This window comes from Christiangramia marina, from assembly GCF_048285865.1.
GTDB classification, from domain to species: Bacteria; Bacteroidota; Bacteroidia; order Flavobacteriales; family Flavobacteriaceae; genus Christiangramia; species Christiangramia marina.
In genome coordinates this window covers 123,442-170,040 of sequence record NZ_JBLVTK010000002.1, presented here as the reverse complement: position 1 = coordinate 170,040, position 46,599 = coordinate 123,442, and the positions used below count along the sequence as shown (strand labels likewise).

Here is a 46,599-nt window from a genome sequence, read left to right as displayed (position 1 = left end):
ACCCTAGATTACATCATAAAAGTGGACATTTAGTTTATAGAAGTCAGAAAGATTTCAAAGTGAGTCTCGGGTTGCAACAATTCGTGCAATGGGCAGGAACATCGGAGGAATTTGGAAGACTACCACAGACCCTGGAAGACTATGGACGCGTTATTACAGGTAGAGCCGGAATAGATGACGTGGGCGGCCAGGAAGTAAACGCACTCGGTAATCAGATTGGAAGTTATGAACTTAAGATGAAGTCAAGGATTAATGATCTGGACGTGGAATTCTTTTACAACCATATTTTTGAAGACGGATCTGGTTTAAAACTGGGTAATTTTCCTGATGGGCGTTATGGAATCTACGTGGAAGACAATAGAGATACTTTCTGGGGTAAGGATTGGATAAAGGCCTTTATGTATGAATTCCACTTTACAAAAAATCAAAGCAGGAGTAGGAAGAGTTCATTAGAAGATGGTGCAGATAACTATTTTAATAATAACCTATACAGATCTGGTTGGACGTATCAAAATCTCATCATTGGTAATCCATTTATCTTAACTACAGATGAGCGTTTTAGAATTGGAGTCAATATAATAACGGCTCATCACGTGGGTATTACCGGTAAGGCCTTCAAATTACCCTATAGAGCTTTGCTTTCTTATAGAAAAAACTATGGTGTCAAAGATTCGTTCTTTCCTGTTACAAAAGAAGTAATCTCTTCTTACCTGGAAGTTGAGTTATTGAAGGGCGATTACAACCTGTCTGCATTTATCGCTTCCGACATAAAAAACGTAGATCAATCTAATTTTGGTACGGGTCTCAAATTCTCCAGATCTTTATTCTAGGTCAAGCTTAATTTTTTTTGTATTTTCCTAGACCCAAACCTACTATAGTATCTTGAATTACGTTTCTATAAATTCTATTACAGAAACAGTGATTACCTTAAGTTATGCTAAGGGTGTCATTGCATTCGATAAATCTGCAGCACAATTTTTCGAGGAAAACTTTTCTTCGGAAATTAGTCTGCGATGCACTTTATTCGCTCTTTTTCCTTCCGAACTTGCCGCACAGATCAATGAAAAAATGACCTTTTGCAAAAAAGGTCGCTTTCAAACGCATACGTACCAGAAGAACCTGGATGCACCAGTTTTCAGTTTCTATATTGCTCCAATTATTTCTGAAAATCATAAGATCGAAAGCATATCCTTATCCATCGAAAAAACTCAATTAACATCAGGTAATGAAGAGAACCTGTTACTGAAGGAATTAAATTACAAAACTCAATTCTATTCAAATCTGTTTTATCACAATCCAGATGCTGTTTTTCTATTCGATCAGGAAGGGAATTTTATTAACGTAAACACACAATCTGCTAGAATTGCCGAGACCACTGAAGAAGAATTATTGCAAATGCATTTCTTACCCTTCATCCCCGAAAAGGAGAAGGAACAGGTTTTAAAGTATTTTGGAAGGGCTTTAAAGGGTGAATCGATAGATTACCACTGTAGTTTTGTAACTGCAAAAGGCACCCTCAAATATTTGGAGGTTAAAAACTTTCCAATCGTATACCAGCAGGAAATTATCGGAGTATATGGAATTGCTAAAGATATTACAGAAAAGCTTGAAATTGACCGTAAACGACGCGCAGATAAGCAAATGCTGCGTGCTATCATCGATAATATTCCAGATTATATTTTTGTAAAGGATCGGAATAATCGTTCTATCCTTACCAATAAAAAATTTGCGAATAATATATTGGGTCTGGATGATTTGAAAACCAACTCAAATATTACTCCGCTTGACTATTTTGAGGAAACCAAAGCTAAAAAGGTTATTGCCGATAATGATTTAGTGATGAATTCCGGTAAAGCAGTTTATAATCGCCAGGATATTGTTGAAAAGGGTGATGGAAGTCAGGAAATGGTGCTATTGACAAAAGTTCCGTTGAAAGATGCTGAAGATAATGTCATTGGTTTAGTAGGGATCGCAAGAAACAACACAGATGCTTTTCTTCAGAATAAAAGAAAGGATTTGATTCTGAAAACCTTGAAGGCTTTTGGGGATAAAAGAACATTCCAGGATGCAACGATTAAGACCCTTGAGATATTTAGTCATGAATTAGGCTTTGACTATGCAGAAGCTTATAAGCTAAGTGCAAACAATATAGAATTGATTCGAACAGCTTACTGGCCTGAAAATCTGGATCTCAAGGAAGGAGATTCTGAGAGCGTTCGTTATAAAAAGGACGATGGTCTTCCAGGGAAAGTATGGTCCTCTATGAATATCGAAATTATTCATAAAGAAGATAATACAGGTCTGCTCAAAAATATGATGCTGAATGAAACTGAATCAATACAAACTGCCGTTGGAATACCTATAATATTACAAGGACGCCTGATCAGTATTCTTTGTTTTGGTTCAAAAGTGCACCGTAAAAAAATAGAACAATCTATATATTCAGATGTTAGCATTCAGGTAGCCTCAGCTATGGAAAGAAAACTGAGTCAGAATCAATTATCAGATTTCTTCCAGTATTCCCCTAATCTTATAGCGGTGATCGGGCTGGATGGATTTATCAAAATGGCGAATCCGGCTTTTGTGAAGACTTTCAACTATAGCAAGACTGAAATTTTATCACAACCATTCTCAACTTTTATACATCCTCATGATCTGGATAAAACTTTTGAAGCTATCAAACAAATTTCTGTAGGAGGCGAGGATTTTGAAATTCGTTGCAGGCAAAAAAATGGAGATTATATCTGGATATCCTGGCGTTTTTCAAGGTTCTTTGAAAATGAAAATATCGTTTATATCTACGGAACCAATGTTACGGCAATTAAAAATCATGCAGCCTTACTTAGAAATAGTGAGAAGCGATTTAAAGCACTGGTTCAGGAAGGTTCAGATCATATTGCGATTCTCGATCACGATCTAAAGTTTATATATAATAGCCCGGGTACAGAGCAGCTCTATGGTTTTTCTATAGATCAATTATCTCATACTTATTTTGAACATAGGGTGTGCAGTGATGATTGGTCTAAAATTGATGGTATCCTAAAAGAACTCAAAGAAGGACAGAGAATTCAACTACCTAGTTACAGGGTAAAGGATCAAAGTGATACTATTCACTGGATTGAAACTATTGCCACAAACCTTTCCGATGATGATGCGGTAGGTGGTATTGTGCTTAATTCGAGAGACATAACAGAATTTATAGTTCAGGAACGCCAGCTTATCGAAAGTCTTAAGCGTTATGATATAGTGGCAAAAGCTACCAGTGATATAATTACCGATTATCATATTGCTTCTGGAATTATGAAAGCCAGTGACACCTTGGAATCGGTTTTCGGTTGGACTTCTGAAAATGGAAGCTTTACTTCGGAGTGGTGGAATGATAAGATTCATCCTGAAGATTTCGAGGAAGTAAGAAAATCTGCACAAGACCTTCTCAAAAATAGTATTCAGAATCTTACGATTGAATATAGGTTTCGATGCGCTGATGGATCTTATAAATACATGCTGGATCGAAGTCACTTAATGCTCGACTCTCAACAGAAGCCTATCAGAATCATAGGCTCACTGCAGGATATCACTGAGCGAAAAAGTCATCTTATCGCCATTCAAAATCATAATAAGCGATTAAAGGAGATAGCCTGGATGCAATCCCATGTAGTTCGCGCACCCTTAGCAAAGATAATGGGCTTGGTAGATTTGATGATAAACTATCGAGAAGATTTAGATAACATCGATGAAATACTAGAAAATATATTAATTTCAGCGAATGAATTGGATGGGATCATCCGAGAAATTGCTGTGAAGACAGAAAATGAATTGTAGCAATCCCCAAAATTACCCTATATGTTACGTACAATAATTATTGATGATGATGACATTGTCACTTTTTTACAGAAAAAAATTGTTTCTAAAAGTGGTCTGGATACTGATCCTTTGGTGTTCAAGGATGCACATAAAGCTCTTGAATTTCTGGAACATGAAGCTAGTCAGGAAGAGGAATACTTGATCATGCTGGATATCAACATGCCTGGTATGTCTGGCTGGGAATTTTTAGACCATGTCAAAAAATTACCTTCAGATGAACGCTTGCATGTAGTGATGGCAACCTCATCTATAGATCGAAAGGACAAACGTGAAGCGGCAAATGATCCACATGTCGTAGATTTTATTGAGAAGCCTCTGTCAGCAAGACATTGTGAAAAGTTAAAGGGAATTTCTAAGCTTGCACCCTATTTCCAATTGAGCTAAAGGGAATTTTTTTAACAAGAGGATTTGCAGTTTTAATTTTTTCTTCAGCCCAGTTCTTTTCCTCTTCATCAGGTGCATCAGTGTCTTCATTGATCGCTCCCGCAATAGGTTCGTGATTCAGCTTAATATACATGGGGAAGTGGTCTGAGCCTATACTTTTCTCCCTGGCAATATCGATAAGTGTAAAATCTCTGGTGTGGAAAACATGATCTAGAGGCCAGCGTAATAAGGCGTAACCTGTATGAAAGGTATTGAAGAAGCCTCTACCAATCCTTGGGTCCATGAGTCCGCTCAACTTTTGAAAAAGTCTTGTAGTTCTTGACCAGGCTACATCATTCAGATCACCGAATACTAAAGTTGTATGTTTTTCACTGTCGATATCCCGACCCAACATCAAAAGTTCAGCATCTCGGTTAGTACTGGTATCACTTTCCGTAGGACTTGGAGGCATTGGGTGTAAACAGTGTATATTTACTTTCTTGCCACTTCTTAGAATTACCATTCCATGAATAGATGGAATATCGTGTTGCACCAGATATCTTACTTTTATATCCTCAAGTTCCAGTTTTGAATACAGGTGCATACCATAAAGATTATCCATAGGAATCTTGACTGTGTACTTATAATCTTTTTCGATAACCGACATTTCATCTTCCCAGCGCTGGTCAGATTCCAGGGTTAAGAGAATGTCCGGATCACGCTTTTTGACCAGTTCTATAAGTTTATCACTGCGTTTATTAGGTGTAAGTACGTTACTAACTAAAATGGAAATCGAGGCATCTGGATCACTGCCTTTGAATTTCATAACCTGTTTACCCGAAAGATATGTGTAAGGATAAATTTTGAGGAATTGATACAGCAAACTGATAAAGAGTACAGCAATTGCTATAAGATGCCAGTCTTTCTCGAAATCATAAACAACTATTGAAGCTATGATCACACAAATAATTAAAAAGCTGATCTGTATTCGTGGAAAATCAAATCCTCGAATCCACCATTGATCAAATCTGGTCGCTGATGCTATCGTGGGAATACACATAACTACTGAAAAAAAGATCACGATAATCTCTCCTATACTCATATTGGTCGTTTATAGTTGGTTATTAAGTGCAGGTTAATTTCTATTGAATAATCATCCTATACCTTGTATGTAGCGTATAATCGACTACAGGCCTCTAAGATAGTATTTGCATCGCAATTGTAAAAGATAGCCTTTACACTGGGAGTAACTGAATGCTTTATTCTAATTATAATTAAATTACTAAACCCTTGTCATTACGAGTCTCCAATGAATAATTTAATTAAATTCACTTAGAAACACCACAACATAAGCCCGGGAATTTATGACAAAAATAACATCCTGTGTTGAGAAGGTAGAACATCTTAGTTAACATAACTTTAGTCTCTGTACATCATCTGGCGTTTTCAGATTCTTCTGAAAAGCATTAATTTTATTACTATGAAAAAGAAGGAGAAAGAAGTAAGAGGCTTTGTTTTCAATAAATTCGAAGAACCTGAAAAGTCTGTATTTGACAGGCTTTTTGACATCTTCAAAGAGATCATTACGCATACCTCTGGAGATCTGGACGAGGCTTTAGACTGGCTTAGACAACTGGATGAAGAGTATCAACTTACTACCGATGATTATTCGATCGATGATTTCGTTGAAGAGCTGAAGCAGAAAGGTTACATAAAGGAAGAGATCGAACCAGATGGTGCCGGTGGAATGAGCATTACTGCGAAAACCGAACGTGCTATACGACAGCAAGCGCTGGAGCAGATCTTCGGAAGATTGAAAAAAGGTGGCGCAGGAAATCACAGAACTAGTAAAACAGGAAGAGGAGATGAACATACCGGAGACTTCCGGCAATATCAATTTGGAGATTCTTTAAGTAGGATTTCTATGACCGAAAGTCTTCGAAATGCCCAGATAAACAATGGAATTGGTGAATTTAGTATGTCTGAAGAAGACCTGGTAGTAGAAGAAACTCATTTTAAATCACAAATGAGTACCGTACTTATGATCGATATAAGTCACAGCATGATCCTTTACGGCGAAGATCGTATCACTCCAGCAAAGAAGGTAGCGATGGCACTTTCAGAATTAATAACTACACGTTATCCAAAAGATACTCTGGATATCCTTGTCTTCGGAAATGATGCCTGGCCAATTTCTATTGCTGAACTACCATATTTAAAGGTTGGTCCCTACCACACCAACACAGTGGCCGGACTTGAATTAGCTATGGATCTCTTGCGCCGAAAGAGAAATACCAACAAACAGATCTTTATGATCACTGATGGTAAGCCCAGTTGCATCAGGGAAAAGGATGGAAGTTATTATAAAAACAGCGTTGGACTGGATCCTTATGTAATCGATAAATGTTATAATAAAGCAAGGCAGGCTAGAAAGCTAAGAATTCCCATTACCACCTTTATGATCGCCCAGGATCCATACCTTACCAGATTTGTAGAGGAATTTACCGCCGCCAATCAAGGGAAGGCATTCTATACTGGATTAAAAGGATTGGGTGAAATGATCTTTGAAGATTACGAATCGAACAGAAAAAAAAGAATTAGAGGATAAAGCTATGAATACGAAAGACATCAAGACGCTTGGAGCATTAAAATCTTCAGGCTACCAGACTAAAAGTATTAAAGATGAACTTAGAGATAACTTAAAAGTTAGAATTAAAGAAGGCAAAAAAGCTTTTGAAGGCATACACGGCTATGATTATACGGTAATCCCGGAACTTGAACGGGCCATTTTATCGAAACATAATATTAATTTACTAGGATTACGCGGACAGGCAAAAACAAGACTTGCCAGGCTTATGGTGAATTTACTGGACGAATGGATTCCGGTAGTTGAAGGTTCAGAGATCAACGATGATCCTTTAAAACCAATTAGCCGTTATGCTCAGGAAAAGATCGATAAAGAAGGTGATGAAACTCCTATAGACTGGATGCATCGAGAGGATCGATTCTTCGAGAAGCTGGCGACTCCAGATGTTACAGTAGCTGATCTTATTGGTGACGTAGATCCAATCAAAGCTGCGAATTTGAGACTTAGTTATGCTGATGACCGCGTGATTCACTACGGAATGATTCCCCGGGCGAATAGAAGTATTTTTGTCATTAATGAGCTACCAGATCTACAGGCAAGAATACAGGTTGCCCTCTTCAATATCCTTCAGGAAGGTGATATCCAGATTAGAGGTTTCAAATTACGCTTACCATTGGATATGCAATTTGTGTTTACTGCCAATCCTGAAGATTATACGAATAGAGGAAGTATTGTAACTCCGCTAAAGGATAGGATAGGATCTCAAATTTTAACACATTATCCACAGAATATTGATATCGCCAAAACCATTACAGCACAGGAAGCCAAAAAAGATGGTAGACAGGAAGATACGATCAAAGTACCCGAGCTCGCGAAAGACCTTTTAGAACAAATTAGTTTTGAAGCCAGGGATAGTGAATATATAGATCATAAAAGTGGTGTAAGTGCGAGGATGAGTATTACTGCTTTCGAAAATTTATTAAGTACTGCCGAGAGACGCATCTTAAAAATCGGAAGTGAAGAAACTACTTTGCGATTTGGTGATTTTCTCGGAGTGATTCCTGCGATCACTGGAAAAGTGGAACTCGTTTATGAAGGAGAGCAGGAAGGCGCAGCTTTTGTAGCCATGGAACTTATTGGTGCAGCGGTAAAAACATTGTTCCCGGAGTACTTTCCAAAGATCGAAAAACTTCAGAAGCCAGACGCAACTACTCCTTATGATGATCTGGTAGAATGGTTTTTTGAAAGTTCAGGTTTTGAATTGCCAGATGATCTAAGTGATTCAGAATATAAAGAACAACTAGATTCTATTGAACCTCTAAATGAACTTATCCAGAAGTATCAACCAAATATTGAAAGTTCAGATAAATATTTCATGAAAGAGTTCTTATTATGGGCACTGGTAGAACATAAAAAGTTGAGTAAACAGCGTTTTTCTAAAGGTCTTAAGTTTAAGGATCTCTACGGAAGTTACATAAGCGGATTATAATCTGTATTTTTAAATAATTAATAATCAGCCTGATAATTTGAATTATCAGGCTTTTTTTTGTGCTATTTTAAGAATTCCATAAATCTTTCATTCATTATGGTTTAAAATTTTGTCATGTAATATTATTAAATACCTTTAAAATAAATAAGAACAGAATCGTGAATTTTTCAACTTCATTTATTAACATGATCCAGGAAGAAATCTACTCTTCTACAGTGACTATGTTTATCACGATTACAGGTATTACCCCTTGTGGGGTTCTAGCTATATAATACTCGTCCATACCTAATTTTATTTTAATCATTTAAATAATTTCAGCCATGCAAATCCTGAAATTTGGGGGGTCATCTGTATCCTCTCCAGAGAGAATCAAGTCTTTATCCAAGTTAATTCAACAGTTTAGTAAGAATGAAAAAGTCGTTGTTGTTTTTTCAGCATTTGGAGGTGTAACCAATGATCTTTTAAGTGTAGCTACACTTGCCCGGGACCGTGATGACTCTTATAAAGAACTTCTAACGACTATAGAAAAAAGACATTTGGAGGCGGTTCGGGAATTATTACCTGTCGACCAGCAGAGTGCTGTCTTAAGCAAAGTGAAATCTTTCATAAATCATTTGGAAACGCTTTGTGAGGGTGTTTTTTTGTTAAGTGAACTCTCAGATAAAACGACTCATGTGATCTCCGGTTTCGGAGAAATGCTTAGTACCGAGATCATTTCGGCTTATCTTAAGTTGAGCGAAAAGAATACTTTATTGGTAGATGCCAGAGAACTTATTGTGTGCCATAACTTTAAGGAAAAAGTGCAGGTAAGCTACGAGCCATCGAATACAAAGATTCGCCAATATTTTAATAACCATGATGCTCAGATTTATGTAGTTCCTGGTTTTATTTCGAAAAATTCGGAAGGAGTTCCCAGTACTTTGGGTAGAGGAGGATCAGATTTTACTGCGGCGATCCTTGGTGCAGCTCTAAATCTTAAAAAGGTTTATATCTATACTGATGTGAACGGAATGTATACTGCTAATCCAAATTTAGTTTCACAGGCTTATCCACTTGAACATATTTCCTATGAAGAGGCCATGGAACTTTCTCATTTTGGAGCGAAAGTGCTTTACCCTCCAACTTTACATCCGCTTATAAATCAAAATATTGAAATCCATATAAAATCTACGTTTGACCCGGAAAGTCATGGTACAGTAATTTCCCGATCCAGCAAAAAGAACTTTAGATGGGTAACCGGTATCACCCATATCGATGCTATAAGTCTGCTGAACGTGGAGGGTAGTGGCATGGTTGGTATCCCGGGGTTTTCTAAAAGGCTTTTTGAAGCGCTCTATTTATCTGGGATCAATGTTGTGCTTATCACTCAGGCTTCTTCGGAACATAGTATTTGTATCGCGGTGAGGGATGATGAAGCTCTGGAAGCAAGAAATGTGTTGAATGATTCATTTGAAGCTGAAGTTTCTTCCGGTAAGATCAAAGCCGTAAAAATTGAAGATGATGTCGCGATCATTGCTCTAGTAGGTGATCGTATGAAAAGTCATCATGGTCTTAGTGGTAAAATGTTCAGTGCTTTAGGGTATAATAATATCAACATCAGGGCAATTGCCCAGGGTGCTTCAGAAAGAAATATTTCAGCTGTCATCGCGAAAAAGGATGTAACCAAAGCTCTAAATCTATTGCATGAAGAATTTTTTGAGGTGCCTTCCAAAGAATTGAATCTATTCATCACCGGAGTAGGAAATGTGGGTGGTAAACTTTTACAGCAACTTCAGAAGCAGGAAGCATATTTACTTCAGAAGTTAAGACTGAAAGTGCGGGTGCTGGGAATCTCAAATTCCCGAAAGATGCTTTTTTCTGAAAATGGTATCGACCTGAACTCCTGGCAGGAAGATCTAGCTAATGCTGATGAGTGCTCACCAGAAGCTTTTTTCGAAACCATTAAAAAATTGAATTTACGCAACAGTATTTTTGTGGATAATACAGCAAGTGAAGTGATTGCGGGATGGTACAAGCACTATTTGAGAAACTCTATCTCGGTAGTAACCTGTAATAAGATTGCCTGCGCAGATTCTTTTGAAAACTATCAGGAATTGCAGGATCTTGCCAGGGAATATGGAGCTTCCTTTCTTTATGAAACTAATGTTGGGGCAGGATTGCCAATTATAGATACGCTACAAAATCTTATGGCTTCTGGAGATCAAATCTTGAAAATTCAGGCGGTACTCTCCGGGAGTTTGAATTTTGTCTTTAATAATTATAAAGCTGAAGAGCCCTTTCATAGTATTGTACGTAAGGCAATGGAAGAAGGGTTTACCGAGCCGGATCCAAGAATTGATCTTAGCGGAGTAGATGTAGCGCGTAAAATTTTAATTCTTGCAAGAGAATCGGGACTTCAGCTTGAACTGGAGGATATTGAAAAAGATAGTTTCTTATCTGAAGCTAGCTTGAACGCAGCAAATAATGCAGAATTTTTTGAGATCATTGAGAAAGATGAAGCAAGCTTTCAGAAAATGTATCATGAAGCAGAAGCTGAAGATGCTGAACTTAAATATGTAGCTCAATTAGAGAACGGAAAAGCTAAAGTAGGGTTGCAAAAGGTTCATGCGCAACATCCTTTTGCCAATTTGAGTGGGAGTGATAACATTGTACTCTTCTTTACTGAGCGTTATCCTGAGCAACCATTAATTGTAAAAGGAGCAGGTGCGGGGGCAGATGTAACTGCCTCAGGAATTTTTGCAGATGTGATAAGAATCGGTAAACGATAGTTATGGAAGAAATTAAAATATTTGCTCCGGCTACGGTCGCTAATTTATCCTGTGGTTTTGATGTACTTGGATGTTGTTTGCAGAACGTAGGTGACGAGATGCTGTTAAAAAAGAATGATCTAAACCAACTTCGTATCACTAAAATTACCGGCGCAGATCTTCCAATGGAAATTCATAAGAACGTTGCCGGGGTTGCTGTTCTCGCTCTTCTGGATAGACTCGGTTCGAAGCAGGGTTTTGATATCGAAATCGATAAAAAGATTAGATCTGGAAGCGGGATTGGGAGTAGCGCAGCAAGTTCTGCCGGAGCGGTTTATGCAGTTAACAAACTTCTGGATGATCCATTTACTAACAATGAGTTGATCGAGTTTGCGATGCAGGGTGAATTACTTGCTAGTGGAAATGCTCATGCAGATAATGTTGCTCCAGCTTTACTGGGTGGTTTTAGTCTTGTTAGAAGTTACGATCCACTGGAAATTCTTGGCCTACCGGCACCATCCGAAATAAGAATGGTCGTTCTTCATCCAATGATCGAAATTAAAACGCGCGATTCCCGGTCGATCATAAAACAGAATGTTACGCTGGCATCAGCCATTGCACAATGGGGAAATCTGGGAGCTTTTGTAAGTGCGCTTTATACCAATGATTATAAGCTTATGGGTAGAAGTCTTCACGACGCCATTGTAGAACCTGTTAGATCCATTTTGATCCCGTACTTTGACGAATTAAAAAAACTTGCTTTAGACAACGGAGCCCTCGGCTTTGGGATTTCAGGTTCAGGACCTTCAGTTTTCGCTATGTGTCAAGGTGATAGTGCTGCAGAAGAGGTAAAGGCAGGTTATCTCAATTTTCTTCAGGATAAGGAAGTGGGATTTGAACTACATGTTTCAGAAATTAATAAAACAGGAATCAGAATATTATGAAGTACTATAGTCTTAACAATAAAGAACATCATAGCAATTTTGAGAATGCGGTGGTTCGCGGACTTGCACCCGACAAAGGGCTTTATTTCCCAGAGTATATTCCACAGTTATCTACCGAATTCATAAGCAACCTGAAGAAAATGGATCCCGCAGAAATTGGAAAGCATGTAATTTCGCCATTCGTTGGCAATGAAATTCCTGAGGCTGAGCTCCAAAAAATATTGGAAGAAACGCTTTCGTTCGATTTTCCGGTTAAACCGATCGAGCCAGATGTTTCGGTGCTGGAATTATTCCATGGTCCAACCCTGGCCTTCAAGGATGTAGGAGCACGCTTTATGGCGGGTAGTCTTGGCTATTTTATTCAGAAGGGAAATTTAGGAAAAGTCACCGTACTGGTTGCAACTTCAGGTGATACCGGTGGCGCTGTGGCTAATGGTTTTCTGGGTGTTGATGGGATTGATGTGATCATTCTTTATCCAGAAGGGAAGGTGAGTGATATTCAGGAGAAACAGTTAACCACTCTGGGACAAAACATCCAGGCGATCGAAGTTGATGGAACATTCGATGATTGTCAGGGAATGGTAAAAAAAGCATTTCTGGATAATGAAATCACAGATCGCCGGCAACTTACCTCTGCGAACTCGATCAATCTGGCTCGATGGTTGCCTCAAATGTTCTACTACTTCCTTGCTTACAGACAGTTAGAAACAAACAATAAGATAGCCTTTTCCGTACCAAGTGGGAATTTCGGGAATATCTGCGCAGGACTACTGGCAAAAAAGATAGGGTTACCTATAGATACATTTGTCGCGGCTAATAATGCTAATGATACCATAACCAGGTTTATGGAATCTCAGAATTACCAGGCAAAACAGAGTGTTCAAACCATTTCGAATGCTATGGATGTTGGTGATCCCAGCAACTTTGTTCGTATCCTGGAATTATTCGGGAATCACTTTAAAGATCTCAAACAACATTTGATGGCTATGAGTTATACCGACTCCGAGACTAATAAAGCAATTAGATCGGTTTATGAAGAACATAATTATTTAATGGATCCTCATGGCGCGGTTGGTTATTTGGGGCTTAAAGACTTTCTGAAAATAAATCCGGAATATAGTGGAGTGTTTTTAGAAACAGCGCATCCTGTGAAATTCCTGGAAACTGTAGAAAAAGCTTCTGGAGCAAAAGTAGTTATGCCGGATTCTATAGCAGGAATTCTGAATAAAAAGAAGAAATCCTTTCAGCTAAGCACGTATGCAGAGCTGAAAGAATTTCTACTTGAAGTTGATTAATATTTAGCCGACTGATCCTTTGCAGGCAGTGTATTATTAATAAAACCGCGTAGATCATCATTCGCTTTTTGAAGGTCTTCGCTTCTTAGGTACATCATATGTCCGCTTCGGTAACCTTTAAAACTAAGACGATCCTTCATTCTACCACTTTGATCCAGTTGCCACATGCTGTATTTGGCATTGAAATAGGTGGTCGCACCATCAAAGTAACCAGATTGAATTAAAACATCCAGATTAGGGTTTTGCGCCATTGCCTGTCTTAGCATCTCTCCGGAATTATTTCCACTACGATCCCAAGGGTGAACAGGGCCGAACATAAAGTACTTCAAATCAGTATTGAACTGAAGATCATTTCGTAAATAATGATTGATCGCCGGAGTGAATGAATGTAACCACGAAGTCAACTCTGAATTGTAATCTGGAGAATCTCCTGAGTTCTTGGCGTCCAGACCTTTGTAACGAGAATCCAGTCGGCCAACGGTGTAACCTTCTTTGTCTCTTAAAAGTTCTTTCGAGAAATATTGAAAAGGTACTTCCATATTATTCTGAAGAATGACTTCCTTTTTTATACCGGAGTATTCAGCCATTTTCTCTGCGACTTCTTTCTTTTTTTCAGTGTCTGCAAAACCACCTTTCATAAGAACCGGCAAAAGCTCGTTGATCGCATAAGATTCTACTTCGGGTAATAGCTCTTCAAGATCTTTTTGTTGTAATTCTGAAGGTAGCATTTTATGATACCACGCGGCCGCGGCAAAGTAAGGAAGCCTGTTTGCCACTTCAACCGGACCTTCACGATCTATTCCAATTTCAGTAGGTGATACCAGGATCACGCCGTTTAAGTACATCCACTGACTATTTTGCAATTCGAGAGCCAGTCCAGATACGCGAGTGGTACCATAACTTTCACCAATGAGATATTTTGGTGATAACCATCTATTCTTCCTGGTTACAAAAGTACTTAGCCACTCAGCAAGGTAGGTGATATCTGCCTGTACGCCAAAAAATCGTTCTTTATCAACCTTACCTTCAGCATCTGGAATAGGTCTGGAAAAACCTGTATTTACGGGATTCACATAAACGATATCTGCAACGTCAAGAATGGAGTGCGGATTTTCTTTAATGCCGTATGGTTGTACCGTAAAACCCTCATCATCGATCTTCAAAACCCTTGGACCAGTATAGGCAATATGCATCCAAACGGAAGCAGATCCTGGTCCACCATTGAAAGAAATGACCAATGGGCGGTCTTCAGTATTATTTACATTTTTACGCTTATAATAGGTGTAAAAGAGGCTTGCAACAGGAGTTCCGCTTTCATTCCAGAGAGGCATCATACCAGTTTCCGCAGTATAGTCAATAGATTTCCCATTTATTTTTACTGAATGACTGGAAGTCACCATAGTGTCCTGTGGAATCTCGACTTTTTGTGCAATGGCGATGGAAGAAAAGAATGATAATGCGAGAAACAGTAATTGTATTTTTTTCATATTTGATTTAAGTATTTCTGCTGAAGAGCATATTAATTTACTTGAAAGAAAGTTGATCATTAAGATGGTTGATATTGGTTGGATGCCCAAACAGGTATAACAAATCACCTTGTTCTATAATGGTTTTTGGTGAAATCTCGGTTAAATACCTGCGGTCCCTTTGAATCGCAAGCAAGGTGACCTGAAAATTCTTTCCAATACCAGAATCTTCGATGGATTTTCCTACGATCTGGCGGTTATCCCGATTCACTTTTAGAGTAACTATTTCCCTGTTCGGAATGTTCAGGTGTTGCAGGGCAGGAGAGTGTGGTCTCTTCTTCATGGATGTCAGCATCTCATAATCTGAAGATCTAATCTGGTTGATGAATTCCTGAATTTCATCAAAAGGCACAAGATATTTTTTAAGAACTCTGGTGAAAATCTCAATGGAAGTTTCAAATTCTTCCGGGATCACTTCGTCTGCTCCCAATCTCAGGACTTCTTCCATTTCTTTGACATATTTGGTACGAACAATAATGGTAGCGGTTTTGGTTAATTGCCTTATCGAAGTAAGCATTTTCCTGGTCGCACCAGCATCTGATATTGCAATTACTACAACCCGGGCTTCCTGCACATGTGCATGCTTGAGAATCGTTGTATTGATGGCATCCCCGAAAATTACGGGTTCTTTGAGTTCTTTTGCTTTATCAAAGGCTTCCGGATTGGCATCAATGATCACGTATGGAATTTCAGCCTTTTGAGCCGCTTTAGATATGTTGGATCCATTGATCCCGTATCCAATAAGTACAAGATGATCCTTCAGATTCTCTTCGGAAAATTCTTCGTCGGCTTTGGTACTTCTCTTAATGTTTTCAAGTCTTTTTCTAACCGCTGGAGGAATTGGTGCCTTCAGAAGTGCATAAGTGATCCTTGGAGCAGATTCTATGAGAAAAGGCGTGATGCCCATCGTAATGATAGAAATGGCCAGGAAATACTGGTAAATATTTTCGGGAATGATACCGCTTTCCTTTCCTACTCCGGAAAGCAACAGGGAGAATTCACCAACCTGGAATAGACTGAAGATTGCAAGGAACATGGTTCTGGCTGGAAATTTCAGCACGAGTACCGTGACCCCTATAACGAGCATTTTCAATAATACCACTGCAAGTACAAGACCAATAATAATCAGGATATTTTCAGCAAAGAAATCCAGATTCAACAGCGTCCCTACAGAGATAAAGAAAAAGCTGATGAATATTTCTCTAAAGGGTAATACGTTTGCGGTAGCCTGGTGACTGTAATCTGATTCAGAAATGATGAGTCCTGCGAAAAATGCTCCTAAAGCAAGAGATAAACCTACTGTGGAAGTTAGCCAGGCTACGCCAAAACAAAATACAACGACCGTAAGAATAAATAATTCCTGGTTTTTTGTCTTCACGACCCACCCAAAGATCTTAGGTGCCACATACCGCGCAAGAATATATACGATCACCAAGACCAGTAGGATCTTTAAGACCATGATCCCTACTGTTGTAAGAATATTAGGCGTCTCTCCGGCCAGTAAGGGGGTGAAAAGCATCATGGGAACTACCACAATGTCCTGAAAAATAAGAATTCCCAGACCTATTTTTCCATGCGGTGTGGAGATTTCCCCTTTCTCCTGAAGTAATTTTAAGACGATTGCCGTACTACTTAAACTAAACAGGAAACCCAGGAAAATAGAAGTGTTCAAAGGTAATCCCAAGGCGGTTGATATTCCGGCAGTGGCAAGGATAGTACCTCCAACCTGTAAACCACCACCAAGAAATATGATCTTCTTGATGGATGCCAGACCTTTTAAGGATAGTTCGATCCCAATTACGAACAGCAGGAAAATAATTCCTATTTCTGAAAGCAATTCTACATCATGCTGCGAACTAATTAAGTTAAAAGCATGCGGGCCCGCTATGATTCCAGCAATAAGAAATCCGAGAATTGCCGGTAGTTTCAATTTCTGGAATACGAGAATAATCACGATCGATAATCCTAGTATAATTACAATATCCTGAAGGATTGGAATTTCCATATTTTGGCTGGTTAATTAGATTTTAAAGATAAAAATAATGCGAGAGCGACTCTAGCATTTAAACAAAAAAAGCGGCAGTAAATACTGCCGCTCTATATGAAATACCTGGATATGATTAACCCTTCAACCAGGCATTTCGCAATTCAATTTTATCGCCATCTGCATTCTGTACTTCGCTTAAAGTCATTTGTGTATCCATAGGTGTAGATACCTTAGCTTTCAATTGCATCTCTTCTTCATTTCGAACAATAGTCATGGTAAAGTCATCTCCTTCTTTCCATTCCTGGGATTTGCGTATGAGTTCATAAACATTCTGGACATTATATTCCTCTCCATTTACGCTTTTGATCACGTCCCCGCCTTCAACTCCAAGCTCCTTCAAAAATGTATTAAATTCTGTATCTCCACGGAAAACGATCTGCATAGTTTCCTGGTTTGCGGTAATGTATGGCTGCTGCCCTTTTAAAAAGAAACCAACTTCCGTCATTTGCTCCTGCTCTTCAATTCCGGCTTTTGCAAAAAACTCGTCATAAGGAATTGGTGTTTCACCAGTTACATACTGGTCAAAGAAATTCTGAATTTCAGGATATGTAAGCTCAACGATCGTAGGAATCAATTCATCATCATTAAATGGTTTGTCTTTCCCGTACTTCGCGTTCAATTTCTTCATAAGATCCAGAATTCCCATATTTCCACCGCTAAGTTCTCTTAGCTTGATGTCAAGGGCCATTCCTATGAGCGCTCCCTTAAGGTAAACATTGTAGTAGGAATCTTTATACTCGTCTGTAAGTATATTTTCACTCATTACCGTAAATGGAACGGTATCATCAAACCTTTTTGAAGTTGTAATCTTTTGATTCATACGCTTATAGAACTCCTTATTATCAATAAGTCCTTGGTTTACCTGGAAAAGGTTCGCGAAATATTCTGTTACACCTTCATAAAGCCATAAATGCTTGGACATCTTGGGATCATTGTAATCGAAATAATGGACTTCGTTAGAATGAATTCCAAGTGGAGTAATGATATGGAAAAACTCATGCGATACGATATCGGTCATGCTTTTGTCCAGAGAAGATGCATCCATAGACTCAGGCATTACAACGACCGTTGAGGTGTGATGTTCCAGAGCTCCATAGTTCGAAGCATCTCCTTCACCTTCGGAAAGGTAAACAAGGATGGCATATTTATCTGTAGAGTTAATATCACCTAGAAATTCTTTTTGTGCACGGATCATTTTCTCCATTCCAGGCTTTAATGTCTGCGCTGAATGTTTTTCATTTGGTGAATAAACACTGAGTAAAACCTGCATATTTTCTACCATGAAACTGGTAGTATCTGGCTTTGAATACATGATCGGGTTATCGATCACTTCAAAATACCGATCCAGGTGGTAAACATCTGTTTTAGAGTTTCCTGTTTCAGAATTTTTGGTAGAAGCGATAGTAAGAGAAGTTCCTGCTACAAGATCTTCAGGGCGTACGATCTCAAGCTGATATTTCTTTTCGGTCATTCCGTCGAAATAGCCTACAAAACCATGAAGATTAAGAAGGAAGTTCTTATCCTTTAAAATATTTGTTCCTGCCATGGAATATACACCACCTTCTTCCTCCCAGTCGAAAGAATCGTTTACCAGGTACATAACTTTATCGAGGTTTGCTGCCTTTACGATCTTATAACTATTATCATCAAGCTTTTCGAAACTCAACTCATTTCCTTTGTAATCAATAGCTTTGAAGGATTCTGTGAATTTTCCGTAGTTATCTTCAGAATAAGTTCCGGGAACAGTTTTCGGAATATTGAATATGGTAGATTCTGTTTTAAATTCTGCAGGGTCTACGGTAACCCACACTTTGTCATTTTCAACATTTACCAGATCAAGCTGTGCCAGAACTGGCTTTTCAATGGTTGCCTGGGGATTTTTCTGAGTCTTACAAGCAAACAACATTGAAGCTGCAGCCAGACCCATCACTAATTTTTTCATATGTGTTTTTGTTTTCTATTTATAAGACTGAACAGTCCCTTAAACGTTACAGTTATTGATTTAATTATGTTCGAGAACTGGAAGATTCAAGAATTTACGCATTCTCTTGGATGGGTAAACGCAAAACATTTTATAGTGGAATCCGGACATAAAAAAAGCCTGGTATTTACCAGGCTTTTCAAATTATATAGATTGAGATTATACTCTTACATGTCCTTCACCCAAAATATAGTATTTATTGGTCACCAATTGTTTAAGGCCTAATGGTCCTCTATGGTGAAGCTTGTCGGTTGAAATTGCAAGTTCAGCTCCAACGCCCATTTGCCCACCATCAGTGAAACGGGTGGAAGCGTTATGATATACCGCTGCCGAATCTACCTGCTCCATAAAAGTGATCGCTTCTTCTTTATCTGTAGTGATAATTGAAGCAGAGTGACCTCCGGAGTACTGGTTGATCTTCTCGATAGAATTATCGAGTCCGTCTACAGCTCCAATCACAATTTTCATTGCTAAAAATTCTTCATACCAGGTATCTTCAGATGGTACTTTAGTTTGATCGGTAAGAACTTCAGAGACTTTCTCATCTACCAGAATTTCAACTTTATTGTCGTTGAACAATTCTTCTAACTCCTTTAGTTTAGACTCATATGCTTCAATATTAGTATCTACGAGAACTTTATCCAAAGCATTACAACCAGAAATCTTATCGATCTTGGCATTCAGCATTACTTTCTTAGCGATTTCGAAATCGGCGTTTTTTGATACATACAGAAAGTTATTTCCTCTCCCGGAAACTAATACTGCTCCGGTTGCATGTTCTTTGACAAAAGCGATCAGTCTTTCGCCACCACGTGGTACGATAAGGTCTAATTGCTCTGGTGGGTTTTTAAGGAATTCCTGAGTTTCGGTTCTATCCAGGTGTAAAAGCTTGATCCACTCTTTACCCAATTCGTTTTCCTCAAGTGCTTCATGCCAGCATTCTTCAAGTATTTTGTTACTTTCAATTGCTTCCTTACCACCTTTTAGATAGATCTTATTGTTTGCTTTAAAGGCAAGAACAGCTGCTTCAATAGTTACATCTGGTCTGGATTCATAAATAATCATGATATTTCCAAACGGAGCAGTTTTGTTCGTAATATCCAGTCCGGTATCCAGTTTTCTATGCTCGATTACCTGGCCAACGGGATCATCCTGTTCCATCACTTCTTTTACAGACTGGATCATACCGTCAACTTTTTTCTCATCAACGATTAAGCGGTCATACATGGCCTGATCATCTTTCGTGAAAGCATCAAGATCTTTCTTATTTGCTGCTATGATTTCCTGACGTCTTTTATCCAGGATATTCATCATAGACTTTAATACGTTATTTTTAGTATCTGTTTTTATCAACTTCATTTCTTCGTTTCTTTTAGGTTTTTAATTGGTTATTACGAGGTAAACTTGGTACCTACTGGTTTTCCAGCCATAATGTCGAGAATCACATCTTCACGTTTACCATTAGCGATATAGGTATCGATGTTTTTTGCTGCAGTACCTTTGGCGATCTTGATCTTGGACTCCATTCCTCCACGACCTTCGCCTTCACCTTTCTCAGATTGCTGAACGTATTTTTCCACATTCTCATCAATCTGTACTTTATTCAATTTTTCTGAATCGTCATGTTCAGGATGACCAGTATAAAGACCATCTGTGTCACTAAGAATGATCAGTTTTTCAGCACCGATCAATTCAGCTACAAGACTAGCTAACTCATCATTATCAGAAAACATAGACATAGTTACTGATACAGCATCGTCTTCATTTGCAATTGGAATAATTCCTTCAGATAACAAAGATTCATAACAATTAATCATATTCTCACGGTGTATACCCGGGCTAAAATCTCTTTTTGTAGCTAGTACCTGTGCGCATCGCATTCCGTAGTCATGAAAGATGCTATAATAATGACGCATCATTCTAGGTTGCCCTACTGAAGAGTACACCTGTCTACGTTTGCTAGCATCCTCTATACTAATTTGTCCAAGAATCTCTTTCCCTGCAATTGCAGATCCTGAAGAAACTAGAACAACCATGATGTCTTCTTCGTATAATGTTGCGATCTGTCGCACCAAACTTTTCAATATTGGTCCCAAAATTCTGTTGTCTTTGTTGGTCATGACATTAGTTCCAACTTTTACGACAATTCTTCTTTTCTTATCCATTATAGATGTTTTGGTTATCTGGTTTTGTTAGTTGATTATTTTTCTTCTCCTAGTTCCACGGCTCTATCGAAAGCTGCGTATGCTGCATCCTTGATGAGTTCCTTTACATTGTTATCATCCATGGAATCTAATGCTGCTCTGGTAGTTCCGCCTTTGGAGGCTACCCGGTCCATCCAGGTATCAGGGCTAAGATCGTTCTGGTTGAAAAGTTCCACAGCACCTTCAAAAGTTTGACTTACTAATACTTTGGAATCATTTTTACTGAAGCCCATCTTTCGAGCAGCTTCCAGCATGGAATTCATAAAATAGAAAACGTATGCCGGACCACTTCCAGAAATACCAGTAGAGGCATCAATAAAATTCTCATTCTTAACATGAATAGATTCTCCAGTAGTATCTAGAAGATTGCGAACCATTAGAAGTTCTACTCTGGATACTTCTTTAGATTCTGTATAAGAAGTAACACCCTTGCCAACCTGTGCAGGTAAATTAGGCATGGATCTAACCACTTTCTTGATTCCTAAACCATTCTGAATTTTTTCTATGGTAACACCGGCCATTAAGGATACGAATATCTGATCCTTATTAACCATTGACTTCATCTCCTCAAAAAGCTCATCACAGTGAAAAGGCTTTACAGCTACAAAAACCATATCGGCCTGAGGCAGGCATTCTTCCAGTGATTCATAAACATCGAAATGATCCAAGTCTCTAAGTCTTGCGATCACATCTGCTGATTTATCGAATACCATAAGATTTCTTCTGTTAAGCATAGCAGATTGTGCCATACCTTCAGCATAAGTTAATCCCATGTTTCCTGCTCCAATTACTAATGTTTTCATTTTTGATTTTTTGATTCAAATATTATCGACTTATAGTCGCACGATTTCGAGCTATATGGTGCAATTACCATGCGATACGACACTTTTTATATGTCTCTGGCCCTAATACCCCCATAATTTACCCACATTCGGTTAGAATTAGCATTAATAAAAACTTAAAATCAGATTATTATATCCTGAGGTATAACCCAATTTTCGTTCATAAACTGATAAATTGATAGCGTGAAATTCAGATATTTGTAATTTTTCCATTGGTTTAATGACAGATTGAAAATAGATTATTATAAATGCAATCATAGAATGTTTAGTTATCTTAAAGTTATGTTAAACATTAAACAATGGAAGGTGTTGTTGCGCAAATTTGTCAATTAACTGTAATAATGGCAGAACTTGGACAGTGCATATAAAATAAGGCTCGAGAGAGCGGAGTTCATGAAAACCTCAGAATGATACGCACAAATACTGTCATAGGCACTATAAACACTACCGATTTGGCTCAACAATTGTTGGATTAGGGTTACTTTAAACCGAATAATTTTTTTATAATTACAAATTACTAAAAGCCTTAGTGGCTATTCTTTAATTATCTACTACTCAGATTAATGGAAAGTACAGGAGAACGCTCAATTGTTACGTCTGAATCAAAAACCGGAAACGATCAAACTCGTATTATAGCTGTGGGAGCAAGTGCTGGAGGGCTGGAGGCTCTGAAAGCCTTTTTCGAAAATATAGAAGCTAGCGATCTCAACGCCTATGTCGTAATTCAACATCTGTCTCCAGATTATAAGAGTATGATGGCTGAATTATTGAAAAAGAACAGCAGGTTACCAATAATCCAGATCGATCACGAAATGCAGGTTAGACCCGGGCATGTTCACCTGATCCCTCCGGTTAATAACCTTAAGCTTGAAGGTGATCGATTAATACTTACAGAAAAACCAAAGACACAGACTCTCAATTTACCTATTGATATATTTTTTGAATCTCTCGCATCTCAAAGAAAAGACAAAGCTATAGGCGTAATTCTGAGCGGTACCGGAAGTGATGGAACCCGGGGTGTGCGTGCACTTAAGGAGAATGATGGTATGGTCATGGTTCAGGAGCCAGATGAAGCGAAATTTGATGGCATGCCTATAAGTGCCATTAACACAGGCCTTGTAGACTATGTTCTTTCCGTAAACGATATGGGGCATGAGCTTAAAAGATTTATTTCAACCCCGCCGATATTTCATTCTGAAGATGGTGATGCGAATTTTGACGAAAATGAATTGAATGCCATCCTGAATTATGTTAACGAGAAGTCAGGTCTGGATTTTAGAGAATATAAATATGCTACACTAGCGAGAAGAATTGCAAGAAGAGTAAATATTTGCAACTGCAATAATCTTAATGGTTATTTTGATTATTTAAAGAAGAACGACGAAGAAGTCGAAATCCTTTATAGAGAATTTCTGATTGGTGTTACTAAATTTTTCAGGGATGAAGAGGTATGGAATATTCTAAGAGATGAGGTATTTCCAGAATTAATTAGAAACAAAAGCAATGGAGATATTCTAAAAATCTGGGGTGTTGGTTGTAGTACAGGTGAAGAAGCATATTCATTTGCTATATGCCTGCACGAAGAAATGCAGAGACAGCAAAAGAATATTGAAATTAAAATTTTTGCAACAGATATCTCTCAGGCTCACCTGGACATTGGAAGCAAAGGACTCTATCCTGAAAGTATTGTCGCAGATGTTCCAAAGGATCTTTTACTGAAGTATTTTCTTAGTAATTCTGAAGGCTATCAGGTTACCGACAAATTAAGGAGGTCTGTTATTTTCTCCAGACATAATATCATTAAAAATCCACCCTTCAGTAATATGGATATGGTGGTGTGCCGTAATCTTTTGATCTATTTTCAGAATAGTATTCAGAAAAAAGCAATGAATATGCTTCATTATGCTTTAAAACAAGATGGTATTCTTGTGCTGGGTACCAGTGAAAATCCTCATACGCTCAGGGATCAGTTTACTGAAATTAGCAGGAAATGGAAGGTTTTCAGAAATAAGAATGTCAGCAAGAGACTTAGAGACGGGATTAGCCATGCTTCTCAAATGAATAATGATTATTCCAGAATTCTTGAGAACAATGCAAAAAGAGAACGTAAAAACCGAAGGGCTCAGGTAAATCCTATACGCCAGAAATTGCAGCATGAATTAAATGAGGCAATTCTTGGTCAGTTTGGTGGCGCTGCGGTTTTTGTTGATACTGATTATAATATACTGCAGGCAGTTGGTGAATTTAGAAAATATGCCGCTCTACCTGTAAGCGGATTTTCTATAAACTTATTGGATATGCTGGATTCCAGCTTAAAATATGTCGTCCAGTCTACTTTTAATAAGGCTCTTGAAACTGGAGAAATTTCGGTTTACAAAGACGTAGTTATTGAAAAAGATGATGAGAAACTTGGAGTTGATATTATTATAAAACCGCTCAAAGAGTACTCTCTCGAAAACGAAGTGAATTATGTCATCACCTTTATAGAGAAGGATGTTGACTTCTCAAAGGTTCAGGAAGTCGAAAAGGTGAGTCCTTCCAGCCAGACGAAAGAATACGTTAATAATCTCGAGAATGAGTTAAAGCGTACCCGGGAAGACCTGCAAACTTCGCTGGAAGAGATAGAAACCAGTAATGAAGAACTTCAGGCGGCGAATGAGGAATTACTTGCATCTAATGAAGAGCTGCAAAGTACCAATGAAGAGCTGCAAAGTGTTAATGAGGAAATAAATACAGTTAATGCAGAGAATGTCCAGAAAATGGATGATCTCGCCGCATTAAATGCAGATATGAATAATTTATTGAAGAGCACCGATATTGGTGTGATCTTCCTGGATTCGCAATTCAATATTCGAAAATTTACTCCGGCAATTAAAAAGCACTTCAGTTTACTAAATAGTGATATTGGCAGACCAATCGATAATTTCACTAATAGTTTCGGGCTCACACGTAGACGGAGTTTTATAGATCGGTGTAAAAGGGTACTTCAAAGTGGTAAGGTACTGGAAAAGCATATAGTTTCCAGGGAAGGACGTAATTACCTACAACGTATATCTCCATATTTTAATTCAGAGAACGAACGGGATGGGGTGGTAATCACCTTTATTGATATAGAAACGATTCAGAAGTCCAAAGAGAAACTGGTGGCCAGCGAAAAACGTTTTAGATCTTTCTATGAAGATGATCCTGTCTTACATATGAGTGTGGATCCAAAGTCTTCAGAGATCGTACAATGTAACCGTAAGGCTGTTCAGAAATTAGGTTATACGGAAAAAGAGGAAGTGATTGGAAGGTCTATTCATGAGTTTTTCGATAAAGACACAAAAGTTTCATCCACAAAACTTAAATCGAATATTAAGAAATCTGGTGAAATCATCAATGTAGAGCAGAATATGATCACCAAGAATGGAACTATTTTGCCGGTGATCTTAAATGCAACTGCTGAAAAGGACGAAGCCGAAAACCTCAAAACCATTCGCTATACCTGCGTGGATATTTCAGCCTTGAAAAAAGCAGAAGCTAAACTCCAGGAGCAAAAAAGTGATCTAGAAAGAGCAAATAGAGATCTGGAGCAATTCGTTTCCATTTGTTCTCACGATCTACAGGAGCCCTTGGCAACTATAAAATTTGGTAGTGATGTACTAGGGAAAATGTATGCCAAACATTTGGATGAAAAAGGAGAGAACTATATCAAGTATATCAAGAATGCTTCAGATAGACTATCCGGACAGATAAAAGCGCTACTGGAACATTCCAGAATAGGAAAGAATGGAGCAAAAGAACTGGTCAACATAAAAGAGGTTGTTGAAATTGTGAAATATGATCTTGGTAAGAGTATTAGGGATACAGATGCAAAAATTAATGTTGGTTCTATGCCACAAATCATGGGGTATGAAGTAGAACTTAGATTATTATTCCAGAATCTTATTAGTAATGCTATTAAATACGTTCCAAAAGAGCGAAATCCAGAGATCAGAATTTCTTCTTATCGTGAAAACAATTATTGGGTATTTTCCATCATGGACAACGGTCTGGGAATATCGAAAGAAGATCAGAAAAACATTTTTACAATCTTCAACCGTGTGCCTGGAAATGAGGATATGGAAGGAACAGGAGTTGGACTGGCACACGTAGAAAAGATCGTATTGCTGCACGAGGGAACCATCTGGGTCGACTCTCAGGAAGGAGTAGGAAGTACCTTTTATTTTAAACTGAAGGCTTAAGTATTTTAATGACAGAAGAGAATAAGTACCCGGTAGAAGTAGACCTTAGTAGCTGTGAAAAGGAGCCTATTCATATTATAGGAACCACACAATCACATGGTTTGTTGATCGCCTCGTGTATTAAGACAGGTAAGATCACTCAGGTTGGCGAGAATGCCGGTCATATTATTGGTATTGCTTCAGAAGAATTACTGAAACTCAATATTTCTGATATTTTATCTTCGGAAGTGCTTAAAAATATCAATGATTCTCTGCTGAAGGATGAGAGACTGGAAGTCGAAGAATCCCTTGTAAATGGTAAGAAATTCATTTTAATCCCACATTTAAGCGGTGATTCTTTAATTCTCGATATTGAACCCACACACGAAAAGAAAGATACTTTCGACTTTCAGAAGGAGTTGTCCGGGTTACTGAATACCTTATCTGCAAGCGAAAATCCTCAAGAGCTTTGTCAGGATGCAGCCAATCTTACCCGCCAGATTTTTGAATATGACCGGGTGATGGTCTATAAGTTCGATGACGAATGGAATGGAAAGGTGATTGCAGAAGCAAAGAATGATGATCTGGAAGCTTTTTTGGGATTGCAGTATCCGGCAAGTGATATTCCGAAGCAGGCGAGACAACTATTCTTTAAGAACAGGGTGCGTATCATCACTGATGTTAATTATGCTCCTGTAAAAATTGTTCCTCAAATTTCACCAATAGGTGGTGAACCTCTGGATATTTCGAAATCAAAACTTAGAGGTGTATCCCCAATCCATATTGAATATCTTCAAAATATGGGCATTGGTGCGAGTATGACTGCTGCTTTAATCAGCAACGGGAAATTATGGGGTCTGCTGGCCTGCCATCATCGGGAGGCTAAATTTGTGAGTTACTACGAAAGACAAACCTGTGAATTCCTAATCCAGATATTCTCGAATGAACTTTCACTAAAAAACTCCAACATATTTTTAAATAAAATAGGAGAGGTAGAAAAAGTAGCAGGACAACTTATGGATCAGGTATTGAGACAGGATTCCATCAAAAAAGGACTCTCAACCAATGATCTTAAACTTACAGATCTCATTGAATCTTCTGGAGCGGCAATTGTGATAGACGGCAAAATCAAGCTCGTTGGGAAGACACCTTCTAAAAAAGAAGTAAAAACGCTCATCAAAAAGTTTCTAAGTAAACAACAGGATAACATATTCTATACAAAGAACTTATTGAGTTTATATCCTGAAGCCAAAGCTTATAAATCAACTGGGTCGGGTATTTTAAGTTCGCGATTGGGTAATGACAATATGAACTATTTGATCTGGTTTCGTCCTGAAGTAATTCAACAAATTGACTGGGGCGGTGATCCTAATAATAAAGCATTCTACGATTCAGAAAAAGAGCGGCTGACTCCGCGAAAATCTTTTGAGAAGTGGACCGAGGATTTAAGCGGTGTAGCAACTTTCTGGAAGGACTATGAACTTAGTGGCGCCAGGAAACTCAGTAAAAACGTTAATTATGTCATTCTCGATAATCAAAAACGTGACATAGATAATCTCAATGAGAAGTTGGTGACTGCTCATAAGGAACTTGAACTTTTCAGTCAGGGTCTTTCGCACGATCTAAAAGCACCTTTGCGTGGTGTAGATGGCTATGCTCATATATTGAAAGAAGATCACTTCAGCAGTCTCAATAAAGAAGGGAGAATGGCGGTAGATACTATTCTTTCATCAGTTCAGGAGATGCAGGATCTTATCGATAACATTCTGTCTTTTGCAGGTGTTTCCAACAAAGATATTAATAAACAGGTCGTCTCTACAGATACCATGGTTAGTGATATACTGAAGTCATTTAATATAAAGTCCAACTTTAGCAATACGTCTGTTAGTATCGATGAGTCCTTACCAAAAATGCTGGGAGACAGAAGGATGCTGGGTCAGGTCTGGTCCAATCTTATAGCAAATGCTTTGAAATACAGTGAAAGAAGTTCCAGTCCAGCAATTGAAATTGGATATAATTTAAAAGAAAACATTACTGTATACCATATTAAGGATAACGGGATTGGTTTTGATCCAAAATATAAAGAGGAAATCTTCAACTTGTTTTCAAGACATTCAGGAGATAATTACCAGGGAACAGGGATTGGATTAGCGATCGTAAAAAAGATTATCGAAAAACATAATGGTAAGATCTGGGCAGAGAGTGAACCGGGTAAAGGTTCAGCCTTCTACTTTCATGTTTAACTTTTAGCAATTGTTTCATACTTTGTTTTAGTTTATTTTCGCTTTAGATATAGGTATAATCATGATTCACAGAAAACTTAACATACTTCTGGTTGAAGATAATGAGAACGATATTTTTCTCATCAAACGGCAAATTTCAAAGATCGTAGAGGAACCTGTGATCGAAACTACAGATAATCTGGAGGATTGTAAACGATTACTTTTGAACTTCGCACCAGATGTCGTTCTATCAGATTATAACTTGCCTAACTGTACGGGTCTGGATGTGCTAACTACCGTGCAGGAATTTGATGATTCTATTGGATTTATTTTTATTACCGGAACTATCAATGACGAGGAATTAGCGGCAAACACTATTTTAAATGGAGCTTCAGGTTATATTCTTAAAAAGAACATTAACAACCTGAGTGAAAAGCTGGAACCATTGCTGAAAAAGCTGGTCATCAACATGACCTCAAAACAGGAACTTAGAAGCATGATTCGCCAGAATAAAATAACGGTGAACAAAATCTACGATTATCTGGATAAAATGAATTCTGAAGATCAGGCTCAGAAAGAGAATATTAATAAGATCAGGGAAGCGATCGGTAATTTCGATATAGATAGAAACGATGTTGAATAAATTACGCGAAGCAACCAAAGCTCAACATGAGGCATTGGAAGGTGAAAATCTGGCCAACAAGATCATGGATCACAGTATAACTGAAGAAGAATACAAATTACTCCTGCTTCAGAATCATGCTGCATATGCTGCTACTGAAGACTCTATAGCCCTCCATCTGAAAAATTATTCTTCTACTAAAACCCATGCAATCAAACTGGATCTTTTAAGCCTTGGAATAGAAAAGGCTGAAACTTCTCTTGAATTTCAGTGTGTCAATGAAGCAGAAGCTGTAGGTGCAGCATATGTTGTAGAAGGTTCTGCAATGGGAGGTTTGATGATAGGGAAGGAGCTGAAGAATTGTCCTCATCTTGAACATTTGCCGGATCAACAATTTTTCAGTGGAAAAAGAGACCAGATCAAAAGCTGGAATGAATTTTTGAAATTCCTTCGGAATAAGGATTTTACTGAAGATCAAAAAGAAATTGCTGCCAGAAAGGCTCAGCAAACTTTTGATCTGTTTGAAGAAGCGTTCAAAATTGATTTAATAAAATTATAAAGTCCTTTTCAGGGCTTTTTTCATTAATATACCTTGCTATGTCCAAGATAAAATTACTTCTACTTGTATTTCTCTCAGTTCAGCAAATTGATCTGCAGGCACAATCGGGAAGGATTCCCGTGGAAGCCGAAAATGGGATGGTGGCAAGTTCTCATTATCTAGCCTCAGAGGCAGGTGTGGAAATACTCGAAAAAGGAGGAAATGCTATCGATGCTTCTATCGCAACTGCTTTTACGTTAGCTGTGACTTTGCCTTCCGCCGGTAATATTGGTGGCGGTGGATTTCTGCTTTATAAACCGAATGCAGATAAGGCAACCGGATTTAACTTTAGAGAAAAAGCTCCTCAAAAAGCTACAAAAACTATGTTCTTGGGTGAAGATGGTAAAGTCAAGGATAACTCGAACCACGAAACGACATTATCTGCAGGTGTACCGGGAACTGTTGCTGGATTGTTTCAGGCACATTCCAAATATGGAAACCTGGATTGGGCCAGCCTGGTTCAACCTGCGATCGATCTTGCCCAGAATGGATTCACGGTATATCCCGATCTGGCCAGATTTTCTGAATGGGTTTACGATAACAAAGAAGGATACTCAAGTACTGCCGCTGTTTTCCTGAATAGCAGTGGAGAAGCTTATCAAACGGGCGATACGATTATTCAGAAGGATCTTGCAGAATCCCTTATTAGAATACGTAATCATGGAGCTAATGGTTTTTATAGTGGTAAAACTGCCCAGCTAATTCATGATTTCATGAAGAAGACCGGTGGTATTATTTCCAAAAGTGATCTAACAGGTTATGATTCGGAAGAAGTAGAACCACTCGTGGGAACTTATCGTGGGAATGAGATTATCGGGATGCCTCCTCCAAGTTCTGGTGGAACTGCAATCATAGAGATGCTAAACATTCTTGAGAATTACGATCTTCATGAATACGGACTTAACAGCGCTCAGAGCATTCATTATATTAGTGAAGCAATGCGATTAGCATTCGCAGACAGAGCTCAATTTCTTGGCGATCCTCAATTTAATCCTGAGATGCCACTGGATTCACTTTTATCGAAATCCTATGCTAGTAAATTACAATCAGCAATTAAGGAAAAGACAGCTTCTATCAGTGATTCTGCTAATTTCAATAAGAAACATCTTCAGTTTGAAAGCGATGAAACTACGCATATCTCGGTGGTCGATAAAGAAGGAAATGCTGTTTCGCTTACCTATACATTAGAACATTCTTACGGAAATCGGATCATGGTAGAAGGAGCCGGATTTCTTCTGAATAACGAAATGGGAGATTTCAATGCGATTCCCGGATTGACAAATTCTGAAGGTAGAATTGGAACAGAACCTAATCAAATTGCTCCGGGTAAGCGAATGCTTTCAAGTATGAGTCCAACCATTGTAGCGAAAAACGATAAGGCCTATATCGTTATTGGGTCACCAGGAGGCCGAACTATCATTAATACTGTTCTACAGGTGATTCTCAATGTTGTAGATTATGATCTGGATATCACAAAAGCTATCGAATCACCAAAATTTCATCATCAATGGTTGCCAGATCTGATCACCTTTGAAGAGTGGGGTTTTTCGCCAGATACGATAGAGATCTTAAAATCCTACGGACACGAAACAGGAACGCGATCTTCACAAGGTAGAGCCATGGGAATTATCATAGATCCTGAAACAGGAGTTTACCAGGGTTCTGCCGACTCCAGAAGCTACACTGGTAAAGCGGTGGGATATTAGAAACTAACGCGTTCTATTTCTCGCACTTCGCCGCTATCTAAATTATCGAGTTTTTCATTAGCGATACGCACCCGTACCAGTCTTAAGGTGGCAAAGCCAACTGCTGCGGTCATTTTCTTTACCTGCCGGAACTTGCCTTCGATAAGTGTTATACTTATCCAGCTTGTAGGCCCATGACGTTCATCGCGTATTGGTTTGCTTCTTTCAGGAAATTCTGGAGTTACATTTAATTTAAAAACCTTGCATTCCTTAGTTTGGTATTTCTTGCCCTGTATCCCTATTTCAACACCTTTATGAAGTTTTGCTATGGCTTCTTCTGAAATGTCACCATCAACCTGTACATAATATTCCTTTTCAGAGTTACCGGCTGTAACCTTGGTACTAAGCTTACCATTTGTGGTCAATAATAAAAGTCCTTCAGAATCTTTATCCAGTCTCCCAATGGACATCGTACCTTCAGGAAAATCACCCAGCTCTCCCAGAAGTTTGTGCTTTCCTCCCTTTCTCTGATTGGTTATAAACTGACTCAAATAACCGTATGGTTTATAGATCTTAAAATGCCTGTGATAATCTGGAGTCATAATCTTAGTAAGCAATTGTAGATTTATCAAAACTTTAGAACTTGTTTTAAACGAATCTACTTAAATTATTAGGAGACAAATTTAAAACCTTATTTATGAAAATTGCTATAATATATTACAGTGCAACCGGTACAAACCATCAAATGGCGAAGTGGGCAGCTGAAGCAGCAAAGTCTAACGGAGACCATGATGTTCGATTCCGAAAGTTGAAAGAAACTGCACCAATGGAAGCTATTGAATCTAACGATGCCTGGAAAAAACATTATCAGGAAACCCAGGATGTTGAGATAGTGGTACTGGATGATCTTGATTGGGCAGACGCAATAATTTTTAGTATTCCTACCAGATATGGAAATTTACCTTCTCAACTTCAGGCGTTTTTTGATACCACAGGAGGATTATGGAGTAAAGGGAAATTAGTTAATAAAGTCGTTTCCGGTATGACAAGTGCACAAAATCCACACGGTGGTCAGGAGACTACCTTACTAACACTCTATAAAAGCATGTTTCATTGGGGAGCCATAGTTGCCGCTCCTGGTTATACTTCAGAAGAATTATTTAAAACTGGAGGTAATCCTTATGGTTTTAGTTCTGATGGAGGAGTGGACGATCTTAATGAGCAATCTAAAACTTCTATAACACACCAGGTAAAGCGAACTATCAGTATTGCTGAAAGCATTAAAGGTGGAATGAGTAAAGCTTAGAATATAGTCATTAAAATTTTAAGATATCTTAAACAAAAAATGCCCTGAAACTTCAGGGCATTTTTGTTATTAAAAGTTCTGAATTTAGTCTTCAGTAGTTTCTGAATTTTCAAGAACAGGAAAACCACGGTCACGCATCAACGCATCGATTTCAGCATCCCTTCCACGGAACTTTTTATAAGCTTCCGCAGGATCCATTGCATTTCTAGGAGCAAAAAGATATTTCACTAATTTGCGAGCAACTTCCTTATCATAGAAGCCATCTTCAGCTTCAGCAAAAGCTTCCGCAGCATCAGCAGTTAAAACATCTGCCCATAAATATCCATAATAACCGGATGCATAACCCTCACCAGAAAACACATGTCCAAAATGAGGTGTTCTATGACGCATTACGATCTCTTCTGGCATATTAAGCTCTTTTAAAGTTTCCTTTTCGAATTTGGCAGGATCGATCTTGTCTGGATCTGTAGTATGATATTTCATATCCATGATCGCAGAAGCTAAAAACTCGGTCGTACCAAATCCCTGGTTAAAGGTAGAAGCCTTTTTGATCTTTGCTACCAAAGCTTCAGGAATCACCTCATTAGTTTCGTGATGTCTAAGATACTGGTTGATCACCTTGTCTGTAGACAACCATCTCTCTAATAATTGCGATTGAAATTCAGTATAATCACGTACGCCACCATTTAAGGTAGGATATTCCACATTAGCTGATAGAAAGTGCAGGGCATGACCAAATTCATGGAAAAATGTTTCTGCATCATCCCAGGAAACCAGTACTGGCTCACCCGGAGCAGGTTGTATAAAGTTTGAATTGTTAGAAGCCAACACTGGTTTTTCACCTGTAAGCTTCGTATAACCTCTGTAAGTAGTTGCCCAGGCTCCAGAGCGTTTTCCCTGTCGCGCATATGGATCTAAATACCATAATCCTACTATTTCTCCGGAATCCTTATCACTAACTTCCCAGACTTTTACATCTTCATGAAAAACAGGAACACTGTTATTTTCTACAGGAGTAAATTGAAAATTGAACAATTCACCAGCTGTGAAAAATAACGCCTGGGTAAGGTTTCCTAGTTCCAGGTATTGTTTTACTTCTTCGCTATCCAGGTCATACTTTTCTTTTCTGACTTTTTCAGCATAGAATCTATAATCCCAAGGCTTGATAGTTATATCAGCATTCTCAGAATCTGCAATTTTCTGCATGTCTGCTACCTCTTCTTTTACTCTGGCCAAAGCCGCAGGCCATACCTGCATCATTAGATCCATGGCGTTTTCAGGATTTTTAGCCATACGATTTTGCAAGCGCCACTGGGCATAATTATCAAAACCAAGTAATTCCACTCGCTCATCTCTAAGCTTCAGGATCTTTTGAATAATCTCTTTATTATCAAATTCATCGTTATTGTCACCTCGGGAATAGTAGTTCTTCCATACCTTTTCACGGAGTTCTCTTTCCGTAGAATAGGTAAGAAATGGATCCATGGAAGATCTTGTATTGGTAACTGCATATGAACCTTTATGATCACGATCCTCAGCAGCTTTAGCGGCAGATTTCACATAAGATTCCGGGAGTCCGCCAATTTGTTCTTCTGTAAGGTAGATCACATAATTCTCTTCATCTGCCAATACATTGCTTGAAAACTTAGTATATAATGCCGAAAGTTCCTTGTTGATCTCTGCATAACGTTTCTTGTCTTCCTCATTTAAATCGGCCCCCTGCATGGCGAACTCCTCATATACTAAATCGATCACTCTTTGTTCTGCGGAATCCAATGGCTTCTCCTGAGAGTTCTCATAAACCGTTTTTATGCGTTTGAATAAAGCTTCATTCTGACTGATCTTCGAGGAGTATTCTGAAATCTCTGGAGCCAATTCCTTCTGGACTGCTCTGAATTCAGGACTGGAAACATTGCTGCTATAGATTCCATAATAGGTAAAGGCACGATCCAGTTCCTTTCCTGCTTTTTCCATTGGAATAATGGTGTTTTCAAAGGTAGCTTCAGCAGAATTATTAGCGATCTGGTTGATCTCTTCCAGATGCAATTCCATTCCCTTGCGAATTGCTGGCTTGATAAGTGAAACTTCCATCTTGTCAAAAGCCGGAACTCCTTCATAAGGGCCCTGCCATTCTTTAAGTAATGGATTTTGCATAATTTCCTGATTATTTTCCTGAGCAGTGGACTGACTTATTAGTGCAAATAGTGCGATCATACTCAGGCCTGTTCTTAATTTCTTTTTCATATTCTATTTTAATTCGAAGTCTGTTAACTTACAAAACCTGGACCAAAGCGAGGCTTCGAATATCCTGGTTAGTCTATTATTTGAAAAATTATTTAGTTGGTAATTCATTTTTGGAAAGTACTTTCCTTGGCGAAACTCCGTATTTTTTTTTGAAGATCTTTGAAAAGTAACTTCGGCTGGATAATCCTAATTCATAAACAACCTCACTTACATTCTTTTTTCCTGAAGAAAGCATATGTAGTGCTCGAGTTAGGCGTATGTCACGCACGTATTCGTTAACGGTTTTCCCATAAACCTTCTGAAAAACTTCCTGAAGTTTATTAGTATTAACGCCGGCAATTTGTGCCAGTTCGTTCACTGTTCCAGCCTGGGCGAGATTGGAATCTATATACTTGACAACTTTCTCTACAGCCGCCCGGTCTTTATCTTTTAGTTCATTCTGAGTTTGCTGATCTTCCTTTTTAAAACGATTCAACATATAGCTAAGGATCTCCAGAGATTTGGCTCCTACAAAATTAATCCTTGGAAATCCTGTAAGATCACAGGTTTTAATCTCCTTGATAATTTCTGAAGTTTGGAGGCTAATATTTCCAAGGTTGGAAACCCGATTATGTGCCTGTACATCACTAAATAATTTGTAAAAAATGGGCTCAAGTTCATGAAGGTCAAAACTGAAGTATTCCTGAAATTTTAAACGGTCAATTTCGAGATAACAGAGCGTGGTTTCTATGTCTTTCTTCAAGCTAATGTTGTACGTCTCCTTACTTTTTGGAGCAGCAATCACGAATTCATGATCTTTTACAAGATCTTCAGTATCTATAAAATCAAAACTACTTCCAATCATTCCATCCAGACAATAGATAAAGCGAATCGGCTTTATAGTTGGATGGGAAATCCTTAGCTCCGTGTCTTCTCGAACCGTGACATGATACATATATAGACCTATACCATTAGGAAAATTGATTCCACGAATGTTGCCATCGCCAATAGAATCAGGTATAAATAGAGAGAATTCGCCGAGGTGTTCTGAATGATCAATTCCTAAAGTCTTCGCAAGTTCAGGAATAAAATCATCCACATCATTTATTTCTAAATGATAAGTCTTCATAAAAATTGAGTTAGCTTGTTAACTCATACAAGGTACACAGCGGCTTAAACTATCATGGCTAAAGAATTGTTAAATTCATATTGACCTTGACAACACCATCAATTTCATTTATCCTAACTCCTTCCGAAGAACGGCCAGTGGTGGGCTTTTCACTACACTATAGCTATTTGCTAACCCAATGATTACCACCAATGCAGTTATCGCCGGAAATACCACGAAGAATGGAATCATTGATGGAGTAAATGTAGTATCGAACAGAAAATAGCCAATTAGAAAACTGGAAATGCATGATAATAATATTCCAGAAAGGCTTCCCAGCATTCCCAGAAATAAGTATTCCAGTCCTAGGATTTTTAAGATTTGCCTGTTCTTGGCACCAAGGGTTCTTAAAAGAACACTTTCGCGAATTCTTTGATATTTACTGGTTCTTACTGCACCAATAAGTACAATGATACCGGTAAGAATACTGAAAAATGCCATGAAATTAATTAGCCAGGAAATCTTTCCTAGAATTTCTTCAACGACTTTTAAAACCTGTCTTAGATCGATAATGGTCACATTCGGAAATTGCTGTACCAGCTTTTGCTGAAGTTGCGCGGAAGCATTATCATCTTCCACCCGCGTTGTCATCACCGTGAATTGCGGCGCATCCTCCAGAACACCGGTCGGGAATAAAATTGAGAAATTGATCTGCATATTACCCCAGTCCACTCTACGAATACTTACCACTTCAGTTTCCAGCTGAACGCCCTGAACATTGAATATTATTTTGTCTCCAATAGTGGCCTCGGCATCTTCAGCAAGATTATCACTTATAGAAATCGGGATTATTCCTTCTCCGGTAAAATTAGCTTTCCATTTTCCATCGAGAATTTCTTCTCCTTCAGAAAGTGAGTGCCTGTAGGTAGTTCTAAATTCGTGATCAAGAACCCAATTATTGATCGTACTGCTGGTGTCTTCACGAATTTCGTTCGCACTTCTACCTTTCAGCTCAATAACACGCATAGTGACTATGGGAATATTCTGCAATAGTTCCAGGTTGCTACTGTCAATTACCTGTTTAACCTCATCTTTTTGCTCACTTTGAACGTCCAGCAAGATCATATTCGGCGTATTCTGTTGACTTTCCAATGTAGTTTGAGCCAAAAGCAAATCCCTGGTAAAATACAGAGTGCTAATTAAAAATGTTCCAATCCCAATGGCTAGAATGAGAATGAGCGTTTGATTCTGCGGTCGGTAGAGATTTAAAACACTTTGTCTTGCCGGGAATCCCCAGTTCTTCGGAAAATACCTTTTCAGCAATTTCATGATCAAAGCTGCAAACCCGCTCAAAATAGCAAAGGTGATGGATAGTCCCAGCACGAACCAGATCGCATATAACCAGTTATCGAGCAACCAGAATGCAAAGACCCAGATGAAAATTATGACTGCGAATGATACGAGGATCTTATATTTTTTGTTCGATCCTGCAGATTGCTGCATGCGTAGAGTCTGCAAGGGTGAAATATCCAGGGTGGTAAGCAGTGGGTATAAAGCAAAAAGAACCGACATGCTTACTCCAAGTATAATTCCTGTAATAATTACTACAGGTGAAATTTGCAGATCTATCTCCACCGGCAAAAGATCCTGTAACAAGTAGGGGAATAATTCCTGCAAACCGAGTCCTAACAACGTTCCAATCACAGAACCGATCAATCCAATAATGATCACCTGAATCAAAAAGATCTGAAAACTTTGTTTTCTGGAAGCTCCCAGGCACTTTAAAATAGCGATCGATGCAACTTTTTCTTTTATATAGATATGTATGGCGCTGGCGATTCCAACACAACCCAGTAATAGCGCAATGAAAGCCACCAGGTTCAGGAATTTCGCAAAATTCTCATACCGTCTTCCTAATCGCTGACTAGTGGAGAGGTGAGTGTCCAGATCTGCATCGTTCGCATCAAGTATAGGATCAAGTTTTTCATCAAACTTCTCCATATCAAGATTTTCCGGAGCGGTAAAGTAATACCTGTAATCAATGCGGCTACCAGTTTGAACCAGACCCGATTTTTCTATGGCAGAAAAGGGCACCAGTAGAGGAGGAGCTATAGAACTAAAAACGCTGGAACTTCCGGGAACATTGTTCAAGGCTCCGCCAATTTCCAAACTTGTATTTCCAATTTTTACAAAATCGCCAACTTTAAGTCCCAACTGAAGCATGACCATTGCATCTACCAAAGCAACATCAGATTCTTTAAAATTTTTAGCTGCCAGGGCAGGTGTAGTTTCTATTTCTCCATAAAAAGGAAAACCGCCTTCTATTCCCCGAACCTGCATCAGTTTTGTTCCCTTCTTTTTAGGAAATGAAGCCATGGACGCGAAGCTAATCTCTCTTGCTTCTGCGCCTCCAAGAGAATCAATAATGCCGTAAACTTTTTCCGTAGGAAGTTTATCACTGTCAATAATATAATCGGCACCCATTAGGGATTTCGATTTTAGAGAGATGTTACGTTTGAGGTTAGCGCTAAAAGACTGTATAGAAACTACCGCAGCAATTCCAAGTACGATCGATGCGATAAATAAAAACAGTTTTCTGCTGCTTGCTTTCCCATCCCTCAAGGCCATCTTCATTAACCATGGGAAACCGGCGCTTGATCTTTTTGAACTCATATTACTCCTGGATTTGTAATTCCTGAACTTTTCCTCCGCGAAGTTTAAGAATTCGCTGCGTTTTTTGAGCCAGATCCATGTCATGAGTAACTATTACCAGGGTTGTCCCAAGATCCTTGTTCAATGTTAAAAGCAGATCGATCACATTTTGGCCTGTAGCTTCATCCAGGTTTCCAGTAGGCTCATCTGCAAAAAGTATCCTGGGTTTGTTGCAAAATGCTCTAGCTAGAGCAACTCTCTGCTGTTCTCCTCCAGACAATTGTGTTGGGTAATGATGCATTCTATATTTTAAACCAACTTTTTCCAGTAGGGCCGTAGCTTCAGTTTCTGCACTCGAATCTCCCCGAAGTTCCAAAGGAACAGCAACATTTTCAAGAGCGGTAAGGGTAGGAATGAGCTGAAAGTTTTGAAATACAAATCCTACGTGACTGTTCCTCAATGCAGCGCGACCATCTTCATCAAGTAGACTTAGATTTTCGCCGCAGAGTTCTACAGTGCCTTCATCACTTCGATCAAGTCCTGCACTCAGGCCAAGTAAAGTTGTTTTCCCACTACCTGATGGGCCAACGATAGCAAAAGTTTCTCCTTCTTCAATATCGAAATTGATATTGTCCAGGATGACCAGCTTTTTATTACCATTTTGATAGGTTTTGCTGAGATTTTCAACCCTTAAAATTTTTGCCATCTTAGTTCTTTTAATTTTCTTTACTCGGGCCAACAAAATAAGAAATGATTTTATGAATACTGCACCTATCTTTCGAAGCTTTCCAATCTTTGCGCTTAGTTTAGTTTTACTGCTGAATCTATCCTGCGGAAACGAAAAAAAATCGGTTGCAGCTGAAGAGAAATCTGCTACTGAAGAATCTGAGAATAATTCAGAAGAAGAAAATTCTAAAACCATCCTCTTTTTTGGAGATAGCATTACTGCAGGCTACGGGCTTGAGACAGATGAAGCTTTCCCGAATCTAATTCAGCAGCGACTGGATTCTCTTGGGTATGATTACACGGTGATCAATGCCGGGCTTAGTGGAGAGACGACTGCCGGAGGACTCAACCGGATCGATTGGGTGCTAAAGCAAAATGTGGAAATTTTTGTTCTGGAGCTTGGTGCGAATGATGGATTACGCGGTGTTCCTTTAGCTGAAACCAGATCTAATCTCAATAAGATCGTAGATTATGTTCAGGAGAAAAATTCAGAAACTAAGATTATTCTTGCTGGGATGCAGATCCCACCAAATCTTGGAGCAGATTATACTACAGAATTCAGAGAGTTATTTCCAGAGCTTGCCGAAAAAGAGAACATCTACTTAATTCCATTTATACTGGATGGTGTCGCCGGCGATCCGGAACTCAATCAACAGGATGGTATTCATCCAACTGCTGAAGCTCAGCCAATCTTAGTAGAAAATATCTGGGAAACTTTAGAACCCCTTCTTAAAAACTAATTGCTGAAACCCCAGGCTGGCAAAAAATGCGATCGCAGCAGTGGTTCCTAAACTTCCACCAAAACCTTCAAAGAAAACTCCGGTACAATAAAATAGAATTCCGAAGAAAATAGAGGATAGGATAATGATGCGGTTCCTGGCCGCGATCTCTTCCGAAGCCATTCCAACAAAGCTTGCACCCATAATTACCAGAGGTAAAGTTTCTTGCAAAACTTCCGATACTGGAGTGTAGATCAATAATCCTCCTGAAATGCTCACCAGAGAAGAAGCAATGACAGCACCCAGATTTAAACTATTGTTTAAGGTATAAGTGAGCTGACCTGAAAGTACACTGCAGGTTAATATGAGTAAAAAATTCATCATAGTAGCACATAGGTTAAAAGGCTAACCAGACTTACTCCAGCAAAAGCGATACTACCAAGTTTTCCAGCATAACCATTAAAACTCTTACGTGCAAGTATGAGTATAGTACCAGCGAAAAATGAAGCTAGTATTATAAATAGATAATTTCCTGCCAAAACCGGAGGAGTCATTCCAACAAAAGCACCACAATATATGGCTGGCGAAGCGATCTTAGCTAAAGGCTTATTAATGAACTTAGGTAGAATTCCGCCGAAAAGGCCAATGGTTCCGGCAGAAAGCACCGCTGTAAGTTCAAGTCGATCCTGCAGGAAAAAGGTTGTAATTCCACCTAAAACAGCAAATATGATGGTTGATATTTGTATATCTTTTTCTGCGTGTTCCTTACTTTTCGAAAAATTATGAAGATAAAAGTATAGAAGCAACGAAGTGATCAGCGTTAGCGGTATAAGCTGCGAAAACTGCTCCTGACTCTCGTACACTGCGATTCCAATAAAAAGTGTGTGGAATAATAGGAAAATGAATTGGGGTAAATTTTTCATTGATGCCTAGGTCTGAAATAAAATAAAAACCTTTCGAGAACTAACTGAAATCTTCAGAATAACGGGAAAGTAAAAGCGTACTTTTTATTTAACAAATGTTCACTTATAAATAGTATAAATTAATCACTATTTTTAGCGCAGATCTATTAATTATTTGATTTTTAATGGTATAAACGTTTTGGCCGCTATTAATTCTATCATTTTAAAATGAATTTGAACTGGTGCTTTTATAAATCTAAGTTTGTTAATAGATCTGTTTTAATAATGTTCACTTTCGAAAAAAGCTTCTTCCCTGAAGCTTTTTTCTTTTGTACAGTTTATCAAAGAAGGCCCCTAAAATAGAAAGAGTCTAAACCTGCTTTGAATTATCTTCGTACTTCAACTTATAGAAATTATGGCGAAAACAAAACTAACAGTGAATAGTAACGGATCTCTTAAAGTAGAAGGAGATTTTGAGATCGTAGATAAGAATGGAAATGTGTATGATCTGGGTGGAAGAGACCTGGTTTCAGTATGTAGATGTGGGTTATCCAACAATAAGCCATTCTGTGACGGAGCTCATAGAAATCATTTCGAACACGAAGCAATAGCTTTTGACTTACCTCCAAAAAAGAAATAAAAAAAAGCCTCTGATCTGTCAGAGGCTTTCTTAATTTTTTGAACTAAATTCTTATTTCAACATATCATATAATCTGGAAGCAACTGCTCCTGAAGATTGCGGATTTTGTCCTGTGATCAAATTACCGTCTGTTACTGCATACTCATTCCAATCAGCTTCCTTGGAATAGATTCCTCCATTTTCCTTAAGCATATCTTCCACTAAGAATGGTACAACATCGGTTAACTGAACCGCTTCCTCTTCAGAATTTGTAAATCCGGTTACTTTTTTACCTTTTACAAGAGCGTTTCCATCCTTAGCTTTTACATTTTTCAAAGCTGCAGGTGCATGGCATACAAATGCGATTGGTTTTCCAGCTTCGTTAAAGCTTTCAATTAGCTTAATAGATTTTTCATCTTTAGATAAATCCCAAAGTGGTCCATGTCCTCCTGGATAAAATACACCATCGAAATCTTCTTCTTTGACTTCAGAAAGCTTATGCGTATTATTGATCACTTTCTGTGCAGCTTCATCGTTTTTAAATCGTTTGGTATCTTCTGTTTGATTATCTTCAGAGTCGCTGGTAGGATCAATGGGTGCCTTTCCTCCTTCAGGAGTTGCAACAGTAATATCAACGCCTTTATCCAACAGGCTATAATATGGATTCGCAAATTCTTCAATCCAGAAACCAGTTTTGTTTCCAGTATCTCCTAATTTATCGTGTGATGTAAGTACAAATAAAACTTTCATAATAATTTTTTTTTGGTTTATTCTAAAGTTCCAACTTAATGTTCAGTCAGAGAATTAATTAGCACAAATTTAAGCATGTAACTGTCGTTTCGAGTTGATCTAAATCAATTGAACTGGTTAAAATCTTGTTAGATCTCGTTAGGAAATAGCTAGCTAAATGGTAGTAAGGCTGGTTTCGCTTGGAATAATTACGTAATTTTTAGGAAAATTTAAGATATGGCGGCAATAACCCTCAACATCAATGATAAAGAACACTCTTTCGACATAGATCCCAATACTCCGTTACTGTGGGTTTTAAGGGATCATTTAAATCTGGTAGGTACCAAGTTTGGGTGTGGAATCGCTCAATGTGGCGCTTGTACTGTACATTTTAACGGCAGTGCTGTAAGATCCTGTCAGTTACCGGCATCTTCTGCAGCAGGGAATAAGATCACTACGATCGAAGGTCTTTCTGAAAACGGAGATCATCCCGTGCAGAAAGCCTGGCTGGAACACGATGTTCCGCAATGTGGATACTGCCAGGCTGGCCAGATCATGTCTGCAACTGCACTGCTAAAACGGAATCCAAATCCTACAGATTCTGAGATAGAGAACGCAATGAATGGTAATATTTGTAGATGTGGAACCTACACCCGTATCAAAGCAGCCATCAAAACCGCTTCCAATTCACAGGAAGTTTAATTATAGTCAAAGAAGATCGAGATGAGTAAAGTAAAAACAACATTTGGACGTAGATCCTTTATAAAGAGTGTTTCTATCGCTAGTGGCGGACTAATAATTGGCTTTAACTGGATGGCTTGCAAAGGCCCGGCGGAAGAAGGTAGTGAAGAACTGGCGATGCAAATGCCAGATAAGTGGTTCGAGTTGAATGGCTATCTTAAAATTGGAGATAATGGTATAGTTACCATCTATTCACCAAACCCTGAAATTGGTCAGAATGTAAAGACTTCCATGCCTATGATTGTGGCAGAGGAACTCGATGTAGACTGGAATAACGTAATAGTAGAGCAGGCTCCGCTTAATACTGAAATTTTCACAAGACAACTTGCAGGTGGAAGTCAATCTATTAGACAGGGCTGGCAATCTTTAAGAACAGCTGGTGCTACTGCAAGATATATGCTGGTTGCAGCAGCTGCAAAACAGTGGGATGTACTTCAGGAGGAAATTACGGTAAACAATGGTATCATCGAGCATGCCAAATCCGGACAGAAGATCGGTTTTGGAGATATTGCAAAATCGGCAGCCGCTATTGAAGTTCCAGAGGAAGTAAACTTAAAGGAAAATACAGATTTCAGGATTATTGGTACATCCAGAAAGAACGTAGATGCCAGAAAGATCGTAACCGGGCAACCATTATATGGACTGGACACCCATAGAGATGGAATGCTAATCGCAATGGTGATGCAGCCACCCGCCTTTGGAATGGAATTTAAAAATATGAATGCTGAAAAGGCCAAAGGCCTGCCCGGTATTACTGATATTTTTACCATCGATACCTATCCTGAGGATATGGAGAAGGAGTGGAGTGATGTTGGATCGTTTTCAAAACTGGTTGTTATCGTTGGCGAGACCACCTGGCAGGTGATGCAGGCAAGAAAAGAACTGGAGGTGGAATGGGATCTTAACCCTGAACTTACTAAAGAAATTGAAATTCTGGAGAAGTCGGCTGGCATGCAGGATGCAAGCGGACTCGAAAGTAGCGATATACACAACTCCTTGATGGCAGAAGCGGGCAGTAAAAATGCTGAAGTTGTAAGAAAAGATGGAGATCCTGAAAAAGCATTTAGGAATGCAGCGAGAGTGATCGAGAGGTCATATAACTGCCCGTTCCTGGCGCATAATTGTATGGAACCAATGAATTTTTTCGCGAATGTTTCCAATGGGAAAGCTGAATTAATAGGTCCTATACAAACTCCGGAATATGCTGAAAAAAGCGTACAGAAGCGCCTTGGGTTGGATCTTGAAAATATTGACATCCAGATGACGCGAATGGGTGGAGGCTTTGGAAGAAGACTTTACGGTCATTTTCTGGTGGAAGCAGCGGTGATTTCAGAGAAGGTAGGTGCACCTATCAAGCTAGTGTATACACGTGAGGATGACATGACCAATGGCGTATACCGGCCGGCTTATCACGTAACATACAAGGCAGCATTAGATGCTAATAATCAACTAACTGCTTTCCATGTGAATGCAGGAGGGATTCCTGAAAGTCCGCTTTTCGCCAATAGATTCCCGGCAGGAGCTATTAATAATTACCTGGCAGAAAGCTGGGTGGTAGAATCCAATATTTCCGTAGGAGCTTTTAGAGCTCCAAGGTCGAATTTTATTGCTGGAGCCGAGCAATCTTTCCTCGATGAACTTGCTGAAGAAATGGGAAAAGATCCTATAGAATTCAGATTAGAAATGCTGGAAAAAGCAAAAAATAAGCCAGTAGGCGAAAACAATGATTACGATCCTGAGAGATATGCGGGGGTATTGAAACTGGCAAGGGATAAATCAGGCTGGAATTCTAATTCGACGATGGCCAGAGGGGTTTCGGCCTATTACTGTCATAATTCTTATGTCGCCCAGATCCTCGATATGACCGTTGAGAATAATCAGCCTCTTATAGATAAAGTAACCTGCGCCGTTGACTGCGGAATTGTGGTAAATCCTGAAGCTGCTAAGAACATGGTGGAAGGTGGTACGATCGATGGAATTGGTCATGCTCTATTCAGCGAAATGACCTTTGCTGAAGGTGCTCCGCAACAAAGCAATTTCGATGGCTACCGACTTATACGGCATAAAGAAGCTCCCAAGAGGATCGATGTTCATTTTGTAGAGAATGGGATCGATCCAACAGGTTTGGGAGAGCCACCATTCCCGCCTGTTCAGGGAGCATTGGCGAATGCCCTGTACAAGGCGACCGGAAAAAGGTTTTATAAGCAACCGTTTATCACCGGTTTGCAGGGCGATCTTAAGACCTGAAGTATATGAAAAGTATCAAGGTGAAATGCTGGATCGAGACTAATGGAGATAAACTCTATGGTCCCGGTCCACATGAATTACTTCGGAATATTAAAGCTGAAGGGAGTTTATCCAAAGCAGCTGAGAAAATGCAGTTATCCTATCGCAAAGCCTGGGATATTGTTCAGCAATTAAATAAGCATTCCGAAGAACCTTTGGTGATATTAAGAAAAGGAGGGAAAACTGGTGGTGGTGCAGAAGTTACTATTCATGCTCAAGAAGTAATGGAAGCCTACAATAAACTTCAGAAAAAACTGCAAGAGGTTACTGAAGAAGAGAAGCAGCTACTTAAAATCTTAAATTAAAACTAAAACTGAGAAATTTAAAGCCTTCTTTCATAGTTTTAAAGTCCGATATATATTTAAATACATAACGCTTAAAGCATTTGATAAAATCCGAAAAAATATACCTTGATTACAATGCTACAACCCCGGTTCATGAACAGGTGTTGGAAAAGATGCTGCCATATTTCACTCAAAATTTTGCAAATCCTCATAGCGATCATGCATTTGGGTGGGATGCCAGTGAGGCATTGGAACAAGCAAGAAAACAGGTGGCAGCTTTGATCAATGGCAAATCTTCAGAAATCACATTTACTTCAGGAGCTACAGAAGCAGCCAATCTTGCGTTGATTGGGTTTGCAAAAGAAAACAGGAATAAAGGACAGCATATAATTAGTTGTAAAACCGAGCATAAAGCTATTCTGGAAACCTTAAATGCCTTAGAAAAGGATGGTTATGACATCAGCTATGTAGAGGTCAATGGCAACGGTATAGTAGATTTGGAACAGTTTCAAAGTTTGTTGTGTCCAGATACGAGTATGGTAGTGATGATGCTGGCTAATAATGAAACTGGCGTCATTCAGGATATTACTAAAATTTCAGAGTTAGCGCATCAGAATGCTAGCGTGGTCATGAGCGATATCACCCAGGCAGTTGGTAAAATCGACGTTGATATAAAGGCTATGGGAATAGATCTCGCAATTTTTTCGTCTCATAAGATTTATGGACCCAAAGGAGCAGGCACTTTATACAGTTCCTCAACGATCGACTTAGAAAGGTATATGTACGGAGGAAATCAGGAAAATGGTATGAGACCGGGAACTGTAAACGTTCCGGCAATGGTTGGATTTGGTTTTGCTGCAGAATTGGCACAAAAAGGATTGCAAGAAACTTCAGAAGAATTGCTATTACTACGTACTAATTTTGAAGAGCAGCTGCAGGCTTTAGAGGATGTTCAAATAACTGCAAAAGATCAGGACCGACTTCCGAATACCATAAGTTTTAGTGTTCACAATGTGGATGGAGATGCACTCTACCGAAGAATGAACAGGATCGCGATCTCTAGAGGTTCCGCCTGTACTTCCAATA

Annotated in this window: 34 protein-coding genes and 1 pseudogene; 20 read left to right on the top strand and 15 right to left on the bottom strand. The window is 38.8% G+C overall.

The annotated features are described in order from the left end of the window. The 3 genes and pseudogenes from ACNKXS_RS07235 to ACNKXS_RS07225 all read left to right on the top strand — a co-directional run. Positions 1–830: pseudogene (locus ACNKXS_RS07235) on the top strand (capsule assembly Wzi family protein); the annotation flags it as partial. An 88-nt stretch (positions 831–918) separates the two neighbouring features. Further along, entirely contained in the window at positions 919–3,822 is a 2,904-nt protein-coding gene (locus ACNKXS_RS07230; RefSeq protein WP_417920290.1) for a PAS domain S-box protein, read from the top strand. 21 nt (positions 3,823–3,843) lie between these two features. Then, entirely contained in the window at positions 3,844–4,248 is a 405-nt protein-coding gene (locus ACNKXS_RS07225) for a response regulator (RefSeq protein WP_417920289.1), read from the top strand. On the opposite strand, the gene ACNKXS_RS07220 is transcribed toward ACNKXS_RS07225, so the two are convergent. Further along, the gene (locus ACNKXS_RS07220) at positions 4,217–5,329 is read right to left on the bottom strand and encodes an endonuclease/exonuclease/phosphatase family protein (protein ID WP_417920288.1); all 1,113 of its coding nucleotides are present in this window, start codon (positions 5,327–5,329) and stop codon (positions 4,217–4,219) included. The genes ACNKXS_RS07225 and ACNKXS_RS07220 overlap by 32 nt on opposite strands. Positions 5,330–5,707: 378 nt before the next feature. Between ACNKXS_RS07220 and ACNKXS_RS07215 the strand changes: the two genes are divergently transcribed. From ACNKXS_RS07215 to thrC, 5 genes are all read left to right on the top strand, one after another. Further along, positions 5,708–6,835, top strand: a complete 1,128-nt coding sequence (locus ACNKXS_RS07215; protein WP_417920287.1) for a vWA domain-containing protein — start codon at positions 5,708–5,710, stop codon at positions 6,833–6,835. Positions 6,836–6,839: 4 nt separating this feature from the next. After that, positions 6,840–8,303: a magnesium chelatase gene (locus ACNKXS_RS07210; RefSeq protein WP_417920286.1), complete on the top strand. Its 1,464-nt coding sequence runs from the start codon at positions 6,840–6,842 to the stop codon at positions 8,301–8,303. 320 nt (positions 8,304–8,623) lie between these two features. Next, complete coding sequence (gene thrA / locus ACNKXS_RS07205; protein ID WP_417920285.1) at positions 8,624–11,071, top strand: bifunctional aspartate kinase/homoserine dehydrogenase I; 2,448 nt, start codon at positions 8,624–8,626, stop codon at positions 11,069–11,071. 2 nt (positions 11,072–11,073) lie between these two features. Continuing rightward, the gene (locus ACNKXS_RS07200; RefSeq protein WP_417920284.1) at positions 11,074–11,994 is read left to right on the top strand and encodes a homoserine kinase; all 921 of its coding nucleotides are present in this window, start codon (positions 11,074–11,076) and stop codon (positions 11,992–11,994) included. Then, positions 11,991–13,289, top strand: coding sequence for a threonine synthase (gene thrC / locus ACNKXS_RS07195; RefSeq protein ID WP_417920283.1), 1,299 nt, complete (start codon positions 11,991–11,993; stop codon positions 13,287–13,289). Before ACNKXS_RS07200 ends, thrC begins: the two co-directional genes overlap by 4 nt. Here thrC and ACNKXS_RS07190 read toward each other — a convergent pair. The 6 genes from ACNKXS_RS07190 to proC all read right to left on the bottom strand — a co-directional run bounded on the left by ACNKXS_RS07190 (position 13,286) and on the right by proC (position 21,850). Further along, positions 13,286–14,776, bottom strand: coding sequence for a S10 family peptidase (locus ACNKXS_RS07190; protein WP_417920282.1), 1,491 nt, complete (start codon positions 14,774–14,776; stop codon positions 13,286–13,288). The genes thrC and ACNKXS_RS07190 overlap by 4 nt on opposite strands. Positions 14,777–14,813: 37 nt before the next feature. Further along, positions 14,814–16,820 (bottom strand): monovalent cation:proton antiporter family protein, encoded by a 2,007-nt coding sequence (locus ACNKXS_RS07185; protein WP_417920281.1) that lies wholly within the window; start codon positions 16,818–16,820, stop codon positions 14,814–14,816. A gap of 115 nt (positions 16,821–16,935) precedes the next feature. Beyond that, complete coding sequence (locus tag ACNKXS_RS07180) at positions 16,936–18,804, bottom strand: M61 family metallopeptidase (protein ID WP_417920280.1); 1,869 nt, start codon at positions 18,802–18,804, stop codon at positions 16,936–16,938. Between the two features lie 198 nt (positions 18,805–19,002). After that, positions 19,003–20,202, bottom strand: coding sequence for a glutamate-5-semialdehyde dehydrogenase (locus ACNKXS_RS07175; protein ID WP_417920279.1), 1,200 nt, complete (start codon positions 20,200–20,202; stop codon positions 19,003–19,005). A 32-nt stretch (positions 20,203–20,234) separates the two neighbouring features. Next, positions 20,235–21,008, bottom strand: coding sequence for a glutamate 5-kinase (gene proB / locus ACNKXS_RS07170; RefSeq protein WP_417920278.1), 774 nt, complete (start codon positions 21,006–21,008; stop codon positions 20,235–20,237). Between the two features lie 35 nt (positions 21,009–21,043). Beyond that, the gene (proC, locus tag ACNKXS_RS07165; protein ID WP_417920277.1) at positions 21,044–21,850 is read right to left on the bottom strand and encodes a pyrroline-5-carboxylate reductase; all 807 of its coding nucleotides are present in this window, start codon (positions 21,848–21,850) and stop codon (positions 21,044–21,046) included. A gap of 602 nt (positions 21,851–22,452) precedes the next feature. Here proC and ACNKXS_RS07160 point away from each other — a divergent pair. The 5 genes from ACNKXS_RS07160 (at position 22,453) to ggt (ending at position 31,239) form a co-directional block, all read left to right on the top strand. Further along, a complete protein-coding gene (locus ACNKXS_RS07160; protein ID WP_417920276.1) occupies positions 22,453–26,112 on the top strand; it encodes a CheR family methyltransferase in 3,660 nt (1,219 codons plus the stop codon). A gap of 8 nt (positions 26,113–26,120) precedes the next feature. Further along, positions 26,121–28,334, top strand: coding sequence for an ATP-binding protein (locus ACNKXS_RS07155; RefSeq protein ID WP_417920275.1), 2,214 nt, complete (start codon positions 26,121–26,123; stop codon positions 28,332–28,334). A gap of 61 nt (positions 28,335–28,395) precedes the next feature. Continuing rightward, complete coding sequence (locus ACNKXS_RS07150; protein ID WP_417920274.1) at positions 28,396–28,956, top strand: response regulator; 561 nt, start codon at positions 28,396–28,398, stop codon at positions 28,954–28,956. Continuing rightward, entirely contained in the window at positions 28,946–29,494 is a 549-nt protein-coding gene (locus ACNKXS_RS07145; protein WP_417920273.1) for a biliverdin-producing heme oxygenase, read from the top strand. The genes ACNKXS_RS07150 and ACNKXS_RS07145 overlap by 11 nt, the downstream gene beginning before the upstream one ends. 38 nt (positions 29,495–29,532) lie before the next feature. Then, positions 29,533–31,239 (top strand): gamma-glutamyltransferase, encoded by a 1,707-nt coding sequence (gene ggt / locus ACNKXS_RS07140; protein WP_417920272.1) that lies wholly within the window; start codon positions 29,533–29,535, stop codon positions 31,237–31,239. On the opposite strand, the gene ACNKXS_RS07135 is transcribed toward ggt, so the two are convergent. Beyond that, entirely contained in the window at positions 31,236–31,820 is a 585-nt protein-coding gene (locus ACNKXS_RS07135) for a pseudouridine synthase (RefSeq protein WP_417920839.1), read from the bottom strand. The two genes, ggt and ACNKXS_RS07135, sit on opposite strands and share 4 nt — an antisense overlap. Positions 31,821–31,915: 95 nt before the next feature. On the opposite strand from ACNKXS_RS07135, the gene wrbA reads away from it, so the two are divergent. Further along, positions 31,916–32,524 (top strand): NAD(P)H:quinone oxidoreductase, encoded by a 609-nt coding sequence (gene wrbA / locus ACNKXS_RS07130; protein ID WP_417920271.1) that lies wholly within the window; start codon positions 31,916–31,918, stop codon positions 32,522–32,524. Positions 32,525–32,608: 84 nt separating this feature from the next. Here wrbA and ACNKXS_RS07125 read toward each other — a convergent pair whose 3' ends face one another. The 4 genes from ACNKXS_RS07125 to ACNKXS_RS07110 all read right to left on the bottom strand — a co-directional run bounded on the left by ACNKXS_RS07125 (position 32,609) and on the right by ACNKXS_RS07110 (position 39,213). Next, the gene (locus ACNKXS_RS07125) at positions 32,609–34,768 is read right to left on the bottom strand and encodes a M3 family metallopeptidase (protein WP_417920270.1); all 2,160 of its coding nucleotides are present in this window, start codon (positions 34,766–34,768) and stop codon (positions 32,609–32,611) included. Between the two features lie 88 nt (positions 34,769–34,856). Continuing rightward, positions 34,857–35,876 carry a helix-turn-helix domain-containing protein gene (locus ACNKXS_RS07120; RefSeq protein ID WP_417920269.1) on the bottom strand — a complete coding sequence of 340 codons (1,020 nt, stop codon included), beginning with the start codon at positions 35,874–35,876 and terminating at the stop codon, positions 34,857–34,859. A gap of 108 nt (positions 35,877–35,984) precedes the next feature. Further along, positions 35,985–38,528: an ABC transporter permease gene (locus tag ACNKXS_RS07115; protein ID WP_417920268.1), complete on the bottom strand. Its 2,544-nt coding sequence runs from the start codon at positions 38,526–38,528 to the stop codon at positions 35,985–35,987. Position 38,529: 1 nt separating this feature from the next. Then, positions 38,530–39,213, bottom strand: coding sequence for an ABC transporter ATP-binding protein (locus ACNKXS_RS07110; protein ID WP_417920267.1), 684 nt, complete (start codon positions 39,211–39,213; stop codon positions 38,530–38,532). Between the two features lie 52 nt (positions 39,214–39,265). On the opposite strand from ACNKXS_RS07110, the gene ACNKXS_RS07105 reads away from it, so the two are divergent. Beyond that, positions 39,266–39,973 (top strand): arylesterase, encoded by a 708-nt coding sequence (locus ACNKXS_RS07105; protein ID WP_417920266.1) that lies wholly within the window; start codon positions 39,266–39,268, stop codon positions 39,971–39,973. Here the strand turns inward: ACNKXS_RS07105 and ACNKXS_RS07100 are convergent. Further along, a complete protein-coding gene (locus ACNKXS_RS07100) occupies positions 39,950–40,336 on the bottom strand; it encodes a hypothetical protein (protein WP_417920265.1) in 387 nt (128 codons plus the stop codon). The genes ACNKXS_RS07105 and ACNKXS_RS07100 overlap by 24 nt on opposite strands. Then, a complete protein-coding gene (locus ACNKXS_RS07095; protein WP_417920264.1) occupies positions 40,333–40,875 on the bottom strand; it encodes a hypothetical protein in 543 nt (180 codons plus the stop codon). The genes ACNKXS_RS07100 and ACNKXS_RS07095 overlap by 4 nt, the downstream gene beginning before the upstream one ends. A 394-nt stretch (positions 40,876–41,269) precedes the next feature. On the opposite strand from ACNKXS_RS07095, the gene ACNKXS_RS07090 reads away from it, so the two are divergent. After that, positions 41,270–41,494 carry a CDGSH iron-sulfur domain-containing protein gene (locus ACNKXS_RS07090; RefSeq protein ID WP_295181266.1) on the top strand — a complete coding sequence of 75 codons (225 nt, stop codon included), beginning with the start codon at positions 41,270–41,272 and terminating at the stop codon, positions 41,492–41,494. A 51-nt stretch (positions 41,495–41,545) separates the two neighbouring features. Here ACNKXS_RS07090 and ACNKXS_RS07085 read toward each other — a convergent pair whose 3' ends face one another. Continuing rightward, complete coding sequence (locus ACNKXS_RS07085; RefSeq protein WP_417920263.1) at positions 41,546–42,223, bottom strand: type 1 glutamine amidotransferase domain-containing protein; 678 nt, start codon at positions 42,221–42,223, stop codon at positions 41,546–41,548. A gap of 216 nt (positions 42,224–42,439) precedes the next feature. On the opposite strand from ACNKXS_RS07085, the gene ACNKXS_RS07080 reads away from it, so the two are divergent. The 4 genes from ACNKXS_RS07080 to ACNKXS_RS07065 form a co-directional block, all read left to right on the top strand. Beyond that, the gene (locus ACNKXS_RS07080; RefSeq protein WP_417920262.1) at positions 42,440–42,904 is read left to right on the top strand and encodes a (2Fe-2S)-binding protein; all 465 of its coding nucleotides are present in this window, start codon (positions 42,440–42,442) and stop codon (positions 42,902–42,904) included. 21 nt (positions 42,905–42,925) lie between these two features. Beyond that, a complete protein-coding gene (locus ACNKXS_RS07075; RefSeq protein ID WP_417920261.1) occupies positions 42,926–45,190 on the top strand; it encodes a xanthine dehydrogenase family protein molybdopterin-binding subunit in 2,265 nt (754 codons plus the stop codon). Positions 45,191–45,195: 5 nt separating this feature from the next. Continuing rightward, on the top strand, positions 45,196–45,534 hold the full coding sequence (locus tag ACNKXS_RS07070; RefSeq protein ID WP_417920260.1) for a winged helix-turn-helix domain-containing protein: 339 nt from the start codon (positions 45,196–45,198) through the stop codon (positions 45,532–45,534). Positions 45,535–45,614: 80 nt separating this feature from the next. Then, positions 45,615–46,599 (top strand): cysteine desulfurase family protein (locus tag ACNKXS_RS07065; RefSeq protein ID WP_417920259.1); only part of this gene is annotated, 985 nt, incomplete at its 3' end.

Coding starts and splice junctions, on each gene's coding strand:
- ACNKXS_RS07225 (WP_417920289.1), top strand. CDS start 3,844: ATGTTACGTACAATAATTATTGATGATGATGACATTGTCACTTTTTTA.
- ACNKXS_RS07220 (WP_417920288.1), bottom strand. CDS start 5,329: ATGAGTATAGGAGAGATTATCGTGATCTTTTTTTCAGTAGTTATGTGT.
- ACNKXS_RS07215 (WP_417920287.1), top strand. CDS start 5,708: ATGAAAAAGAAGGAGAAAGAAGTAAGAGGCTTTGTTTTCAATAAATTC.
- ACNKXS_RS07210 (WP_417920286.1), top strand. CDS start 6,840: ATGAATACGAAAGACATCAAGACGCTTGGAGCATTAAAATCTTCAGGC.
- thrA (WP_417920285.1), top strand. CDS start 8,624: ATGCAAATCCTGAAATTTGGGGGGTCATCTGTATCCTCTCCAGAGAGA.
- ACNKXS_RS07200 (WP_417920284.1), top strand. CDS start 11,074: ATGGAAGAAATTAAAATATTTGCTCCGGCTACGGTCGCTAATTTATCC.
- thrC (WP_417920283.1), top strand. CDS start 11,991: ATGAAGTACTATAGTCTTAACAATAAAGAACATCATAGCAATTTTGAG.
- ACNKXS_RS07190 (WP_417920282.1), bottom strand. CDS start 14,776: ATGAAAAAAATACAATTACTGTTTCTCGCATTATCATTCTTTTCTTCC.
- ACNKXS_RS07185 (WP_417920281.1), bottom strand. CDS start 16,820: ATGGAAATTCCAATCCTTCAGGATATTGTAATTATACTAGGATTATCG.
- ACNKXS_RS07180 (WP_417920280.1), bottom strand. CDS start 18,804: ATGAAAAAATTAGTGATGGGTCTGGCTGCAGCTTCAATGTTGTTTGCT.
- ACNKXS_RS07175 (WP_417920279.1), bottom strand. CDS start 20,202: ATGAAGTTGATAAAAACAGATACTAAAAATAACGTATTAAAGTCTATG.
- proB (WP_417920278.1), bottom strand. CDS start 21,008: ATGGATAAGAAAAGAAGAATTGTCGTAAAAGTTGGAACTAATGTCATG.
- proC (WP_417920277.1), bottom strand. CDS start 21,850: ATGAAAACATTAGTAATTGGAGCAGGAAACATGGGATTAACTTATGCT.
- ACNKXS_RS07160 (WP_417920276.1), top strand. CDS start 22,453: ATGGAAAGTACAGGAGAACGCTCAATTGTTACGTCTGAATCAAAAACC.
- ACNKXS_RS07155 (WP_417920275.1), top strand. CDS start 26,121: ATGACAGAAGAGAATAAGTACCCGGTAGAAGTAGACCTTAGTAGCTGT.
- ACNKXS_RS07150 (WP_417920274.1), top strand. CDS start 28,396: ATGATTCACAGAAAACTTAACATACTTCTGGTTGAAGATAATGAGAAC.
- ACNKXS_RS07145 (WP_417920273.1), top strand. CDS start 28,946: ATGTTGAATAAATTACGCGAAGCAACCAAAGCTCAACATGAGGCATTG.
- ggt (WP_417920272.1), top strand. CDS start 29,533: ATGTCCAAGATAAAATTACTTCTACTTGTATTTCTCTCAGTTCAGCAA.
- ACNKXS_RS07135 (WP_417920839.1), bottom strand. CDS start 31,820: ATGACTCCAGATTATCACAGGCATTTTAAGATCTATAAACCATACGGT.
- wrbA (WP_417920271.1), top strand. CDS start 31,916: ATGAAAATTGCTATAATATATTACAGTGCAACCGGTACAAACCATCAA.
- ACNKXS_RS07125 (WP_417920270.1), bottom strand. CDS start 34,768: ATGAAAAAGAAATTAAGAACAGGCCTGAGTATGATCGCACTATTTGCA.
- ACNKXS_RS07120 (WP_417920269.1), bottom strand. CDS start 35,876: ATGAAGACTTATCATTTAGAAATAAATGATGTGGATGATTTTATTCCT.
- ACNKXS_RS07115 (WP_417920268.1), bottom strand. CDS start 38,528: ATGAGTTCAAAAAGATCAAGCGCCGGTTTCCCATGGTTAATGAAGATG.
- ACNKXS_RS07110 (WP_417920267.1), bottom strand. CDS start 39,213: ATGGCAAAAATTTTAAGGGTTGAAAATCTCAGCAAAACCTATCAAAAT.
- ACNKXS_RS07105 (WP_417920266.1), top strand. CDS start 39,266: ATGAATACTGCACCTATCTTTCGAAGCTTTCCAATCTTTGCGCTTAGT.
- ACNKXS_RS07100 (WP_417920265.1), bottom strand. CDS start 40,336: ATGATGAATTTTTTACTCATATTAACCTGCAGTGTACTTTCAGGTCAG.
- ACNKXS_RS07095 (WP_417920264.1), bottom strand. CDS start 40,875: ATGAAAAATTTACCCCAATTCATTTTCCTATTATTCCACACACTTTTT.
- ACNKXS_RS07090 (WP_295181266.1), top strand. CDS start 41,270: ATGGCGAAAACAAAACTAACAGTGAATAGTAACGGATCTCTTAAAGTA.
- ACNKXS_RS07085 (WP_417920263.1), bottom strand. CDS start 42,223: ATGAAAGTTTTATTTGTACTTACATCACACGATAAATTAGGAGATACT.
- ACNKXS_RS07080 (WP_417920262.1), top strand. CDS start 42,440: ATGGCGGCAATAACCCTCAACATCAATGATAAAGAACACTCTTTCGAC.
- ACNKXS_RS07075 (WP_417920261.1), top strand. CDS start 42,926: ATGAGTAAAGTAAAAACAACATTTGGACGTAGATCCTTTATAAAGAGT.
- ACNKXS_RS07070 (WP_417920260.1), top strand. CDS start 45,196: ATGAAAAGTATCAAGGTGAAATGCTGGATCGAGACTAATGGAGATAAA.